The sequence below is a fragment of the Massilia sp. FBCC-B171 genome, assembly GCF_059134155.1.
Map to the genome: position 1 here is coordinate 2,161,589 of NZ_CP101443.1, position 56,628 is coordinate 2,218,216.

51 protein-coding genes (2 of these 51 only partly in view) are annotated in these 56,628 nt (G+C 65.8%); 26 read left to right on the forward strand and 25 right to left on the reverse strand.

Annotated features, from left to right (window positions below):
* A protein-coding gene (locus tag NMB41_RS09895) for a TraR/DksA family transcriptional regulator (RefSeq protein ID WP_494382278.1) crosses the window boundary here: on the reverse strand, positions 1-320 show its 5' portion. 82 nt of this gene lie to the left of the window's left edge; the window shows 320 of its 402 coding nt (coding positions 1-320); its start codon is at positions 318-320; its stop codon lies beyond the left edge, outside the window.
* A 181-nt stretch (positions 321-501) separates the two neighbouring features.
* Between NMB41_RS09895 and NMB41_RS09900 the strand changes: the two genes are divergently transcribed.
* Positions 502-2,337, forward strand: coding sequence for a DUF885 domain-containing protein (locus NMB41_RS09900; RefSeq protein ID WP_494382279.1), 1,836 nt, complete (start codon positions 502-504; stop codon positions 2,335-2,337).
* A gap of 82 nt (positions 2,338-2,419) precedes the next feature.
* Positions 2,420-2,848 carry a VOC family protein gene (locus NMB41_RS09905; protein ID WP_494382280.1) on the forward strand — a complete coding sequence of 143 codons (429 nt, stop codon included), beginning with the start codon at positions 2,420-2,422 and terminating at the stop codon, positions 2,846-2,848.
* A gap of 21 nt (positions 2,849-2,869) precedes the next feature.
* Here NMB41_RS09905 and fnr read toward each other — a convergent pair whose 3' ends face one another.
* A complete protein-coding gene (gene fnr / locus NMB41_RS09910; protein WP_494382281.1) occupies positions 2,870-3,631 on the reverse strand; it encodes a fumarate/nitrate reduction transcriptional regulator Fnr in 762 nt (253 codons plus the stop codon).
* Between the two features lie 205 nt (positions 3,632-3,836).
* Between fnr and NMB41_RS09915 the strand changes: the two genes are divergently transcribed.
* The 17 genes from NMB41_RS09915 (at position 3,837) to pncB (ending at position 19,996) form a co-directional block, all read left to right on the forward strand.
* Entirely contained in the window at positions 3,837-5,288 is a 1,452-nt protein-coding gene (locus tag NMB41_RS09915; protein WP_494382282.1) for a cytochrome ubiquinol oxidase subunit I, read from the forward strand.
* Entirely contained in the window at positions 5,289-6,296 is a 1,008-nt protein-coding gene (gene cydB / locus NMB41_RS09920; protein WP_494382283.1) for a cytochrome d ubiquinol oxidase subunit II, read from the forward strand.
* A complete protein-coding gene (locus NMB41_RS09925) occupies positions 6,296-6,418 on the forward strand; it encodes a DUF2474 domain-containing protein (RefSeq protein ID WP_192052226.1) in 123 nt (40 codons plus the stop codon). Before cydB ends, NMB41_RS09925 begins: the two co-directional genes overlap by 1 nt.
* A gap of 98 nt (positions 6,419-6,516) precedes the next feature.
* The gene (locus tag NMB41_RS09930) at positions 6,517-7,215 is read left to right on the forward strand and encodes a TorD/DmsD family molecular chaperone (RefSeq protein ID WP_494382284.1); all 699 of its coding nucleotides are present in this window, start codon (positions 6,517-6,519) and stop codon (positions 7,213-7,215) included.
* Between the two features lie 19 nt (positions 7,216-7,234).
* Positions 7,235-7,459, forward strand: a complete 225-nt coding sequence (locus tag NMB41_RS09935; RefSeq protein ID WP_494382285.1) for a twin-arginine translocation signal domain-containing protein — start codon at positions 7,235-7,237, stop codon at positions 7,457-7,459.
* Positions 7,460-7,478: 19 nt separating this feature from the next.
* Positions 7,479-10,298 carry a formate dehydrogenase subunit alpha gene (locus tag NMB41_RS09940; RefSeq protein WP_494382286.1) on the forward strand — a complete coding sequence of 940 codons (2,820 nt, stop codon included), beginning with the start codon at positions 7,479-7,481 and terminating at the stop codon, positions 10,296-10,298.
* Positions 10,299-10,320: 22 nt separating this feature from the next.
* On the forward strand, positions 10,321-11,004 hold the full coding sequence (gene fdh3B / locus NMB41_RS09945) for a formate dehydrogenase FDH3 subunit beta (protein ID WP_494382287.1): 684 nt from the start codon (positions 10,321-10,323) through the stop codon (positions 11,002-11,004).
* Positions 11,001-11,219: a hypothetical protein gene (locus tag NMB41_RS09950; protein WP_494382288.1), complete on the forward strand. Its 219-nt coding sequence runs from the start codon at positions 11,001-11,003 to the stop codon at positions 11,217-11,219. The genes fdh3B and NMB41_RS09950 overlap by 4 nt, the downstream gene beginning before the upstream one ends.
* Positions 11,220-11,228: 9 nt before the next feature.
* Positions 11,229-12,302 (forward strand): formate dehydrogenase subunit gamma, encoded by a 1,074-nt coding sequence (locus NMB41_RS09955; RefSeq protein ID WP_494382289.1) that lies wholly within the window; start codon positions 11,229-11,231, stop codon positions 12,300-12,302.
* An 8-nt stretch (positions 12,303-12,310) separates the two neighbouring features.
* Positions 12,311-12,772, forward strand: coding sequence for a hypothetical protein (locus NMB41_RS09960; protein WP_494382290.1), 462 nt, complete (start codon positions 12,311-12,313; stop codon positions 12,770-12,772).
* The gene (locus tag NMB41_RS09965) at positions 12,772-13,437 is read left to right on the forward strand and encodes a hypothetical protein (protein WP_494382291.1); all 666 of its coding nucleotides are present in this window, start codon (positions 12,772-12,774) and stop codon (positions 13,435-13,437) included. Before NMB41_RS09960 ends, NMB41_RS09965 begins: the two co-directional genes overlap by 1 nt.
* Positions 13,434-13,874 carry a DUF3305 domain-containing protein gene (locus tag NMB41_RS09970; RefSeq protein WP_494382292.1) on the forward strand — a complete coding sequence of 147 codons (441 nt, stop codon included), beginning with the start codon at positions 13,434-13,436 and terminating at the stop codon, positions 13,872-13,874. Before NMB41_RS09965 ends, NMB41_RS09970 begins: the two co-directional genes overlap by 4 nt.
* An 8-nt stretch (positions 13,875-13,882) precedes the next feature.
* Positions 13,883-14,602: a DUF3306 domain-containing protein gene (locus tag NMB41_RS09975; RefSeq protein WP_494382293.1), complete on the forward strand. Its 720-nt coding sequence runs from the start codon at positions 13,883-13,885 to the stop codon at positions 14,600-14,602.
* 54 nt (positions 14,603-14,656) lie between these two features.
* The gene (locus NMB41_RS09980; RefSeq protein WP_494382294.1) at positions 14,657-16,330 is read left to right on the forward strand and encodes a 4Fe-4S binding protein; all 1,674 of its coding nucleotides are present in this window, start codon (positions 14,657-14,659) and stop codon (positions 16,328-16,330) included.
* A 143-nt stretch (positions 16,331-16,473) separates the two neighbouring features.
* Complete coding sequence (locus tag NMB41_RS09985) at positions 16,474-18,153, forward strand: AMP-binding protein (RefSeq protein ID WP_494382295.1); 1,680 nt, start codon at positions 16,474-16,476, stop codon at positions 18,151-18,153.
* A 128-nt stretch (positions 18,154-18,281) separates the two neighbouring features.
* Positions 18,282-18,773 carry an SET domain-containing protein gene (locus tag NMB41_RS09990; protein ID WP_494382296.1) on the forward strand — a complete coding sequence of 164 codons (492 nt, stop codon included), beginning with the start codon at positions 18,282-18,284 and terminating at the stop codon, positions 18,771-18,773.
* 17 nt (positions 18,774-18,790) lie between these two features.
* Positions 18,791-19,996, forward strand: coding sequence for a nicotinate phosphoribosyltransferase (pncB, locus tag NMB41_RS09995; protein WP_494382297.1), 1,206 nt, complete (start codon positions 18,791-18,793; stop codon positions 19,994-19,996).
* A 6-nt stretch (positions 19,997-20,002) separates the two neighbouring features.
* Here pncB and NMB41_RS10000 read toward each other — a convergent pair whose 3' ends face one another.
* The 5 genes from NMB41_RS10000 to NMB41_RS10020 all read right to left on the reverse strand — a co-directional run bounded on the left by NMB41_RS10000 (position 20,003) and on the right by NMB41_RS10020 (position 27,450).
* The gene (locus tag NMB41_RS10000) at positions 20,003-21,094 is read right to left on the reverse strand and encodes an L-dopachrome tautomerase-related protein (protein ID WP_494382298.1); all 1,092 of its coding nucleotides are present in this window, start codon (positions 21,092-21,094) and stop codon (positions 20,003-20,005) included.
* Between the two features lie 26 nt (positions 21,095-21,120).
* On the reverse strand, positions 21,121-22,242 hold the full coding sequence (locus NMB41_RS10005; RefSeq protein ID WP_494382299.1) for a DNA topoisomerase IB: 1,122 nt from the start codon (positions 22,240-22,242) through the stop codon (positions 21,121-21,123).
* A gap of 89 nt (positions 22,243-22,331) precedes the next feature.
* A complete protein-coding gene (locus tag NMB41_RS10010) occupies positions 22,332-23,960 on the reverse strand; it encodes a Na+/H+ antiporter (RefSeq protein ID WP_494382300.1) in 1,629 nt (542 codons plus the stop codon).
* A 92-nt stretch (positions 23,961-24,052) separates the two neighbouring features.
* Entirely contained in the window at positions 24,053-26,299 is a 2,247-nt protein-coding gene (locus NMB41_RS10015) for a hybrid sensor histidine kinase/response regulator (protein WP_494382301.1), read from the reverse strand.
* Entirely contained in the window at positions 26,296-27,450 is a 1,155-nt protein-coding gene (locus tag NMB41_RS10020; RefSeq protein WP_494382302.1) for a pyridoxal phosphate-dependent aminotransferase, read from the reverse strand. The genes NMB41_RS10015 and NMB41_RS10020 overlap by 4 nt, the downstream gene beginning before the upstream one ends.
* Before the next feature lie 243 nt (positions 27,451-27,693).
* Here NMB41_RS10020 and NMB41_RS10025 point away from each other — a divergent pair, with 243 nt between their 5' ends.
* The gene (locus tag NMB41_RS10025; RefSeq protein WP_494382303.1) at positions 27,694-28,020 is read left to right on the forward strand and encodes a hypothetical protein; all 327 of its coding nucleotides are present in this window, start codon (positions 27,694-27,696) and stop codon (positions 28,018-28,020) included.
* 19 nt (positions 28,021-28,039) lie between these two features.
* On the opposite strand, the gene NMB41_RS10030 is transcribed toward NMB41_RS10025, so the two are convergent.
* The 9 genes from NMB41_RS10030 to NMB41_RS10070 form a co-directional block, all read right to left on the reverse strand.
* Positions 28,040-30,277 (reverse strand): xanthine dehydrogenase family protein molybdopterin-binding subunit, encoded by a 2,238-nt coding sequence (locus NMB41_RS10030; protein WP_494382304.1) that lies wholly within the window; start codon positions 30,275-30,277, stop codon positions 28,040-28,042.
* Positions 30,274-30,753: a (2Fe-2S)-binding protein gene (locus NMB41_RS10035; RefSeq protein WP_494382305.1), complete on the reverse strand. Its 480-nt coding sequence runs from the start codon at positions 30,751-30,753 to the stop codon at positions 30,274-30,276. The genes NMB41_RS10030 and NMB41_RS10035 overlap by 4 nt, the downstream gene beginning before the upstream one ends.
* A gap of 93 nt (positions 30,754-30,846) precedes the next feature.
* Positions 30,847-32,187, reverse strand: a complete 1,341-nt coding sequence (locus tag NMB41_RS10040; protein ID WP_494382306.1) for an erythromycin esterase family protein — start codon at positions 32,185-32,187, stop codon at positions 30,847-30,849.
* A gap of 16 nt (positions 32,188-32,203) precedes the next feature.
* On the reverse strand, positions 32,204-33,418 hold the full coding sequence (locus NMB41_RS10045; protein ID WP_494382307.1) for an SRPBCC family protein: 1,215 nt from the start codon (positions 33,416-33,418) through the stop codon (positions 32,204-32,206).
* Positions 33,415-34,125 (reverse strand): phosphoribosyltransferase, encoded by a 711-nt coding sequence (locus tag NMB41_RS10050; protein ID WP_494382308.1) that lies wholly within the window; start codon positions 34,123-34,125, stop codon positions 33,415-33,417. Before NMB41_RS10050 ends, NMB41_RS10045 begins: the two co-directional genes overlap by 4 nt.
* A 93-nt stretch (positions 34,126-34,218) precedes the next feature.
* Entirely contained in the window at positions 34,219-34,689 is a 471-nt protein-coding gene (locus NMB41_RS10055) for an Hsp20/alpha crystallin family protein (RefSeq protein ID WP_494382309.1), read from the reverse strand.
* Between the two features lie 195 nt (positions 34,690-34,884).
* Complete coding sequence (gene fghA / locus NMB41_RS10060) at positions 34,885-35,724, reverse strand: S-formylglutathione hydrolase (protein ID WP_494382310.1); 840 nt, start codon at positions 35,722-35,724, stop codon at positions 34,885-34,887.
* Between the two features lie 67 nt (positions 35,725-35,791).
* Positions 35,792-36,376: a chromate transporter gene (locus NMB41_RS10065; protein WP_494382311.1), complete on the reverse strand. Its 585-nt coding sequence runs from the start codon at positions 36,374-36,376 to the stop codon at positions 35,792-35,794.
* Complete coding sequence (locus NMB41_RS10070) at positions 36,373-36,960, reverse strand: chromate transporter (protein ID WP_494382312.1); 588 nt, start codon at positions 36,958-36,960, stop codon at positions 36,373-36,375. The genes NMB41_RS10065 and NMB41_RS10070 overlap by 4 nt, the downstream gene beginning before the upstream one ends.
* Before the next feature lie 205 nt (positions 36,961-37,165).
* On the opposite strand from NMB41_RS10070, the gene NMB41_RS10075 reads away from it, so the two are divergent.
* Both NMB41_RS10075 and NMB41_RS10080 read left to right on the forward strand, forming a co-directional pair.
* Positions 37,166-37,381 (forward strand): hypothetical protein, encoded by a 216-nt coding sequence (locus tag NMB41_RS10075; RefSeq protein WP_494382313.1) that lies wholly within the window; start codon positions 37,166-37,168, stop codon positions 37,379-37,381.
* Between the two features lie 441 nt (positions 37,382-37,822).
* Complete coding sequence (locus NMB41_RS10080) at positions 37,823-39,904, forward strand: ATP-dependent helicase (protein WP_494382314.1); 2,082 nt, start codon at positions 37,823-37,825, stop codon at positions 39,902-39,904.
* Between the two features lie 26 nt (positions 39,905-39,930).
* On the opposite strand, the gene NMB41_RS10085 is transcribed toward NMB41_RS10080, so the two are convergent.
* From NMB41_RS10085 to NMB41_RS10095, 3 genes are all read right to left on the reverse strand, one after another.
* Positions 39,931-40,104: a hypothetical protein gene (locus NMB41_RS10085; protein ID WP_494382315.1), complete on the reverse strand. Its 174-nt coding sequence runs from the start codon at positions 40,102-40,104 to the stop codon at positions 39,931-39,933.
* 154 nt (positions 40,105-40,258) lie between these two features.
* Complete coding sequence (locus tag NMB41_RS10090) at positions 40,259-40,624, reverse strand: hypothetical protein (protein ID WP_494382316.1); 366 nt, start codon at positions 40,622-40,624, stop codon at positions 40,259-40,261.
* Between the two features lie 36 nt (positions 40,625-40,660).
* Positions 40,661-41,290, reverse strand: a complete 630-nt coding sequence (locus NMB41_RS10095) for a phosphohydrolase (protein ID WP_494382317.1) — start codon at positions 41,288-41,290, stop codon at positions 40,661-40,663.
* 192 nt (positions 41,291-41,482) lie between these two features.
* Here NMB41_RS10095 and glpD point away from each other — a divergent pair, with 192 nt between their 5' ends.
* Positions 41,483-43,021, forward strand: a complete 1,539-nt coding sequence (glpD, locus tag NMB41_RS10100; protein ID WP_494382318.1) for a glycerol-3-phosphate dehydrogenase — start codon at positions 41,483-41,485, stop codon at positions 43,019-43,021.
* Between the two features lie 51 nt (positions 43,022-43,072).
* On the opposite strand, the gene NMB41_RS10105 is transcribed toward glpD, so the two are convergent.
* Positions 43,073-45,724, reverse strand: a complete 2,652-nt coding sequence (locus NMB41_RS10105; RefSeq protein WP_494382319.1) for a M1 family metallopeptidase — start codon at positions 45,722-45,724, stop codon at positions 43,073-43,075.
* 152 nt (positions 45,725-45,876) lie between these two features.
* On the opposite strand from NMB41_RS10105, the gene NMB41_RS10110 reads away from it, so the two are divergent.
* Positions 45,877-46,503, forward strand: a complete 627-nt coding sequence (locus tag NMB41_RS10110; protein ID WP_494382320.1) for a glutathione S-transferase family protein — start codon at positions 45,877-45,879, stop codon at positions 46,501-46,503.
* A 303-nt stretch (positions 46,504-46,806) separates the two neighbouring features.
* Here NMB41_RS10110 and NMB41_RS10115 read toward each other — a convergent pair whose 3' ends face one another.
* Both NMB41_RS10115 and NMB41_RS10120 read right to left on the reverse strand, forming a co-directional pair.
* Entirely contained in the window at positions 46,807-47,670 is an 864-nt protein-coding gene (locus NMB41_RS10115; RefSeq protein WP_494382321.1) for a CheR family methyltransferase, read from the reverse strand.
* The gene (locus tag NMB41_RS10120) at positions 47,658-52,574 is read right to left on the reverse strand and encodes a hybrid sensor histidine kinase/response regulator (RefSeq protein ID WP_494382322.1); all 4,917 of its coding nucleotides are present in this window, start codon (positions 52,572-52,574) and stop codon (positions 47,658-47,660) included. Before NMB41_RS10120 ends, NMB41_RS10115 begins: the two co-directional genes overlap by 13 nt.
* A 378-nt stretch (positions 52,575-52,952) precedes the next feature.
* Here NMB41_RS10120 and NMB41_RS10125 point away from each other — a divergent pair, with 378 nt between their 5' ends.
* A complete protein-coding gene (locus tag NMB41_RS10125; protein WP_494382323.1) occupies positions 52,953-53,684 on the forward strand; it encodes a helix-turn-helix transcriptional regulator in 732 nt (243 codons plus the stop codon).
* Here the strand turns inward: NMB41_RS10125 and NMB41_RS10130 are convergent.
* A complete protein-coding gene (locus NMB41_RS10130; RefSeq protein WP_494382819.1) occupies positions 53,659-53,868 on the reverse strand; it encodes a helix-turn-helix domain-containing protein in 210 nt (69 codons plus the stop codon). The two genes, NMB41_RS10125 and NMB41_RS10130, sit on opposite strands and share 26 nt — an antisense overlap.
* Positions 53,869-54,078: 210 nt before the next feature.
* On the opposite strand from NMB41_RS10130, the gene NMB41_RS10135 reads away from it, so the two are divergent.
* Positions 54,079-54,693: an acyl-homoserine-lactone synthase gene (locus tag NMB41_RS10135; protein WP_494382324.1), complete on the forward strand. Its 615-nt coding sequence runs from the start codon at positions 54,079-54,081 to the stop codon at positions 54,691-54,693.
* A 29-nt stretch (positions 54,694-54,722) separates the two neighbouring features.
* Here NMB41_RS10135 and NMB41_RS10140 read toward each other — a convergent pair whose 3' ends face one another.
* Together NMB41_RS10140 and NMB41_RS10145 are read right to left on the reverse strand one after the other, a co-directional pair.
* Positions 54,723-55,265 (reverse strand): GNAT family N-acetyltransferase, encoded by a 543-nt coding sequence (locus NMB41_RS10140; protein ID WP_494382325.1) that lies wholly within the window; start codon positions 55,263-55,265, stop codon positions 54,723-54,725.
* A protein-coding gene (locus NMB41_RS10145) for a prolyl oligopeptidase family serine peptidase (protein ID WP_494382326.1) crosses the window boundary here: on the reverse strand, positions 55,262-56,628 show its 3' portion. The gene runs 673 nt beyond the window's last position; the window shows 1,367 of its 2,040 coding nt (coding positions 674-2,040); its start codon lies off the right edge, out of view; its stop codon occupies positions 55,262-55,264. The genes NMB41_RS10140 and NMB41_RS10145 overlap by 4 nt, the downstream gene beginning before the upstream one ends.

Consider the following 56,628-nt stretch of genomic DNA (forward strand, 5'->3'; position numbering starts at 1 on the left):
GCCAGCAGGCGCTGCTCGGGAATCTCGCAGCCGCAGGACTCGCAGATGCCGTAGCCGCCGGACTCGAGCCGGCCGATGGCGGCGTCGATTTCGTGCAGCAGCCTGGTTTCGTGCTCGGCGAAACGCTCTTCGTCGTGGGCGATCATTTCGGCCGTGGGCGCGTCGTCGTTCTGGACCAGGTGGGCGCGCGGGGAGATGACCGGTGGCTCATCGCCTTCGGGATCAAGGCCGGTGCGGGCGCGCACGGTGGCGAGCGCGGCGTCGCGGCTTTCCTGCAGGCGCTTGGCGAGGTCGTCGCGGAGGGATTGCGAGATGGGCATGCGGTTTTCCTGATGTCGGCGTGGATGTTATTGAACAGGCAGTCTGGAAATACTCTAGCCGTTTTCCTAGGATGGCCGCGCCAGCTTGGTCGGCGCCGCCCCGTCGCAAATATTGTCCGTTCCAACTCTTCCGTGATAGATTCGCCCCGGCACTTCGCCGAACGAAAACATAAGAGACATCATGCCGATTTCTTCCCAGCGCAGCCTGCGCGCCGCCCTTGCTTCCCTCTTCGTCCCGCTTGCCTTGGGCGCCGCCATGCTCCCCGATGCCGCGCTCGCCGCGCCCGCGGCCAAGGCCGCCGCCGTGAAACCGAACGCCGCCTTCGATGCCTGGGCCGGCCGTTTCGCGGACGACTGGGTACGCATGAACCCGCAGCTTGCCAGCAGCACCCAGTACTTCAGCGGCGCCGAACAGGCCGCGCTCGACCGCCAGCTGACGCCCCAGACCCCGGCCCAGCGCAAGAAGATGGTCGCGCTGGCGAAGATGGGCCTGGCGCGCCTGGACAAATGGCTGGCCGGCCCGCTGGACGAGACCCAGAAGATATCGGCCCTGGTGATGCGCTGGTCGCTCTCGAACGTGGTTGCGAACGAGCCGTTCGAGGATTTCAATTTCGTGTTCTCGCAGTTCGGCGGCCCGCAGGTCGGCCTGGTGAACTACATGACCCAGACCCACCCGATGCGCACCGCCGCGGACGTCGACAGCTGGCTGGCGCGCCTGGAGCAGGTCGGCGCGCGCCTGGACGAAGCGCTGGCGCGCGCACGCAGCGCGGCCGAACGCAAGCGCATTCCGCCGCGCTTCATCCTCGAACGCGCCCAGTTCCAGGTCGACGGTTTCCTGAAGCCGGCCGCGCCGCAGAACGTGCTGGTCAGCTCGCTGGAAAAGCGCAGCGCCGAACTGAAGGACCTGTCGCCCGAGGCGCGCAGCGCGGCCATCGCACGCGCCACGCGCATCGTCGAAGACAAGATCCGCCCGGCCTATCTGCGCGTGCAGGGCTTCATGGCCGAACTGCATCCGAAGACGGGCGACGCCGCCGGCATCTCGCGCCTGCAGGACGGGCGCAAGGCGTATGCGCGTGCGATCGCCAACTTCACCAGCACCAGCTTGACGGCCGAAGAGATCCATGCGATCGGCCTGCGCGAAGTGGCGCGCCTCGAAGGCGAGATGGACAAGCACCTGCGCGCGCTCGGCTTCAACGAGGGCAGCATCGAAGCGCGCATGAAGGCGCTCGACGCGACCTTCCAGCCGAAGGGGGAGGAAGACCCGCGCCCGATGATCCTGGCCAAATACAAGGAGATGGTGAAGGATGCGCAGGCACGCAGCGAGCCGCTGTTTAATTTGAAGCCGCGCGCGCCGGTCGACGTGCTGCGCGAGCCGCCGCTGACCGAAGCCTCGGCCGCCGCCCACTACAGCCTGCCGGCGCCGGACGGCAGCCGTCCGGGCGTGTTCTGGGTGCCGCTGCGCGGGCCGAAGTTCGACATGATCCGCATGCGCAGCCTGTCCTATCACGAGGCGGTGCCGGGCCACCACTTCCAGCTGGCGATCCAGCAGGAGCTGGCCGGCATCCCGAAATACCGCAGCCAGCGCATCTTCTCGGGCGGCAGCGCGCATGCCGAAGGCTGGGCGCTCTACACCGAGCGCCTGGCGGTGGAGCAGGGCTGGTACGAAGGCGACGTTCCGGGCCTGCTCGGGGCGCTCGGCTCGGAACTGTTCCGCGCGCGCCGGCTGGTGGTCGATACCGGCCTGCATACCAAGGGCTGGACGCGCCAGCAGGCGGTCGACTACGGCATCAACGTCGAGGAAGTCGACCGCTACGTCGTCTGGCCGGGCCAGGCCACGGCCTACATGATCGGCATGCTGCGCATCGTCGAACTGCGCGAAAAGGCGAAGGCCGAACTCGGGCCGAAGTTCTCGCTGCCTGGCTTCCATGACATGGTGCTGGGTGCCGGGTCGGTGCCGCTCGATGTTCTGGGGCAGTTGGTCGATGGCTGGATCGCGAAAGAAAAGGCGAAGGCGTAATCAGTCCGGGAGCGCGGTGGAATGTGAGCCCCGATTGCGGCATAATCTGCTGACCAACCAGGTGTTTTCTCAGGAGCAGACAATGCAAACCCAGGAACTCCACCGCGGCCGCCTGATCGACCACATCCAGCTGGTCGTGCAGGACTTGCCCGCCTCCCGCGCCTTCTACACCGCCGTCTTCCAGGTCCTGCAAATCCCCGTGGGCGGCGAGGGCGAGAACTATTTCTGGTACGACGAACTGTTCGTCTCCACGCCCGACAGCGAGGCAGCGCAAGGAAAACTCACCGGGCGCCATCACCTGGCCTTCCAGGCGGCCGACCGCGCCATGGTCGATGCCTTTTACGAAGCGGCGCTAAAGGCCGGCGGCAAGGACAACGGCGGCCCCGGCGAGCGCGCCTACCACCCTGGTTACTACGGCGCCTTCGTGCTCGACCCGGACGGCAACAACATCGAAGCCGTCTACCACGGCGAGGCCAGGCGCAGTGCGCCCTCGGTCAAGGTGACGTTCTGAACTGAGACGACCTGTCTCAGTTCAGGAGGCGCAGTCCTCGAGCCCCGCCGCCACCGCTTTCAGGCGGGGCAGGTCGAGCAGCTTCACCGCGCGCTTGTCGACCGCGATCCAGTCCTGCTTCCTGAAGCGCGAGAGCAGGCGGCTGACGCTTTCGATCGTCAGTCCGAGGTAATTGCCGATGTCCTCGCGCGACATGCGCAGGCCAAATTCCGTGCCCGAGTAGCCGCGCGCGGCATAGCGCGCCGACAGGTTCACGAGGAACACCGCGAAGCGCTGCTCGGCACGCATATTGCCCAGCAAAAGCATGACGTTCTGCTCGCGCGTGATTTCCCGGCTCATGATCCGGTGGAAATGGCGCAGCAGGGTCGGCACTTCGCCGAACAATTCCTCCAGGCGCGAGAACGGGATCTCGCACACTTCGCTGTCTTCCAGCGCCACCGCGTCGCAGTGGTAGCGCTCGCCGGCGATTGCGTCCATGCCGAGCAGCTCGCCCGCCATCTGGAAGCCCGTGATCTGGTTTTCGCCGGCGGCATTGGCCTGGGTGGTCTTGAAGTGGCCGTAGCGCACCGCATACAGCTTGCTGAACGGCTCGCCCACGGCGTACAGGCGCGCGTCGCGCTGGACGCGGCGGCGCGCGCCGATGATCTGGTCGAGGCGGCTGATGTCGGCGTCGTCGAGCCCCATCGGAAGGCACAGCTGGTGCATGCTGCAGGCGCTGCAACTGGCCTTGATGGCGCTGATCGTGACCGGCGCCGTGGTGGGGAAGGGAAGGCCTTGGCTCATCGGGACAGGGAAACAATTGGTTGCCGCAATTATAGACCGCCGCCCGGGAGCGCCCGCGACTTCTTTCCAATTGGCAACTCTCGATATTCCCGCGCAAGTGCGGCCTGGCATCCGTGTAGACGCGGCTCCCGCTGGGGCAGCTTGCCAATCGTGCGCGCCGATCCGCATGCTAGATTCTGAACATCGCAGCGCATGAGGAGGGCAGATGTTCGGCGTATCGGCACTGGACCTGGCACGCATCCAGTTCGCGTTCACAATGTCCTTCCACATCCTGTTCCCGGCGGTGACGATCGGCCTTGCCAGCTACCTGGCCGTGCTCGAATTGTCCTGGCTGCGCACCAGGCGCCCCGTGTATGTCGACCTCTACCACTTCTGGCTGAAGATCTTCGCCGTCATGTTCGGCATGGGCGTGGTCTCGGGCATCGTGATGGCCTACCAGATCGGCACCAACTGGAGTTATATGTCCGAGTTCGCCGGCTCCATCCTGGGGCCGGTGCTGGCCTACGAGGTGCTGATCGCCTTCTTCCTGGAAGCGGGCTTCCTTGGCGTGATGCTTTTTGGCTGGACCCGGGTCGGCCCCGGCCTGCATTTCCTCGCCACCTGCATGGTCGCGGTCGGCACTTTGATTTCCGCCACCTGGATCCTGGCCGCCAACAGCTGGATGCAAACCCCGCAAGGCTATGCCATCGAAGGCAACCGCATGGTGCCCGCCGACTGGCTCGCCATCATCTTCAATCCCTCCTTCCCCTACCGGCTGCTGCACATGGTGGCCGCAGCCTACCTGTGTACCGCGCTGATCGTCGGCGCGGTCGGCGCCTGGCAATTGCTGCGCGGGCGCGACAACCCCGCGGTGCGCAAGATGCTGTCGATGGCGATGTGGATGATCCTGCTGGTCGCGCCGATCCAGGCCGTGATCGGCGACTACCATGGCCTGAACACCGCCAAATACCAGCCGGCCAAGCTGGCGGCGATGGAAGGGCACTGGCAGAACACGCCCGGGGAAGCGGTGCCGCTGCTGCTGTTCGGCATTCCGGACATGGAGGCCGAGCAAACCCGCTACGCGGTCGGCATCCCGCACCTGGGCAGCGTCATCCTGACGCACTCCTGGAGCGGGCAGATTCCCGGCCTGAAGGAGTTCGCGCGCGAGGACCGGCCCAATTCGCTGATCGTGTTCTGGAGTTTTCGCCTGATGGTGGGCCTGGGCCTGCTCATGATCGTGCTCGGCGCCTGGAGTTTTTTCCTGCGCAGGCGAGGGCGCATCTTCACTTCGCGGTTCTTCCTGCGCGCGGCCTTGTGGATGGGGCCGGCGGGGCTGGTCGCGATCCTGGCCGGCTGGGTGACGACCGAAGTGGGGCGCCAGCCCTGGGTGGTGTACGGGGTGCTGCGCACCGCCGACGCCGTCTCGCCGCACGGCGCCCCGGCGCTGGCGCTCACGCTGGGCATTTTCGTCGTCGCCTATTTCTTCGTGTTCGGGGCCGGCACCGCTTATGTGCTGCGCATGATGCGGAAGGGTCCGCAAGCCTTCGAGCTGCACCGGGCCACCGAGGGCGGGCCGGGGGAAGTGCGCACGCCGATGCGGCCGATGTCGGCGGCCGACGTCGGCAACGACGATGACGACACCGGCGACGGCCACGACCTTGGTCCCAGGGGGAACTGAATGGGCATCGACACCTCGGTCATCTGGGCCATCATCATTTATTTTGCCGTCTTCATGTATGTGCTGCTCGACGGCTTCGACCTCGGCATCGGCATGCTGTTTCCGTTCGTCAAAGACGCGCGCGACCGCGACACCATGATGAACACGGTGGCGCCCGTCTGGGACGGCAACGAAACCTGGCTGGTGCTGGGAGGGACCGGGCTGCTGGCGGCCTTCCCGGTGGCCTATTCCATCATCCTGTCCGGGCTCTACCTGCCGCTCGTCTTCATGCTGGTCGGGCTCGTGTTTCGCGGCGTGGCCTTCGAATTTCGTTTCAAGGCCAGCGAAGGCGGGCGCCACGTCTGGGACAAGGCTTTTATCGGCGGCTCGGTGGTGGCCAGCTTCTTCCAGGGCGTCGCGCTGGGCGCTTTCCTGGACGGCATCACGGTCTCGGGCCGCAGCTATGCCGGCGGGCCGCTCGACTGGGTCGCGCCGTTTCCCTTGCTGTCAGGCTTCGGCGTGATGATCGCCTACACCCTGCTTGGCAGCACCTGGCTGGTCATGAAAACCGAGGGCGAGCTCCACCTTCGCATGGTGCAGGTGGCGCGTCCCTTCGCGCTGATGCTGCTTGCCAGCGTGGTCGTGGTCAGCATCTGGACGCCGCTGCGCGACCCGGCGGTGGCCGACCGTTGGTTCACTTTCCCGAACATCGTGTTCCTGGCGCCGGTGCCGATCCTGGTCCTGCTGTCGATCGCGCTCCTGCTCGGCTCGCTCAAACGCAATCCCTATCGCTGGCCTTTCGTGGCCGCGCTGGCGCTGATCTTCCTGGGCTACACCGGGATGGCGATCAGCATCTGGCCGCACATCGTGCCGCCCTTCATCACGATCTGGGAAGCGGCCTCGCCCCCCAGCAGCCAGGTCTTCACGCTGGTCGGCACGCTCGTCATCCTGCCGATCATCCTGATGTACACGGTCTGGTCCTACTGGGTCTTTCGCGGCAAGGTCAAGGCCGACGCGGGGTATCACTGATGAAGAAGCCCTGGTTGCGGCGCCTCGGCTGGATGGCTGGGCTGTGGGCGGGCGGGGTGCTTGCGCTCTTCCTGGTTGCCGGCCTGATCCGCTTGATCATGCATGCGGCGGGGATGCGGTAAATACGGGGAGGCCGCACAGGTTCAACTGTGCGCGCCTATCGGTAGAGGAAAGCTTACACTTTCGATGAAGATTTATTAACGGAGCGCCGCCAGTGTCCATGCAGTCTGCATTACCAGAGGTTTCCTCTTGCGCTGCGCCCGGCGCCGCCCATCCCGGCGCCGTCGGCAGCGCCCCGGTCGCGATGCCGCTGGCGCCCGAAGACCAGGCAAGAAGCGATCTCTACGCCCTGGCAGCGCGCCTGCTGCTGGCCCCGGCCGATGCGGACCTGCTGGCTGCCCTGGCGGCGGCCGACCCGATTGAAGCGAACGGCGGCGACCATCACCTGGCCGACGCCTGGGAAAACCTGATCCTGGCCGCCAGCGTGATGGACAGCGCCGCGGTGTCCGACGAGTTCGACGCCCTCTTCATCAGCAGCGGCACGCCGGCGCTCAATCCTTATGGCTCGCTCTACCTGTCGGGCTTCATGAACGATACTCCCCTGGCCGAACTGCGCGCCGACCTCGCGCGCTACGGCATCGGGCGCGTGCGCGGCGCGTTCGAATCCGAAGACCACCTGGGCGCCCTGTGCGAGACGATGCGCGTGTTGATCGCGGGCGGGCAGGGCATCCGGCGCCAGCCGCTGTCGGAGCAAAAAATGTTTTTCGAAGCGCGCATCGCCCCATGGTATGCGCGCTGCCTGGCCGACATGAAGAATGCCGAAGGCGCCAATTTCTACCGGCTGATCGCGGCCTTCGTGACTGCGCTGCTGGCCATCGAAGCCGAAGCCTTCGCCGTCGAAGACGCCTTCGATATTTAACCGACCACAGGGGAATGCGATGGACAAGCAACAGCAAGACAGCAAGGCCGGGGAGCCGGCGCCAAGCCCGACGCGCCGCAACTTCCTGAAAGCGGCCCCGCTCGGCGCGCTGGCTGCGGTGGCCGCCGGCGCCGAAGCCAAGCCTGAACTGGCGCCCGTGGAGGCGGCCAAGCCCGAGGTCAAGCGCGGCTACCACGAGACCGAGCATATTCGTCGTTACTATAAAACCGCCGCCTACTGGTGAGCGTACCCGGAGACCTGTCATGTCTTTAGTCAAAAGTTCGAACGACAAGGGCGTCAAGCGGCGCAAGTTCCTGGTCGGCGCCGGCGTGGCGGCCGGTGCCGGCGCCATTGCCCGCAGCTTGCCGCTGAACGTGATCGAACCGGCGCAAGCAGCCGCGGCCGCGGCCGAGCCGGCCAAGATGGAACTCAAACGCACCGTCTGCAGCCACTGCTCGGTCGGCTGCTCGGTCGACGCCATCGTCAGCAACGGCGTCTGGGTGCGCCAGGAAGCGGCCTTCGATTCGCCGATCAACATGGGCGCGCACTGCGCCAAGGGCGCCTCGGTGCGCGAGCACGGTTTTGGCGAACACCGCCTGCGCTATCCGATGAAGCTGGTGAACGGCAAGTACACCCGCATCTCCTGGGACCAGGCGATCAACGAGATCGGTGACAAGATGCTGCAGATGCGCCAGCAATCCGGTCCCGATTCTGTCATGCTCATCGGCAGCTCCAAGCACAACAACGAGCAAGCGTATTTGCTGCGCAAGTTCGCCGCCTTCTGGGGTTCGAACAATTGCGACCACCAGGCGCGCATCTGCCACTCGACCACGGTCGCGGGCGTGGCCCAGACCTACGGCTACGGCGCGATGACGAACTCGTTCAACGATCTGCATTACAGCAAGGCCGTGATGTTCATCGGATCGAATCCGGCCGAGGCGCACCCGATCTCGATGCTGCACTTCCTGCACGCCAAGGAACTGGGCGCGAAGATGATCGTGGTCGATCCGCGCTTCACCCGTACCGCGCGCTTCGCACACCACTATGTGCGCGTGCGCCCGGGAACCGACATCCCGCTGGTATGGGGCATGCTCTGGCACATCTTCAATAACGGCTGGGAAGACAAGGAATACATCGCTGCCCGTACCTACGGCATGGACGAGGTGCGCAAGGAAGTCGCCAAGTGGACGCCGGACAAGGTCTCCGACGTTACCGGCGTGCCCGAATCCTCGGTGCGCATGGCCGCCGAAATGCTGGCCAAGAACAAGCCTTCGTCCGTGGTCTGGTGCATGGGCATCACCCAGCACCACGTCGGCACCGCCAACGTGCGTGCGCTGGCTATCCTGCAGCTAGCGCTGGGCAATATCGGCGTGCCTGGCGGCGGCGCCAACATCTACCGCGGCCACGACAACGTGCAGGGCGCGACCGACGTCGGCCCGAACGGCGACTCGCTGCCCGGCTACTACGGCCTGGCCGAAGGCGCTTGGAAGCACTTCGGCAACGTCTGGGGCGTGGACTATAACTGGATGCTGTCGCGCTTCAGCTCGAAAGAGCTGATGGAAAAGCCCGGCATTACGGTCTCGCGCTGGTTCGATGCCGTCAATGAAGAAAATCAGTTCGTCGACCAGCCGGCCAACCTGAAGGCCGTCTTCTACTGGGGCCACGCGCCCAACAGCCAGACCCGCCTGCCCGACATGAAGGCGGCCATGCAAAAGCTCGACCTGCTGGTCGTGGTCGACCCGTATCCGAGCATGACGGCGGCCATGCACGGCCGCACCGACGGCGTGTATTTGCTGCCTGCGGCCTCGCAATTCGAGACCCATGGTTCCTGCACCTCCTCGAACCGCTCGATCCAGTGGCGCGAACGGGTGATCGCACCCCTGTTCGAATGCAAGACCGACCACGAGATCATGTACCTGCTGGCCAAGAAGCTGGGTTTCCACAACGAGCTGTGCAAGAACATCAAGGTGGTGATGAACGAGCCGGTGATCGAGGACATCCTCCGTGAGATCAACCGCTCCTGCTGGACCATCGGCTATACCGGCTGCTCGCCCGAGCGCCTCAAGCTCCACATGGAGAACAAGCACACTTTCAATCCCACCACGATGAAGGCCGAATCCGGTCCCTGCAAGGGCGACTACTACGGCTTGCCGTGGCCGTGCTGGGGTACGCCGGAGATGAAGCACCCGGGCACGCCTATCCTGTACGACATCAACAAGACGGTGGCCGAGGGCGGCCTGCCGTTCCGCGCCAACTGGGGCGTCGAGCACAACGGCGCCTCCCTGCTGGCGGCCGACGGCTCGGCCAACAAGGGCTCCGAGCTCGACACCGGCTATCCGGAATTCGACCACGTCTTCCTGAAGAAACTGGGCTGGTGGGCAGAACTCACGCCGGCCGAGCAGGCCATGGCCGAGGGCAAGAACTGGAAGACTGACAATTCGGGCGGCATTATCCGCGTCGTCATCGCCCACGGCTGCGCGCCTTTCGGCAATGCACGTGCCCGCGCCAATGTCTGGAATTTTCCGGATCCGATCCCGACCCACCGCGAGCCGCTCCTGTCGCCGCGCCGCGACCTGGTCGCCAAGTATCCGACCTACGACGACAAGGCCAATTTCCTGCGCCTGCCGACGCTGTACAAATCGGTGCAGGACGTCGACTTCTCGAAGGACTTCCCGATGATCATGACCTCGGGGCGCCTGGTCGAATACGAAGGCGGCGGCGAGGAAACCCGTTCCAACCCGTGGCTGGCCGAGCTGCAGCAGAACATGTTCGTGGAAGTCAATCCGCAGGATGCGGTGCAGTCCGGCATCCGGATCGGCGATTACGTCTGGGTCGAAACGCCGACCGGAGCGCGCATGAAAATGATGGCGATGGTCACCGAACGCGTGCCGGTGGGCATGGTCTGGGCGCCGTTCCACTTCGGCGGCTGGTGGATGGGCGAGGATCTCGAGCGCCATTATCCCGAGGACGGGGCGCCGACCGTGCGCGGCGAAGCGATCAACACCGGTTGGACCTACGGTTATGACGCGGTCACGATGATGCAGGAAACCAAGGTATCGCTGTGCCGCATCGTGCGCGCCTGACGGACCTGAACAGGAGACAATTATGTCCGCAAGGATGAAGTTCATCTGCGATACCGAGCGCTGCATCGACTGCAACGGCTGCGTTACCGCATGCAAGAACGAACACGAAACGCCCTGGGGCGTGAACCGGCGCCGCGTCGTCACCATCAATGACGGCGTGCCGGGCGAGCGCTCGGTGTCGATCGCCTGCATGCACTGCACCGACGCGCCTTGCCTGGCCGTGTGCCCGGTCAACTGCATCTACCACACCGAAGACGGCATCGTCCTGCACAGCAAGGACCAGTGCATCGGCTGCGGCTACTGCTCCTATGCCTGCCCGTTCGGCGCGCCGCAGTTCCCGGAAACGGGCCTGTTCAACCACCGCGGCAAGATGGACAAGTGCACCTTCTGCGCGGGCGGACCGGAACCGGACACCTCACCCGCCGAATTCGAGAAATACGGCCGCAACCGAATCGCCGAAGGCAAGCTGCCGGCCTGCGCCGAAATGTGCGGCACCAAGGCGCTGCTGGCCGGCGAGGCAAACCTGATCGCCGACATCTACCGCCAGCGCGTCGAGACGCGCGGCTACGGTCCCGAGCTGTGGGGCTGGAAGATCGCCTACGGTCCGAACAAGCGCGGCGGCGTGCGCAAGGCCACCGGCGACCTGCCGCGTGAAAACCAGAAACTTGGCGACAGCCAGAACATTCCGGGGAAGCTGCCGACATGAAACCATTCAAACTGATCGCGGCCCTGCCGCTGGCACTGGCCTTGTCCGGTTGCCTCGAAGTCGAACAGCATCCCGCCTGGATCAAGGGCGAGTACGCGGGCAAGGAAGATCCGCGCCACTTCCAGACGCTGTTCCATAACGACAAGCTCTCCTGGAACGCCGCGATTACCAATCGCACCAACCAGCAGAACGAGTACAACCGCGCCAATCCCTAGGAGCCTGCCATGCGAGCGAACCTGATTGCCCTGCGCGTCATCCTGGGCCTGCTGTGCGCTTTGGTGTTCGCGCCAAGCTGGGCGGGGGTACCGAACAAGGATGCCAAGCCCGCCTATGCGGAAGAGCAGACCATGCTGCAGATCGAGGGCGACTCGCGCGTGCGCGAGCCTGGCCTGGCCGAGAGCGCCTCGGGCCGCGTGCACATGGACCGCCACTTCCTCGGCCAGTACGGCAGCACCGAAGCGAACGTCATCGTCCAGCGCGGCGGCAATACCTGGCGCCTGCTGCGCAATGGCCCGGTGGCCCTCATCACCGGCACCATCCTGCTGGCCGTGCCGTTCCTGATCTTCGTCTTCTACCGCGCCTTCCGCCCGCCGACGCTGCCGGTCTCGGGCAAGCGCATCCACCGCTTCAGCAGCTGGGAGCGCGGCGTGCACTGGGCCACTGCCTATTCCTTCATTGCGCTGGCGGTCACCGGCATCATCATCATGTTCGGCAAGAACATCTTCATGCCCTGGATGGGCCACACCCTGTTCTCCTGGGTCGCGATCATCTCGAAATACGTGCACAACGTCGTCGGGCCGCTGTTCATCCTGTGCTCGATCCTGATGTTCTTCACTTTCCTGCGCCGTAACTTCTTCAACCGCATCGACTGGAACTGGGTCAAGCAGGGCGGTGGACTGACTTCGCACAAGCACGTCCCGGCGGGCTTCTTCAACGCCGGCGAAAAGACCTGGTTCTGGTTCGGTGTCGTGGTGCTGGGCCTGGTCATGTCGATCACCGGGCTGATTCTCGACTTTGTCAACTTTGGCCAGACCCGCTACGTGCTGCAGGTCGCCAACATCCTGCATATCGCAGGCGCCACGATGTACATGGCGGCGGCGATGGGCCATATCTATATCGGCACGATCGGCTCGCCGGGCTCCTACGAGTCGATGCGCCAGGGCAGCGTCGACGAAAACTGGGCCAAGGCGCACCACGCGCTCTGGTACGAAGAAGTGAAATCCGGCGCCGTGACGGTGGACGGCGCGCGTCCCGGCGCGGTGCCGCCGGTCGCGCCGCGCCCCGATCCCGCACACTGAGGTCATCGATGAAAGCATCCACCTTCACGTTCGGCATCCTCGCCGCCTGCGCCGCCCTGGCGGGCTGCGACCGCGGCCACACCAGTCCGAAAGACGGCATCATCCAGACCAAGTTTCCCGGACAGGTCACGGCCGGCGGCATGACCAGCGGCCAGATCATGGCGCACAGCCGCAAACCGGAAACGAATGCGGCCTATGCTGGCGGCACCCCGGGTCTTGCCGGCGGTTCCGGCGGCAACACCGCCGGCGCGGCCATGGGCGGCACCGTGGCCGAGACCGGCCAGGGACCGTCGCAAGGCGTCACGGCGCCGGCCAGCGGCGGCCAGCCAGGCAACAAGCCGGTCGGCGACTACGGCACCAAGCCAGCGGACGCGCCGCAGGCCGGGGTGACGCCGGTGGGGGCGGGCACCGCGACCAACCAGGACAGCAAGCCGGCAGCCGCGCCCGGGACTTTGACGGGAGGTAAGTGATGGCTACCCGATTCTTCACACGTGCGCTGATTGCAGCCGCCTGCGCCGGCAGCAGCCTGGCCTGGGCCACCTTGCCGGCGCCCACGCCCGCCCAGCAGCAGGCAGCCGCCGCCAAGAAAGCGGCTGCCGATGCACAGGCGGCCCAGGCCAAGGAGCAGCTCGCCGCTTCGATGGATGCGCTCAGCAACCGCTGGCGCTCGCAGGCCGGCGCCAAGGGCTGGAAAACCCACGCGCCGGTGGCGATTGCGGCCGCTCCCGTTGCCGGTGCGCCCGTGGCCGGCGCGCCGGCGGCTGGCACTGCCGCGACCAGCGCAGCGCCGGGCACGCCGCTGTCCGGCGCCGTCCCTGCCGCGGTCCAGACGACCGGCGTGGCCATTACCGGCACGCCGATGCCGGGCGTGTCGCCGCGGGTCACGGGCGTCTCGGCCAATACCCTGACCGGCACCCCGGCCGGGAATGCGGCCGCCTCGCCCGGTGGCGGCGCGGCGCCGCGCAGCGAGCAGGCGCTGCAGTCGGCCAACGTGCCGATCAAGAGCGAAAAACTCGGCACGGCCACGCCGAGTGCGGACACCAAGAAAGTGCAGACGCAGTCGGTGCCGAAAGGCGCCTCGCCGGCGGTCGACAAGGGCAATTCCAAGCAGACGAAGGAGATGAAGGTCCAATGAAAATGGCCAGCATGCCGATCGCGGTGATCATGCAGCGCCGCGCGCTGCAGCACCGCTGGGCCGACGAGGCCTGGTCCGCCGTCGGCGTCGTGCCCGACCGCGGCAATCTGCCGCGCCTGCAGATCCTCGGCGAAAGTCCCGAGCGCGACTACTACCTCGTCTCGGGCCTGGAACTCGAACTCTACACGGACGAAAACGAAGGCTATTACGAGAACGTGATCGCCCCCGAATCGAAGGTCTTCGTGCTGTGGCGCATGGAAGAGGGCCGCGCCATGCCGGCGCGCGCCTCGGTCAGCTATGTCGAAGGCACGCGCATGTTCGACTCGGGCGAATCGGCCGACGGCGTGACGATGCCGGCCGAGATCTACGCCTGGGTCGCCGCCTACCTGCGCGAGCACTACACGCCCAAGCCGCGCCGCGGCCGCCAGCACGGGTAAGGAAACGCATGCCCGAAGAAGGATTCCTGCGCCGCTGGGCGCGTGTCAAGGCAACTGGCGGCGATGATGTCGCCGAAGCGCCGCCGCGTCCTGCCGCGCCGGTGGCCGCGCCTGCACCGCCGCCGGCGCACAGCGCCGAGCCAGCAGGCGCCGCGCCCCAGAGCGCGCTGACGCTCGACGACGCCGCCCAGCTTGATTCCACGTCCGACTATTCCGCCTTCGTCAGCCAGGGCGTGGACCAGGACGTGCGCCGCCTCGCCCTCAAAAAACTGTTTGCCGACCCGCACTTCAATGTGATGGACCGGCTGGACATGTACATGGACGACTACAACAAACCGAGCCCGGTGTCGGCCGCGATGCTGGCCGCACTGCAGCACGCACGCGGCACCCTGCGCCGGCCCGAAGAGGTGCAGGCCGAACTGGCGCGCCTGGCGGCGCTGGAACCGCCACCCCATCCGAAGGGTGTGGCGCAGCCCATGCCGGTGCGGGCGCCGGCAGTGGAAGCGCCGGCCGAGCTTGCCGGCGAGAGCGACCCGCTCGACGCGCCGCAGCCGGACGGCGAGCTGCCCGACGCCGACGCCGACGCCGACACCGACACCGTCGCGGACGATCCCGCCATCACGCCCGTCAGCGAGGAAGCGCTCCCGGTCACGCTCCCGGTCGACCAGGACAATGATGCCATTGCGCTAACAATCGTGCGCGCGCACAATGGGGTGTCGCGCACGTAACCGGCACCGTATTCACATCCGCACGCTTCCCAAGCGCATTACTCAAGGTACACGATGAACATCCGATTTCTGGAAGGGCAGGCCGGCGACCCGCTGCAGGAACGCCGCAACGCCCTTGCCAAGACCGCCGCCATCCTGGCCGCCGACGCCATTCCTGCGCCCGAACCCGGCGTCTCGGTCAGCTACCGCTCCGGCGGGCGCACCCTCGTCGTTGGCAGCTCGCTGCAGGCCCTGGCCTGGGCCGAGCACTTGTCGACCGCGCTGCCGGTGACGCTGCTGCTGCTCGATAACGTCGACGTAGGCGCGCGCACCTATCCCGTCTTCCTCGCCCGCACGGTCGCCGTGGCCGGCTGGCTGGGCGCCTTCGAGGCGCGCTGGCAGGCGCCGAACCAGCCGGTCGAGCAGGGCAAGTTCGACCTCGTGCTCGACTTGAGTCCCAGCCCCCTGATCTCGACCCACCAGAATCCGCACGGCTATTACGCGCCGGGCGTGGAGGAAGCGGACCGCCGCGCGGCGGTGGCCGAGATGATGGAAATGACCGGCGACTTCGAAAAACCCAAGTATTTCGCCTACAAGGAGCGCCTGTGCGCCCATAGCCGCAACAAGCTGGTCGGCTGCACGGCCTGCATCGACATCTGTTCGGCCAAGGCCATTTCCAGCGACGGCGACCGGGTCAAGGTCAACCCTTACCTGTGCGCCGGCTGCGGCGCCTGCAGCACAGTCTGCCCCTCGGGCGCGATGAATTACGCCTACCCCTCGGCCGCCCACACCGGCAGCCGCATCAAGGCGGCCCTGCGCGCCTATTTCGAGGCCGGCGGCCAGGACCCGGTGCTGCTGCTGCACAGCGAGGGCGGGGCGCCGCTGATCGAGGCGGTCGCGAACGACGCCGCCGGCGGCCTGCCGGGCCGGGTGATCCCGTTCGCCCTGCACCACACTGCCTCGATCGGCATCGACGTCTGGCTCGCGGCCCTGTGCTATGGCGCGGCCGGCATCACGGTCTTGACGACGAAGGCGGATGCGCCGCAGTATGCGCAAGCCCTCGACACCCAGATGCAGGTCGCACAGACCGTGCTCGACGGCCTCGGTTATGCCGGCCCGCACTTCCAGCTGCTGCGCGTGGCAAGCGCGCAGGAGCTCGCCGTGGCCTTGCAGCACGTCCCGCGCGGCGAGGTCCCGGCGCAGAGCGCTACCTTCAACCTGGCCCAGGACAAGCGCAACACGCTCGACTACACGCTCGACCATTTGCTGCGCCACGCGCGCCAGCAGCCCGAGACGGTGGCCCTGCCGGTAGGCGCGCCGTTTGGCGCGATCGTCGTCAACAAGCAGACCTGCAGCCTGTGCATGTCCTGCGTCGGCGCCTGTCCGACGTCGGCCGTGATGGATACGCCGAATGCGCCGCAGCTGCGTTTCGTCGAGCAGAACTGCGTGCAATGCGGCCTGTGCGCGACGACCTGCCCGGAAAACGCCATCACACTGGTGCCGCGCATGGCCTTCGGCGAGCTGCGCAAGCAAACCGTGGTGCTCAACGAATCCCAGCCTTTCCACTGCATCCGCTGCAGCAAACCTTTCGGTACCGTGCACATGATCGAAAACATGCTGGCGCGCCTGTCCGGGCACAGCGCCTTTGCCGGCAACCTCGAGCGCCTGAAAATGTGCGGGGACTGCCGCGTGATCGACATGATGCAGCCGGAAGGCGAGCTCTCCGTGCCGTTGCGCCGTCCACGCTAAGTTTCTGAAAAACCGGCCGGGCAGCGCCCCGGCCGCGGCGCGCGCGCCGCTGCCGGGACGGTCCAAGCCATGGCACAATGTGCGCGAACAGACACGGGCACCAGACCCACAGAACGCACCCACCACTGCGCACAGGAGACACCATGAGCCCTTACCAGCGTTTCGTGCAAGCACGCGACTTCCTGCAACAGCACCGCACCGATTACGACAGCGCCTACCGCGGCTACCAGGCCCCGAAGCTCGACAGCTTCAACTGGGGGCTCGACTTCTTCGACGCCGAAGCCAAGGACAACCACGCGCCGGCGCTGTGGGTAGTTGAAGAGGACGGGAGCGAGCAGAAGATCTCGTTCGCCGACATGGCCTCGCGCTCGAACCAGGTCGCACAATACCTCCAGCAATGCGGCGTCGAACGCGGCGACCGGGTGCTCCTGATGCTGCCGAACCGGGTCGAACTGTGGGAAATCATGCTGGCCGGGATCAAGCTCGGCGCCGTGCTGGTGCCGACCACGATGCTGGTGTCGACCGCCGACCTGCAGGACCGCATGGAACGGGGCCGGGTGCGCCACGTGATCGTCCAGGTCTCGGACGCCCACAAATTCGAGGGGGTGACGGGCAACTTCACCCGCATCGCCGTCGGCGGCAGCCTGGACGGCTGGCACGACTTCGACGATTGCCGGCGCGTGCTGAGCGTCTTCACCCCGAAGGGCGCGACGGGCGCGAACGACCCGCTGCTGCTCTACTTCACCTCCGGCACGACCGCCCAGCCAAAACTCGTGCTGCACAGCCACCAAAGCTATCCGGTCGGCCACCTGTCGACCATGTACTGGATCGGCCTGCAGCGCGGCGACGTGCACTGGAACATCAGCTCTCCCGGTTGGGCGAAGCACGCCTGGAGCTGCTTCTTCGCGCCCTGGAATGCGGGCGCCACCGTGTTCGTGTTTAACTACGAGCGCTTCAGTGCCAAGGCGGCGCTGGACACCGTGCAGCGCTGCGGCGTGACCTCGCTGTGCGCGCCGCCGACGGTCTGGCGCATGCTGATCAAGGAAGACCTGAGCCAGTGGAAGCCGCCGCTGCGCGAACTGGTGGGGGCGGGCGAGCCGCTCAACCCGGAAGTCATCGAGCAGGTCGAGCGCGCCTGGGGCATCCGGATCCGCGACGGCTTCGGCCAGACCGAAACCACGGCGCAGATCGGCAATCCGCCGGGCCAGCTGGTCAAGCCGGGCTCGATGGGCCGTCCATTGCCGGGCTATTCGATTGCGCTGCTCGACATCGACGACCAGCCGGCGCAGGAGGGCGAAATCTCGGTGGCACTGACGCCGCGCCCGCTGGCGCTGATGCTGGGCTACGAAGGCGACGAGGAAAAAACGGCGGACGCCATGCGCGCCGGTTTTTACCATACCGGCGACACCGCCCTGATCGACGAGGACGGCTATTATTTTTACGTCGGGCGCAACGACGACGTCTTCAAATCCTCCGACTACCGCATCAGCCCCTTCGAGCTGGAAAGCGTGCTGGTCGAGCACCCGTCGGTGATGGAAGCGGCGATCGTGCCCAGTCCCGATGCGCTGCGCCTGTCGGTGCCGAAAGCCTTCATCACGCTGCGCCAGGGCGTCGAGCCGAGCCCGGAACTGGCGCGCGAACTGTTCGCCTTTGCCCGCGAACGGCTGGCGCCCTATAAACGCATCCGCCGCATCGAGTTCCGCGAACTGCCGAAAACCATCTCGGGCAAGATCCGCCGGGTCGAGCTGCGCAAGCAGGAAGCGGTGCGCGACACGGTGCCGGGTACGGGGACCGAGTTTCGCGAGGAAGACCTGGGGGCCTGATCACGGCGCGGTGCGCTTCTTTGCCAGAACGAACGCATGTGCGGCACAGGCGCTAAAAACCTACCATAATGGCAAGGATGCTTCATGCGCGTCGCATTTGCCTACCTTTTCCGTTCACCTGAGCCACCATGCCCACCACACCCGCAGCCAAGGCCGACCTGGCCTATGAAGTCAAGAAGTCCCCCGTCCACGGCAACGGCGTCTTCGCCCGGCGCCACATCGACGCGGGCGAACGCATCATCGAATACCGCGGCGAGCGCATCAGCTGGGATGACGCCACCCAGCGCGCCGAAGAGCGCGGCGGCCCGATCAACCACACCTTCTATTTCAGCCTGCACGACGGCCGCGTGATCGACGGCGGCCGGCGCGGCAACGATGCGCGCTGGATCAACCACGCCTGTTCGCCCAACTGCGAAGCCTATGAAGACGAGGGCCGCGTCTACATCCACGCGATCCACCCGATCGAGGCCGGCCAGGAGATGCACTACAATTACGCGCTGATCTACGACGAACGCCACACGCCGGCCCTGAAGAAGCTGTTCGAATGCCGCTGCGGTACCCCGGGGTGCAGCGGCACCATGCTGGCCCCGAAAAAACGCCAGAAGAAACAAGCGGCTTGAGCCCGCCGAAAGTAGCCATGAAGCCGATCGTCCGCAGTTTGCTGGAAACCGACCTGTATAAATTCACGATGTGGCAGGCCCTGCTGCACCGCCATCCGAACGCCCATGGCGAATACGAATTCCTGTGCCGTAACCAGCCCGACTATCCGCTGGCCGAGCTGAAAGAAGAGGTGGAACGCGAACTCGACCACCTGTGCGAGATGCTGTTCACGGACGAAGAAATCGCCTACCTGCGCGGCCTGCGCTTCATCAAGAGCGACTTCGCCGACTTCCTCACCGTGTTCCGCTTCCAGCGCAAATTCATCACAGTGGAAACTGACGGGCCGCACCTGCGCATCCGCGCCTGCGGCCCGGTCGTGCACGTGATGGGCTTCGAAATCTATGTGCTCTACATCGTCAACGAACTGTACTTCCGCCGCTTCGACCAGGGGGCGGCGATTCTCGAGGCCCGCAAGCGCCTGGCGCTGAAGATCGCGCAGTTCCGCGACTTCGACCAGGAGCCGAAACGCGTCAATCCCTTCGAATTCTTCGACTTCGGCGTGCGCCGCCGCTTCTCTGGCGAGTGGCAGGACGAAGTCGTCTCGACCCTGGCGCGCGAGCTGCCCCAGTTCTTCAAGGGCACCTCGAACGTGCACCTGGCGCGCAAGTACAACCTGGTGCCGATCGGGACCATGGCCCACGAATACCTGCAAGCCTTCCAGGCCTTCCCCGTGCGGTTGCGCGACTTCCAGAAGGCAGCGCTTGAGGACTGGGTGCAGGAATACCGGGGCGACCTCGGTACGGCGCTGACCGACGTGGTCGGGATGGACGCCTTCCTGGCCGATTTCGATTTGTACTTCGCCAAATTGTTCGACGGCCTGCGCCACGATTCGGGCGATCCGCTCGAATGGGGCGAGAAGGCGCTGGCCCATTACGCCAAGCTGCGTATCGACCCGCGCACCAAGCGCCTCGTGTTTTCAGACGCGCTGACCGTGCCCAAGGCGCTGGCCCTGTACCGCCACTTCGCCGACCGTACGATGACGGGCTTCGGCATCGGCACCCAGCTCACCAACGACACGCCGTATAAAGCGCTGAACATCGTCATGAAGCTGGTGCGCTGCAATGGGCAGCCGGTGGCGAAACTGTCGGACACGCCGGGCAAATCGATGTGCACCGACGAGACCTTCCTGGCTTACCTGCGCCAGGTGTTCGGGGTGCAGGAGCCGGGCAGCGGGCAGGCTTGATGCAGCTTAATCGGCCGGGCGCAGCTTCCACAACTCGGTCGGCAGCGCGCTTGGTGCATCCGGCTTGAAGAAGGCTGAATCCTGGATGTGCGAGGTGGTCACGTACACCGCGCCATCCGGACCCTGGCTGAAGGTGTCGGGCCAGCGCAGGCGCTTGTCCTGCACCAGGGTCTCGATGGGGGCGTGGGCGCCCTGGTCGAGGTCGCGCATGGCGATGGCGTCCATCTCGAGGCTGCTGAGCAGCATGCGGTTGGTCCCGCGCGGGATCAACAGGCCGTCGTTCACGCCATTCTTCCCATAGGGCTCGACGCTGCCCGACACATCCTCGCCGCGCATGCCGGCGCCGCGCAGCACGTCGGTCTTGACGCGGTACAGGGTGTCGCACTTGATCGCCTGACAGTACAGGTAGGCGCCGTCGCCGGACAGTTCGATGCCGTCGGACGAGAACTCGACGCCGCGTCCGTCCGGGCGGCGCAGCACCTGGCCGTCGGCCTTCACGTCCAGTCCCTTCTTCATCTGCGTCGACGGGTCGCCATCGAGCACGCGTTTCGCCTTGCCGCTCGCGACCTCGACCACCACGATCGCCCCCTGCACGCCGGAGTCGGTGATGTAGGCATGCGCGCCATCCGGCGAAAAGCGCACGTCGTTCAGGTAGGAGCCTTGCGGCGCCACGTCTTCGTCAAATGAGACGGTCTGTCTCACTTCGTCGGTGGTGAGGTCGATCCGCACCAGCTTCGGTCCGCCCTCGACGACATGGCTCTGCGCGGGCGCTGCCGGGTCGAGCACCCACAGGCTGCCGCGGCCGTCGGCGACGACGCTCTGCACGCAGACCCAATGATCCTCGGCCGACACCTCGTCCTTGCGCGCATTGCGCCAGCTGTTCCATTCTTTATCTGGATAGGGCTTGATGCTGCCGTCCGGCTGCAGCTCGGCCACCGACACTGCCGTGTCCTCGGTCCAGCGCGGGAAGTTGACGAAAATGCGGTTGTCCTCGGACACGGTGACGCCGGTTACCTGGTGCTCGAAACGGGCGACGCATTCGATGGCGACGCGGCCGGCCTGCAAGTCGAACGTGGAGGCGGTTTTCTGTTTGCTCATGGAGGTCCTTTACAATGTGGGTGGAATCAGGCGGCCTTGCGCTGTCTGCCTGCAGCGGCTTCGGCCTCGTGCTGGAGGCGCTGCTGCAGCATCGCGAGCACGGCCGCTTCCTCGGGCTGGAGCGATGCCAGGTCTTCGACCAGCTCCTGCTCGGCGCGCTCGCGCATCGCTTCGATGACGGCGCCTTCCATGTAGGCGTCGAGCACGGCCGGGTGTACATAGCACTTGCGGCAGACCGAAGGCGTGTTGCCGAGCTTCTGCGCGACCGATTCGATGGCGCGCACGATGTTCTTCTTGGCCTGGGTTTCGGAGTCGAACTTCTCGAATTCCTGCAGCGCCAGGGCCGCCAGCACGGTGCCGGACCAGGTGCGGAAATCCTTGGCCGTATACTCTTCGCCAGTAATCGAACGCAGGTAATCGTTGACGTCGCTTGAATCGATGCTGTGGCTCTCGCCATCCTCGTCCAGGTACTGGAACAGCTCCTGGCCCGGCAGGTCGCGCGTGCTGCGGATGATGCGCGCCAGGCGCCGGTCCTGCACGTGGATCTTGTGGAACACGCCGCTCTTGCCCCGGAATTTGAATTCGATGGCGCTGCCGTCGACCGTCACGTGGCGGTTGCGCAGGGTCGTCAGGCCGAACGACTTGTTGGTGCGCGCATATTCTTCGTTCCCGACCCGCATCATGGTCGCTTCCAACAGGTAGACGATCGTCGCCAGCATTTTTTCGCGGGGCAGGCCCGGCAGTTTCAGGGCGCGGTCGACTTCGGCGCGGATGCTAGGCAGCGCCTTGCCGAAGTTGATCATCCGTTCGTACTTGACCTCGTCGCGCGCGCTGCGCCATTTCGGGTGGTAGCGGTATTGCTTGCGCCCGCGCGCGTCGCGCCCGGTGGCCTGCAGGTGGCCGTTCGCCTGCGGGCAGATCCAGACGTCGGTCCAGGCGGGCGGAATGACGAGCGACTTGATGCGCTTGAGCGTCGCCTCGTCCTCGACCGGCTCGCCTTTTGGAGTGGTATAGGTGAAACCGTCCTTGCCGGGCTCGCGCCGGATGCCGGGCTTGTCGTCATGGACGTAGCGCAGGCCGGCGGCCTTGGCGGCGGCGGGCGGATCGGACAGCGGGGCCGCGTCTTGCGGTGTGGTGTCAAGGGTCATGGCGCGGCTCGGAAGTGAAACGGACCCGGCCGATATTACGCTTTTCACTAGTTCACACCGTTCGGGAGCTAACGCAGGCGCAGACCAATTCAGCGGTAGCGCGCCTCGACCAGGTCGATCTCGCGCAGCAGCTTGCGCGCCGTCTCGTCCGACAGGGTGCGCGCATGGACCATTGCGAGGATCGCCTGGCGCTCCGCCTGCAGCGCAGTCAGGCGGTACTCGCGCTCGGCCACTTCGGCCACCCGCACGCGCGCCGGGTCGTACAGCCCGTCGCCCCCGATCCTGTGCTCGTAGATGCCGCGCACATGCTCGGCCGCGCCGGCATGCACGTCCGGATCATGCTCCTGCTCGAGGTGGGCGTGCGCCGCCTTTTCGATCGCGGCAATGGCGGCGACGGCGGCCTCATGGCGCGCGTGGTCTTCCTCGGCTTCCTCGCTCGATTCCTCCGGCACTTCCAGCCCCTTCAGGACGCGCGGCAGGCCGATGCTGGCCACCAGCAGCGACACGATGATGACGGCGCTGGCGTAGAAAATGGCGAGGTCGCGCCCGGGGAAGGGCGCGCCGCCCGGCAGCGTCAGCGGCAGCGTCAGCACGCCGGCCATGGTGATGGCGCCGCGCACGCCGGCCAGCGAGGTGGCGATCACGAGGCGGAAATTCGGCGTGTAGACCTCCTGGCCGTGGCGCCGCGCTTTCAGGATTGTCAGGCGCATCGACACCCAGACCCAGACCAGGCGCAGCAGGATCAGCGCCAGGCTGATCGCGAGCGCCGTGCCGACCAGCGACAGGGGCGTCATGCGCGCGTCCAGCCGGGCGTCGTTCAGCGAACGCTCAACGATGTCGGGCAGCTGTTCGCCCAGCAGCACGAACATCACGCCGTTGAGGGCGAACTGCACGGTGTCCCAGACCACGGCGCGGCGCACCCGGGTGGTGGCCAGCGCGCGGCCGGAGAGTTCGACATAGCTCATCGTGATACCGGCCGCCACGGCGGCCAGGATGCCGGACGCTTCGATGTGCTCGGCCGCGAGATAGGCGCCGAAGGGAGTCAGGAGGTTGATCAGGATGGCCGAACCTTGTTCTTCGCCCAGGCGCTGGGCCGCGACGCGCTGCACGAAAGCGACCGTGGCCGTGATCACCACGCCGCAGGCCACCCCGGCCAGCGCCAACCATAGGAAGGTGGCCGACGCGCTCGCCAGCGAAAAGGCACCGGTCATGGCGGCGGCCACGGCGAAGCGGAAGCACACCAGGCCGGTGGCGTCGTTGAGCAGCGATTCGCCTTCCAGGATGTGCATCAGGCGCCGTGGAATCGGCACCCGTGAGGTAATCGAGGCGACGGCCACCGGATCGGTCGGCGCCACGATCGCGGCCAGGGCAAAGGCGACCGCCAGCGGCATCTCGGGCACCATCCAGTGGATCAGGAAGCCGGCGCCGAGCACCGTGAAGACGACCAGGCCCAGCGCGAGTTCGAGGATGATGCCCTTGTCGCGGAACAGCCCCACCTTCGGGATGCGCCAGCCATCGAGAAACAGCAGCGGCGGCAGGAACAGCAGGAAGAAGATTTCGGGGTCGAGCGTGACGCCATGGCCGAACACGCCGGCGATCACCGCGCCCAGCGCGATCTGCACCAGCGGCAGCGGCAGCGCGAAGGGCAGCATGCGCACCAGATAGCCGCTGGCGATTACTGCCAGCAGCATGGCAAGCACTACGCTGACCGATTCCATTCCCGCTCCCCGTCATGTCGAGCTGACATGATACGGGAATGCGGGATAGGGCGTTGGACAGGCAGGCGATGCAGCACCGCCGCGACCGTCATTTACCGCGGATGCTTCTCCGCCGCCGCATCGGCCAGCAAATCCGACAGCTCCACCGTATTGACCGGCTTGACCATGTAGTGATCGAAGCCGGCCGCCTCGGCGGCGTCGCGGTCCTGCTGGCGGCCGTAGCCGGTCATCGCGATCAGGGTCGCGCCGGTTGCTTGCGGCAGGCGGCGCAGGCGGCGTGCCAGTTCGTTGCCGTCGAAGTCGGGCAGGCCGATGTCGAGCAGGCAGACGTCGGGCGCGAACACGCGCGCCAGGTCGACCGCGTCGGCGGCGCTGTAGGCGATTTCGACGCGGTGGCCGCCGGCCGACAGGAACAGCTGCAGCGTGTGCGCGGCGTCCAGGTTGTCGTCGACCAGCAGCACCTTGAGCGGCTTGACCGACTGCGCGTGGCGCGACGTCTGGACCACCGGCGCCATCATTTCCTGGGTGTGGCGCGGCAGGCGCACCGTGAAGATGCTGCCCTGGCCGAGGCCCGCGCTGGCCGCCTGCACCGTGCCGCCATGCAGCTCGACCAGGCTTTTCGCCAGCGCCAGGCCCAGGCCCAGGCCGCCCTGGGAGCGGTCCGGCGTGCGCTCGGCCTGGGTGAACAGGTCGAACACGCGTGCCACCAGCTGCGGCTCCATGCCGATGCCGTCGTCGCGCACGGTGAGCACGTATTCCGGGCCGTCTTCGGCCAGGCCCAGTTCGATGCGCCCGCCTTCCGGCGTATATTTATTCGCGTTGTTCAGCAGGTTGGCCACCACCTGCACCAGGCGCTTGTGGTCGCCCTTGACGGGCGCGCTGTGCGGCGGCAGGTCGAGCACGACGCTGTGGCGGCGCGTGGCGATCAGCGGGCGGATCTGCTCGGCCGCGTCGTCGATCACCTTGCGCAAATCCAGCACCTGGGTCGAGATCGAGACCAGGCCGCGCGTCACCCGCGAGACGTCGAGCAGGTCGTCCACCAGGCCCGTCATGTGCTCGACCTGGCGCGCGATGATGGCGCAGGTCTGGGTGATTTGCGCGTTGTCCGAGTGCAGAAGCTTGAGCAGGTGGGCGCCGGTGCTGATCGGCGCCAGCGGGTTGCGCAGCTCGTGCGCCAGCATGGCCAGGAATTCGTCCTTGCGCTGGTCGGCCGCGCGCAGTTCGCGCTCGGCGAGGCTCCGGGCCGCTTCCTTCTTCTGCAGCGTGGCTGCCATCTCGTCGAGCGCTTCGGCCAGCTGGCCGATCTCTTCGCGCTCGTAGGCGATGCCCGAGCGCGCATCGAGGTCGCCGGCGGCGATGCGGCGCGCCGTGTCCTTCAGTTTGCGTACGCGCTGCACGATCAGCACGTCGCCGGCCAGCCAGGCCGCCAGCAGGGCCAGCATGGTGGTGGCGGCCAGGCCGACGAGCGACATCAGCTGGGCGCGGCGCGCGCCGGCCGTCACCGTCTCGACCGGAATGCCGATCGTGACCGTATAGTCCGACAGCGAAGGCGCACCGACGCGGGCAAAGGTATGCAGGCGCTCGACATCGTCGTCGTCGCGTAGTGCGACCGCGTGGCGGGTGCCGGTCTTGAGCGACTCGCGCATCGCGTCGCGCATGGCGGGCGACACCTTGGTGCCGAACCAGCGCTCCGGATCGGGACGGCGCGAGATGATGGTGCCGTTGGCGTCGGTCGTCACCAGCACCGAGCCGGGCGGCAGGTCGATGTCGGCCACAAAGGTGTCCAGGCCCGCCAGGTCCATCGCAGCAAAAACGACGGCGGTGACCTTGCCGCTGCGGTCGATCACGGGATAGGTGAGGTTGATCGTGTGGCGCCGGATCACGCGCCCGAACACGTAGTCGCCGGCGATGAAGCGGCGCTCGAGGATGGCGCGCTTGAAGTGGCTGCGGTCGCCCAGGTTGACCGGATGGAGCATCGGCACGGCGCTGCAGGTAACGTCGCCGTTCAGCTGGATCAGGCCGAAGTTGACATAGCCTTCGTTGCGGTCCAGGACGTCCGCCAGCAGCGCATTGCAGCGCGGCGCTTCGCCGAGCAGGTCGGGCACGCTGGCCAGGTCGACCAGGATCTGCCGCGCGCGTTCGACCGACTGCGCCTCGTTGGCCGCGGCCAGGTTGGTCAGGCGGCGCAGGTTGTCCTCGGAGGCTTCGATCGCCTGCTCGCGCTCACGCATGCCGCCCAGGATCGTCATCAGGGCCAGCGGCAGGATCGCCAGCGCGACCAGCAGCATCAGCCGGCTGCGCAGGCTGCTCAGTTTGAAGGGAGTCCGGGCGAGCTTCATCGGTCCGCCGCCAGCCGGTCGCCAAAGGCGACCAAACGCCGCAGGCCTTCCATCAGGGTCACCGTATCGTCGCAGATGTAGCCGATGCGGATGAAGCCGGGAACGCCGAGCGCATCCCCCGGCATGATGGCTACGCCTTCCTCGGCCAGCAGCGCTTCGGCAAACGCCTCGGTGTCCGTGGTCAGGGCGCGCACGTCGCCCCATAGATAAGGGCCGGAATCCGGACAGGCCATCTCGATCCACGGCACTTCGCGCACATGGCGCAGCACCGCGTCGCGCCGCGCGCGGTATTCATCGATCATGTGCCGTTGCGGGCCGCAGTCGAAGGCGGCGACGGTGGCCACCTGGGCCAGGTGCGAGGTCGCGGCGGTGATCGGGCCTTGCAGGGTCTGCATGGCGCTGGCGATTTCCAGCGGGGCCAGTGCGAAGCCGAGCCGCCAGCCCATCATCGCATAGCTTTGCGAGGCCGAGAAAATCGTCACCACGCCCAGCGCGCGCCAGTCGCACAGGGTGGCGAAGCTGGTGTGGGCCGGGCCGAAGCTGAGGTGCTCGTAGCTCTCGTCGACGATCACCTGGGCGCCGCTGCCATGCACCCAGGCGCACAGGTGTTCCAGCTCCTGCCGGGTATGGACCTTGCCGGTCGGGTTGTGCGGGTTGTTGATGATGACCAGGTCGGCGGCCGGGCAGGCTGCAAGGAACGCCGGCGTGAGGGTGTCGGGCAGGTCGACCAGCACCGGCTTCAAGCCGAGCAGCTGGCAGGTGGTCACATAGGCCGGCCAGTGCGGCTTGAAGATCAGGACGCTGTCGCCCGGATCGGTCATCGCATACAGGGCTTCGTAGAGCGCCTGCTTGGCGCCGTTGGTGACGATGATTTCGGCGGCGTTGGCCGCGACGGCGTTCTCGCGTTCGAGCTTGGCGCACAGGCTGCGGCGCACGTCGAGCGCGCCGGCAACGCCCGTGTAGGGCATGGTGCGCTCTTCCTGCACCGCGCGCGTGACGGCGTCGAGGACGGAGGCGGGCGGCGTGAAATGCGAGATCGCGATCGAGAAATCGATGATGCCCATGCCCTCGTTGCGGAAGGCTTCGACACGGCCATGCATGGCGGTCGTGGCCAGGGGACGGGAGGCGGCAATGCGGCGCGAAATCTTCATCTTCTTATGAGCTATGGGTAAATGATTAACACTGTGTCAGCTTGTGGCCTCCGCACGCCACAACATTTCCTGATTGTACTAAACATTCGTGTTTGGGCGAGCGCAAATGGATGCGAAAGCGGTGTTCCGTTTCAGGCGTCGCCGATGTCCAACAGTCGGCGCGCGTCACTGGCGCGGTGCGAGCGGGCGCCGCCGGGAAAGGGATTCTGGTACGGTGGTCATTACTGCAACAATGGAGCGACCATGAACCAACAAATCGTACGCATGCTGCCCAGTTTTGACGCCGCCGAAGCTGCGCGCAAGGGCTTGCCGGACGAGGGCTTCGACAAGAACGGCATCGATATCAAGGTCACCACCGACGAAGCCGGCCCTGCCGAGAGCAATTTTTATGTCGGCGATTCGCCCGCGGTCAAAGGCGGGACCGACTACGAGGACGTGTTCAAGCCGGCCGACCGGGGGGATTTGTGCATGGTGACGGTCACGGTGGCCGATGCATCGCAGCTTGCGCGGGCGGCCGCGATTCTGGAATACCACGGCGGCGTAGACAACGACCCGGCCCACGGCGCCTGAACCAGGCGCTAATCGCGACCTAACTCCAGCTCAAATCCGTCTTGCTGAGCGGAAGCTCACGCACCCGTTTTCCCGTGGCGGCGAAGATCGCGTTGCAGACGGCCGGCGCCAGCGGCGGCAGCACCGGTTCGCCCAGTCCCGTGACCGGATAATCGGTTTTCAGGAAATGGATGTCGATCTTGGCCGGCGTGTCCGGCATGCGCAGCAGCTTGTAGTCGTGGAAATTGCTTTGCACGACGCGGCCGCCTTCGATATTCAGTTCCGGATGCATCAGCGTCGACAGGCCATCGATCACCGAGCCCTGCACCTGGTTTTCTGCGCCGGACAGGTTGACGATCTGGGCGCCGATGTCGGCCACCACGACCACGCGGTCCACCTTCAGTTCGCCCGACTTCGAGACCGTGACCTCAGCCACCTCGGCCACATATCCGCGGTGGCTGAAGTGGAAGGCGATGCCGGCGCCCTGGCCGCGGGCAAATTTCCTTGTCCCCCAGCCCGATTTCTCCGCCACCGCCTTCAAGACATTCTTCATGCGCGCGACGCTGTACGGCTGGCCGCGCTCGCCCGTACCCGGGACGATGTCCTTGTCGCCTAGCAGTTCCATGCGGAACTCGACCGGGTCGCGCCCGGCGGCATGGGCCAGTTCGTCGATGAAGCTGTGGAAGACCCAGGAAAACACGCTGCTGCCCGGCGCGCGCCACGGCCCCATCGGAATGCGGCATTCGAGGGCGGTTTGTTCGAGCAGGCAATTGGCCAGCCAGCGTCCCGGGAATTCGTCGCCCGACAGGTTGCCGCCGCTGCCGGGCTGCAGGAGGCTCTTGCCCTCGCGTTCGACACGGTTGGCGAAGGTGACGAAATGGTTGTGCCAGCCAACGAGCTTGCCGTTTGCATCGACCCCGCCGCGCAGGTGGTGAAAACCGCCCGGACGGAAATGGTCGTGCTGCAAATCGTCTTCGCGGGTCCAGGTCAGTTTCACCGGCACGCCGACTTTCTGCGCGATCGCCGTGGCCTCGACGATGAAGTCGGACGACAGGCGCCGCCCGAAGCCGCCGCCGCTGCGGATGATGTGCAGGACGATCTTTTCCTTCGGAATGCCGAAGGTGCTCGTGACCAGCGCCTGGCCGGCGCCCGGGTTCTGGGTCGGCGCCCACAATTCGAGCGTGCCTTGCTCCGGCTTGAACCAGGCGGTGCAGTTCTGCGGCTCCATGCTCGCGTGCGAGATGAAGGGATAGCTGTAGCTCGCTTCCACCGTTTTGGCGGCGCCCGCAAAGGCTGCGCGCACGTCGCCATCCTGGCGCATGACCGTGCCGCCCGGCTTGCCGGCCGCGGCCTTGGCCTGGGCGCTGAAGGCCGCCCAGCTGTGGCCGGCGCCGACGCCTTCGTCCCAGCTCACTTCCAGTGCGCGGCGCGCCTTGAAGGCGGCCCAGGTCGAGGTCGCGACGATCGCCACGCCTGGACGCAGGCCGTTCAGGTTGTCGGTGCCGTCGATGATGAAGGCATCCTTTACGCCCGGCAGGGCCTTGACCGCGGCCAGGTTGGCCTTGAGCGGCTTGCCACCGAAGACCGGGCATTTCGCATAGACCGCGTACAGCATGCCGGGCAGTTGCACGTCGATGCCGAACAGCGGCTTGCCGCTGATGATTGCCCCGTTGTCGACGCCGCCGATACGCGTACCCAGCAGCGTGTAGGTGGCCGGATCCTTGAGCTGGACCTGGGCCGCATCGGGCAGCGCCAGTTTCGTCGCTGCCGGGACCAGCGCGCCATAGCCGAGCTTGCGGCCGGTCGGCGCATGGACCACGGCGCCGTGCGCGGCGCGGCACTCGGCGGCGGGCACGCCCCAGGCCTGGCTCGCCGCTTGCACCAAAATGGTGCGTGCGGTCGCGCCGAGGCGGTGGAAGTCGTTGTAATTGGTCGGGGTCGAGGTCGAACCGCCCGCGCCCTGGCTGCCATAGGCCGGGTTCAGGTCGCCCTGGACAATGCGCACATCCTTCCAGTCGATTTCCAGCTCTTCGGCAATCACCATCGGCAGCGAGGTCTTGATGCCCTGGCCGATTTCCGGCTGTTTCGAGATCAGCGTGACGACGCCGTCGGTGCCAATGCGGATGAAAACGCTCGGGGAGAAACCGGCTTCCGCAGCGGCGGCGCTGGCGGCATTCTTTGCGGCCAGCACGCCGCCCGGACCCATGCCGATGACCAGGGCGCCGGCGGCAGCGGTTTTCAGGAAGCCGCGGCGGGAAGTGGAGTGGGGCGCGTTCATGCCTTGCCCTTCTTGGCGCCGGCGATCTCGGCGGCGCGGTGGATGCCGGCGCGGATGCGCGTATAGGTCGCGCAGCGGCACAGGTTGCCGGCCATGGCTTCGTCGATCTGGGCGTCGGTCGGCTGCGGATGTTGTTTGAGCAAAGCGCAGGCGCTCATGATCTGGCCCGACTGGCAGTAGCCGCATTGCGGCACGTCGAGTTCCTGCCAGGCCAGCTGCAGCGGGTGCTGGTGCTGCTTGTGCAGGCCTTCGATGGTCGTGATCTTTGCCTTGCCGATGCTGGAAACCGGCATCAGGCAGGAACGCGCCGGGGCGCCGTCGATGTGCACGGTGCAGGCGCCGCACTGGCCCGCGCCGCAGCCGTACTTCGCGCCCACCAGGCCGAGCGAATCGCGCAGCGCCCACAGCAGCGGCGTGTCGGCATCAACATCGACCGATCGCGGCTTGCCGTTGATGTTCAGCGTGTATTTACTCATCGACTTTCCTTGCCAGATATTGAACCTCGGCATCGTATCAAAAGGCGGCAAGGAAAAGTGTGGCAGTGGAAAGTTATTTGTCACCCGACTTGCTTAGATCCCTTCCGGGTAGGTCTCCGGCGGCTCATCCGAATGCCAGCCACTGGTCGCGTCGAGCGGCGTCAAGGCCTGGGTGGTGTCGATGTGGATGATGGCGTCGAATTGCTCGGCCACCTCGGCATGGAAATAATGGCTCTGGCGTTCGGTGCGCGGCAAATACAGCACGCCGATCGCGCGCTCGAGGCGGCGCTCGAGCAGCAGGCGCCGCGTGGCGCCCTCGTCGCGCAGGTGCAGGTAGAAGCGCGGCAGGCCGACGTGGTGCAGCAATGCTTCGACGCTGCCGGGCATGCCGGGCCGCACGCGCTTGCGCTCGGCCGGACCGTCCCAGGCCGAAGCCGCGGTGACCTGGCCGTCATGGGTGGAAAAGCCGACCAGGCAGGTCTGGCCGGGATAGGCCTTGCGCGCCAGTTCGCCCACATTCCACTCGCCCAGGCTGCCCATGTCGGTCGCGCGCGCGTCGCCGAGGTGGGAGTTGTGGGCCCAGACGACGATTTTTGCCGGCGTTCCATCCTTCGAGAGGTGGCGGGTGAGCGCGTCGAGTGTCTCGGCCATGTGGCTGTCGCGCAGGTTCCAGGATGAGACCCGGCCGCGGAACATGGTCCGGTAGTATTCTTCGGCGTTCTTGACCAGGCGCGCGTTCTGCTGGGCGTAGAAGAAGGCGTCCTCGCGCGAGGCGCCGTCGGCGCGCATGTAGTCGTAGGCGCGCTGCTGGAGTTCGTGCAGTTGGGTCAGTACCCCTTGCTGGCAGGATTCGGACATGCCGACGCCGGTTGCGTAGCCATAGTGCTGGCTGTCTTCGCCGTAGTGGTCGAAGCAGGCATAGCGTCGCCGGGCTTCCTCGGCGGCGGTGGGATCGACCTCCTCGAGATAACGCACAACTTCGCGCACCGAGGTAAACAGGCTGTAGAGATCGAGCCCGTAGAACCCGACCTTGGGATCGGCCTGCAGGCCCGCGTTGTGCGTGCGCAGCCAGTCGATGAAGTTGGCGACGTCGGTATTGCGCCACATCCATGCCGGAAAACGCTCGAAGCCAGACAAGGCCTCGTCGGCATTCGCGTCCGGTCCTTCGCCGCGGACATAGCGGTTGACGCGGTAGGCGTCCGGCCAGTCGGCCTCGACCGCCACAGCGGTGAAACCCTTTTCGCGGACCAGGCGCTGGGTGATGCGCGCCCGTTCCTCGTAGAACTCGTGGGTACCGTGGGTCGCTTCGCCGAGCAGCACGAAGCGGGCGTCGCCCACGAGCTTCATGAGGGCGTCGTAGTCGCCTGCCCCGCCAGAGAGCGGGTGGGCGGCAGCGGCCAGCGCCGCGGCGCTGATGTCGATCGCCGCTGTCATGGCATACGAACCTGTGTCAGTGCAAGAAGCGGCTTCCCGACTTCTCGCGCTGGGCGGCATCGTGCGGGATGGCGCCGCGCTCGATGTAATGCTTCATGCGTGCCAGGTCGTCGTCCATCTGGCCTTTCGGGTCGGAACCGAAGAGCGCAGCTGCCGCATGGCCGAGCGCGCCGGCCGGCGGCGAATAGGACAGGCGCACGGTGACCAGGGTGCCGCCGCGGTAGGGCTCGAACTCGACCGCACCGGAATTCGGGATCTGGGCACCGGGCTCGCTGCGCCAGGCCAGGCGGCGGTTCTTGTTCTGCTCGGTGAGCACCGAATCGAACTCGAACTGGGTGCCTGCCGGACCCTGCACCGTCCAGTGCGAACGACGGCGGCCGAGGTCGCGCACGTCGACCACATGCGACATGAAGCGTGGGAAGTTCTCGTAGTTGTTCCACATCTCGTAGACTTCGGACGGCGAGGCGTCGATGCGGATCGTCTTTTCCAGGTCGATCGGGCGGGCGCGACCGCTGCCGCTGCCGAGCAGGCTCGATAGCGAGGAGCCGAGGCTGCCGCCGGTGGCATTGCTGCGTGCTGCCAGGGCAAGGGCGGCCAGGCCAACCGCGCCGGCCACCGGCGAGCGGCGGAACAGGCCAAGCAGGCCCAGCAGGCCGCCGCCAACCACGGCCGGGTTGCGCAGCAGGGAGGCCAGGTCCTTGCGGTCTTCGATGTGCAGGGCTTTGGAAGCGCTGTCGACGGCCTGGCCGGCCATGCGGCCCAGGCGCGACGCCGCGGCGCTGGCGCTGTGCGAAGCGGAATCGAGCATGCGCGAAGCGCCGGCTACCGTGTCGTCGTAGACGTGGCGCGCCGAGCCGTTCGGCTTGGCGGACTCGTAGGTGCTTTTTGCGCGCGAACCGGCTTCATCGAGATACTTGCCGGCCGTGCTGCTGGCCTCGTCGATATACTTGCCGCCCGTCTTGCCGGCATCGTCGAGCAGCGCGCCCGCGGCTTCGCCGGCATGGCGCGCGGCCGAGCCGATGCGCTCGCCAATGCCGTGCCATGCATTGCCGAGCGCACTGCCGGTACGCGACCCTGCATTGCGCAGCGCCGTGGTCGAGGTCGCGCGTCGTGCGCCGCCACGGTCCGGGTCGAGCATGTACATCAGCAGGGCGCCAGCGGCGGCCCCGCCCAGCAGCTTGGCAAGATCGCGTGCTTCGATGCTGTGGTCGGTGGTAGTGGTATGTCTCATGTTCCGTCCTCTCTGTTGGGTTGTCGCAGTTGTTCATGGGGCGGGCGAAGGGCCTCGGTACGCCAGGCCATCGCCAGCAAGTCCTGCACCTCCTCGTCGCTCGTCTGGTCGAACGTGTCGTACCACTGGCTGACCGCCCTGAAAAACGGCGGTGCGGCCAGGCATGCCAGTTCGTCGGCCAGCGGCGCCAATGCCGCCAGCGTGTCGGGCGGCGCCACGGGCGCAGCCACGACGACGCGCCGGGCGCCGTGTCCGCGCGCCACCTGGACCGCGGCCTGCATCGTCGACCCGGTGGCAATACCGTCGTCGACGATGATGACGTCGCGTCCTTCCAGCACCGGCTGGGCGCGTCCGCCCCGGTAGAGGCGGCTGCGCCGTTCGATTTCAAGCAGCTCGCGCGCGGTGATCGCGTCGACCTGTTCCTGCGTTACGCCCATCAGCCCGGGCACACCCGGCTGGAGTACGCGCACGCCGCCACTGCCGACGGCCCCGATCGCGTACTCGGGCTGGCTCGGCAAGCCCAGCTTGCGCACGAGCAGGATGTCGAGCGCAAGTTCGAGCGACATCGCCACCGCGAACGCGACCGGCACGCCGCCGCGCGGCAGCGCAAGCACGATCGCGTCCGGCCGCTGCGCGTAAGCGGCAAGCGCTTTTGCAAGCAGCTTGCCGGCCTGCGCGCGGTTCCTGAAACGGCGAACATCGGCCATCGCGGTCAGTCCCGGGAGCACGACCGGCCATGGCCGCCCGGATGCTCCTGTAAATGTTGGCCTGCTCGTTCGAGCCCGTCAGACCCGGCCCGCTTACTGGATGTCGAGCCGCCGCACCGTGCCGCCCTGTTTTTTCGGCAGCGTCAGGTGCAGCACACCGTTTTCCAGTCTTGCCTGCGCGGCTGCATCGTCGACCTCGGACGGCAAGGTAAAGCTGCGCATGAACTTGCGTGCTGAGCGTTCAGAATACACCACGTTTTCGCCCTCGCGCCGCTCGTTTGCCTTGCGGCATTCTCCTTCAATGGTAATGCGCTGGCGATCGATGGCGACCTTCAGGTCCGTCTTCTCGACGCCGGGCATTTCGGCCTCGATTTCATATTCTTTTTCGGTCTCGCGCAGGTCGAGCCGGGGGATGCTGGCGCCGGCGTCGGCCCAGGCGCCGCTCTGGGCAAGTGGCGCGAAGAAGTCCTCGAACATGTTTTCGACGAGGCGGCCGAATCCCTCCTCGACCGTGCCGGGGCGGTAGGCCGACAGGGGCGAATTGGTTCTCCTGACGAGATTCATGGTGAGCCTCCTTTCTTCACGATGAATGCGCGGCATGGCGCCGCACTTGATTTATAGGGCAGCGCCGGGGCATTTTCAAGGAAGGGAAAAGGCGCGCGCGAGTCTGCCTGGCGGCGGTTTTGCGCGGGAACAGAAAGGGTGCAGCCGGCCGGAACCTTGAGCTGTTCCGGCGGTCGATATGACAGGAAGTTTGCGTCAGCCGAGCTGGCGGCGATGCAGGCGCAGATGCTCTTCGACGAAGCTGGAAATGAAGTAATAGCCGTGGTCGTAGCCCGCGTGGCGGCGCAGGGTAAGCGGCTGGCCGGCCTCGAGGCAGGCCGCCTCGAAAGCGTCCGGATTGAGCTGGTCAGGCAGGAATTTATCGGCCAGTCCCTGGTCGATCAGGATGCCCTGCGGGAAGCGTACCGGGCCCCCGGCCACCAGCTCGGTGGCGTCATAGGCGCGCCAGCTTGCCTTGTCGGCGCCGAGATAGCCGCCGAAGGCTTTTTCGCCCCAGGGGCAGCGGCTTGGCGCGGCGATCGGCGCAAAGGCCGATACCGAGCGGAACAGCTCAGGGTTGCGCAGGGCCAGCACCAGGGCGCCGTGCCCGCCCATCGAGTGGCCGAAGATGCCGCAGCGGTCGGCATCAAGACCAAACTCGCGCAGCACCAGTTCGCGCAATTCGAGGATGTAGCTGTACATGCGGTAGTGACGCGACCATGGTTCCTCGGTCGCGTCCACATAGAAGCCGGCGCCCAGGCCGAAGTCCCAGCTCTCGGCCTCGCCCGGCAGGTTGGCGCCGCGCGGGCTGGTGTCGGGCATCACCAGCACCAGGCCTTCCTCGGCCGCCACGCGCTGGGCCCCGCCCTTGGTGGCGAAGGTCTCTTCGGTACAGGTCAGGCCGGCCAGGTAGAACAGCACCGGCAGCGGCTTGTCTTCAAAGCCGGGCGGCAGGTAGACCGAAAAGCGCATCGGCAGGCCGATCGCGCTGGAGTCGTGCTGGTAGAAGCGCTGGACGCCGCCGAAACAGGCGTGTTCGCTGAGGAGAGTGGGCATGGGGGGCTCCGGGTGGTCGATACCGCAAGTATGCCATTTCGGCAAACCGCGTGCAGCAGAGTCCCTCTTATACGAATCCGAATGCGCCCAAAACGGCGCCCGCACCCAGCACCCACAGCAGGTGCAGTTTCGTGCGCCAGATGAGCACGCAGCTGGCCAGCGCCAGCAGCCAGAGCGGCCAGTGCACGCCCGGGCCGCCGGCCGAGCTGGCAAGAATCCAGGCGGTCGAGAGCAGCAGCGCGATCACGACCGGCCCCATGCCCTGCTTGAAGGCGCGCACCGTGCGCAGGTCGCGGTTGCGGTGGCCCCATTGCGCGACCTGGTAAGTAAAGATGGTCGACGGCAGCAGGATGCCGGTCATCGTCACCGCCACGCCCAGCAGCGCGGCAGTCAAGCTGCCGGCGTTCATGCCGACATTCCAGCCCATCAGCGCCACGAACAGCACGTTTGGTCCGGGTGCGGCCTGGGCCAGCGCGATCGAATCGTTGAACTGGGCCTGGGTCAGCCAGCCGTGCTGCTCGACCAGGAAACGGTGCATTTCCGAGGTTGTCGAAATTGCGCCGCCGAGCGACATCATCGACAGCAGCAGGTAGTGGGCGAACAGGTTCAGCCAGTCATGCCAGTCGAGTGTGATGTGGATGGCCGTGCTCATCGCAAATTCCTGTAGGCCAGCACGCAGCCGAGGCTGCCCAAGCCGAGCAGCACGTAGAAGAGGGGGAATTTCAGCAGTGCGACCAACACGAAGCCGGTCACGCCGATTGCCACGCACCAGGGCAGGGGCACCGGACTGCGTTTCAGTGCCACGGAGAGTTTCAGTCCGGCCGCGGCAATCAGCCCGGCCGAGACGGCTGCCATGCCGCGCAGGGCGCCGGCCACGTAAGGATTATCGGCGAAGCGGGCGTGCAGCACTGCCAGCAGCAGCACCAGCACCAGCGGCACGGCCAGCATGCCGCCGAGCGCGGCCAGGGCGCCGCGCAAACCGAAATAGCGTGCGCCGATCATCATCGACAGGTTGACGACGTTCGGGCCCGGCATGATCTGGGCCACTGCCCAGTCCTCGATGAATTCGTCCTGGGTCAGCCAGCGCTTGCGCTCGACCAACTCGCGCTGGACGACCGCCAGCACGCCGCCGAAGCCTTGCAGGGCGAGCACGGTAAAAGCGAGAAACAGGTCGAGCAGGGAAGCGGGCTGGGGATGCGGCGCTGCGGGGAGGGCTGGTGCGGACGGTGAACTCATCCTGCGATTATCGCGCCGACCCGTCTTCCTGTCACGCAGGTCTCGGGTGCGCCTTCAAGCCCCGCCGAACCCGCGCGCGGCGCGCAGCTGAAAACGTGTATTTACAACTATTTCATATTTTCGATGGGAAGTTGACATTGACATTGTTCCGTATTGATGAATACTGCCTAGGGCCAAACATTCAACCTGACAAGGCGAGGTTACGATGGAGAATCCCCAAATCGAGCCGGCGGTGCTTACGACCGTCATGGACGAAGCGCGTACCGATGCGCGCCAGCGTGTGATTGTCGATGCCGGCATCGCGGTGCAGGACAGCACGAATACCATGTCCGCCGTGGAATACCTGCGCACGCGCGATATCCATGCGCACGTCATCGAACGGGTGCTGCTGGAACCGCACCGGCGCCGGTCGGGGTCGTGAAAGTTTCTTGAAGCAAGGCATTTTCGATATCAAAGAATCATGTTTGTTGCGCCCGACCTGCGGCGCTTATACACACAAATTTCTTTTTTTCATGTTCAAGCCGGTTTCAACATGGCCTTGCACATGATCTCGCAAGTCATTGATTTTCCATGAAACGGGCATTGCCTGTCGAACGGGCAAGTTGTTGAAAGCCGCATGCGGACGGCATTTCGGCCTGTCAAGCCCCGACTTTTCCACAAAGTTATTCACAGACTTTGTGGATATCCGGAAAAGTCCTTTAGTTACGGCTACTTAGGCAAGGGCATCGCGTGATGCGCGTACCCGGCTCCACCTTCCCGTCATCTATTTACGACAGCAGCGGCGCGTACGAGTGGAAAAAGCACTTGCCGAGCGCTACTGGACAAATGTACAGTAGCGTTGTTTCCTAATTGCCACTTGCTCATGTCCGCTGCCACAGTTGCGCCCCCTACCGACGATCCCTTCGCCAGCCTCAATCCGGAGCAGCGCGCGGCCGTTGAGCATGACATCGGGGCCAGCACGAGCCGGCCGCTGCTGGTGATCGCCGGCGCCGGCTCGGGCAAGACCAATACCCTGGCCCACCGCGTGGCGCGCCTGATCATGGGAGGCGCCGACCCGCAGCGCATTCTGCTGCTGACCTTCTCGCGGCGCGCCGCCAACGAGATGACCCAGCGCGCCGGCAATGTGCTGCAGCGGATCATGGGCGGGCGCACCGAGGGCGCGGCGGCCTTGCCCTGGGCCGGCACCTTCCACAGCATCGGCGCGCGCCTGCTGCGCGAATTTTCCGGCCGCATCGGCCTCGACGAATCCTTCACCATCCACGACCGCGGCGACTCCGAATACCTGATGGGCCTGGTGCGCCACGAGATCGGGCTTACCCAAACGGCCAAGCGCTTCCCCCTGAAGGGCACCTGCCTGTCGATCTATTCGCGCGTGGTGAATTCGCGCGAGCCGCTCGACCTGGTCTTGCAGAGCACCTTTCCCTGGTGCTGCGAATGGGAAGCCGAGCTCAAACGCCTGTTCGGCGCCTATGTCGACGCCAAGCAGGAACAGAACGTGCTCGACTACGACGACCTGCTGCTGTTCTGGGCCGAGATGGCGGCCGACCCCGAGTTGGGCCCCGAGATCGGTTCCCTGTTCGACCACGTGCTGGTCGACGAATACCAGGACACGAACCGCCTGCAGGCGGCCATCATCACGGGCATGAAGCCGGACGGGGAGGGCGTGATGGTGGTCGGCGACGATGCCCAGTCGATCTATTCCTTCCGCGGCGCGACGGTACGCAACATCCTCGACTTCCCGGCGCAATTTACCCAGCCGGCGCAGGTGATCACGCTCGACCGCAATTACCGTTCGACCCAGCCGATCCTGGACGCCTCGAACGCGGTGATCGCGGCCAGCCTCGAGCGCCACGCCAAGACGCTCTGGACCGACAAGGCGGCCAGCAGCCTGCCGCAACTGGTCCTGATACCGGACGAAGCCGAACAGGCGCGCTGGGTCTGCAACCGCATCCTCGAGCACCGCGAAGCCGGCATCAAGCTCACCACCCAGGCCGTGCTGTTTCGCGCCGCCAGCCATAGCGCGGCGCTGGAACTGGAACTGATGCGCCGGAATATTCCCTTCGTCAAATTCGGCGGCCTGAAATTCCTGGAAGCGTCCCACATCAAGGACGTGCTGGCCGTGCTGCGCTTCGCCCAGAACCCGAACGGGCGCATGGCGGGTTTTCGCGTGCTGCAGCTCATCCCCGGCATCGGCCCCGCCACTGCCACGCGCCTGCTCGACGCCGTGGCCGAGGCGCCCGAAGCGATCCACGCCGTCGAGGCTTTTGCGGCGCCGTCCAAAAGCCAGGGCGACTGGCAGGAATTCGTCACCCTCTACCGTAGGCTGCGCACGCCCGGCCTGCGCTGGCCGGCGGACATTGAACTGGTGCGCGACTGGTATTTGCCGCACCTCGAACGCCTGCACGACGACGCCACCGTGCGCGCCGCCGACGTTGCCCAGCTGGCCCAGCTGGCGGGCGGCCACGGCACGCGCGAAAGTTTTCTCGCCGAGATCACGCTCGACCCGCCCGAAGCGACCAGCGACCGCGCCGGACCGCCTTTGCTGGACGAGGATTACCTGATCCTGTCGACGATCCACTCGTCCAAGGGCCAGGAATGGAAATCGGTGCATGTGCTCAACGTGGTCGATGGCTGCATCCCCTCGGACATGAGCACCGGCAGCGCCGAGGAAATCGAGGAGGAGCGGCGCCTGCTGTATGTGGCCATGACGCGCGCCAAGGAGCACCTGCACCTGGTGGTGCCGAACCGCTTCTTCATCAAGCAGCAGTCGCAGATGGGCGACCGCCACGTCTACGCGGCGCGCACTCGCTTCGTCACCCCGGCCATGCTCAAGCACTTCGAGGAATGCGTCTGGATCACGGCCGACACGGCGAAGTCGAAAAGACCGATGCCGGAAAGTGTCCGGATGCTGGTGCGCGACCGGGCGCGCAATGCGTGGAAATAGGGTCCGCAGATGTCCTCAGGAATGACTTATCCCCCGTTGTAGGACTTTGTAGGAATCTTCTGATGCTGAGTCCGTTCACCAAACCACATGGCGTGCAAGCCATTGATTTTAAAGGAGACAATTTTTGCCTGTAGATTGGGCATTTTGTTGAAACCCGCATCAATACTGCGCTTGCGGCTTGTCAAGAGGCGTTTGTCCACATAGTTATCCACATTTCTTGTGGATATCGGCGCAACCTGAATAAAATCAATACCTTAGCTGCGACTGTTTGCGTTTGGTCAACGCCGCGCGCTCGATCGGCGCGATGTCTGTAGTGAGCGAAATAGCAACGCGGGAAGAATTTTGGCTTCAGCTTCAGCGCCAGGCTTCGACCACGCAGCCGGCAAGATGGCGCCCCTCGACCTTGACCGGTCCATACCATTCGTCGACCGGCACGAAGCCGCCGCGCCGCCTTATCCAGGCCTGCTGCTTTTCCTTGTCGACCACGGCCGAATGCCTGAAGCCATCCGGCACATTGCCCTTCTTGTTCGGCAAGCGGATCACCACCAGCGCATCGGCGCGCGTGCCCCCTGCGCTGGGCTGCGCCACTTTCGGGATGGCCTTCTCGAAGCCGCCGAAGCTGATGCCATACTCGTCCACCAGGCGGTCGGCGGCCGGGCAGGCTGCCCAGGCCGGCAGGGCGAAGGTGGCCGCTGCCATCAAGGCCAGTATCCGCCGCATGGATGACTCCTTGATGACGTGGGCGCCGGGCCTCACTCAGGCTCCCGGGGTACGCATTAGCGCGGTCAGCCGGTCGAGCTCGGCCAGAAAACGTTCGCAGGCCAGCGCCGGCGGCCAGGGTTCCCAGGGGGTGCCGCCATAGGCGGCGGCCAGCGGGTCGTCCTGCAACACCGCCGCCTGGATTTTCAGGGTGCGGCGCACTTCCTCGTGCGACCAGCCGGCCACGTGCACCGCTTCGCTGGCGGCGGCCAGGCGGTCGGCGCGCTTGTGGCGTGCATGGTCGAGCTGGCTCCAGGAGGGCAGGCCGTAGCGCAGGAAGACCGCGTGTTCGAGCCGTTTGGTCAACGCGTGAAAGCCTTCGCCCAGGAAAGGCTTGATCACCGAGAGGGCGTCGAAGCCGAGCAGGCCTTCCTCGGCGTCGTGCAGCAGTTCGCGCAGTTCCAACAGGGGATCGATCCGTCCCAGGGCCGCGCGCTGCAGCAGCATCACGGTGATCGAATGCTGGGCCACGGACAGGGGCAGCGGCCAGGCCGAGTGCCCGCCCCAGCGGTAGGTGCGGGCCAGGCCCAGGGCGAGGTCGGCGTCGTCCCAGTCGAAAGGAGTCGGGTTCAGCAAGTCCAGGCGTTTGCCCGAGGGCATGCGCACCCAGGCGCGTTGCTCGGCCATCAGCGGCGATCGGTCGTCAAGGTCATGCCTGTAATTCTACACAGGGCGCGGCGCGGCGGGGCGATTGGCCGTGTCCGCCAGCTGCACCCTGTGGCACGGCCGATTCGCGCGGCCGAACGCCTTGATCCATGCGAACATGGGAGAAATGGAGACGGCCTACACTGGATCGGTTTGCTTTTCCGAGGAGGCGCCGTGCAAGACCTGGTCAAGCGGTATGAATGCGACGTGCTGATCGTCGGCGGCGGCATCAACGGCGCGGCGATCGCGCGCGACGCCGCCGGGCGCGGCTTGAAGGTCGTGCTGTGCGAAAAGGACGACCTGGGCCAGCATACCTCTTCGGCCTCGAGCAAACTCATCCATGGCGGATTGCGCTACCTCGAGCATTACGAGTTCGGCCTGGTGCGCAAGGCCCTGATCGAACGCGAAACCATGCTGCGCAGCGCGCCGCACATCATGTATCCGCTGAGTTTCGTGATGCCCCATGACACCGGCGCCCGCCCGGCCTGGATGATCCGTGCCGGGCTGTTCCTGTACGACCGGCTGGCGCGGCGCGAGTTCCTCCCGCCCTCCCATGAAGTCGACCTGCGTCAGCATCCGGCCGGCGCGCCCCTGCAGCCGCAATTCAAGCGCGGCTTCATGTATTCCGACGGCTGGGTCGACGACGCCAGGCTGGTCGTGCTCAACGCGCTCGACGCCCACGAGCGCGGCGCCGTCGTCCTCACGCACGCCCGCTGCGGCGCGCCGCAGCGCCTGCCCGACGGCTGGAGCGCGACACTCGAGGCGCAAGGGCGGCACCTGCACGTCAATGCCCGCTGCCTGGTGAACGCGGCCGGGCCCTGGGCTGCGCGCTTCCTGCATGGCGCAACCAACGCGGCGGCCGGACGCACGCTGCGCCTGATCAAGGGCAGCCACATCGTCGTGCCGCGCCTGTTCGAGCATCCGCATGCCTATATCTTCCAGCACCCGGACGGGCGCATCGTGTTCGCGCTGCCCTACGAGGGCGCGTTCACCCTGGTCGGCACCACCGACGTCGATTACCGGGGCGAACTCGACAAGGTGGCCATCACCGCCGAGGAAACCGGCTACCTGTGCCAGCTGGTGAACCGTTATTTTCAGCGCGCCATCACCCCGGCCGAAGTCTTGTGGAGCTATGCCGGCGTGCGCCCGCTGGTCGAGGACGAGGCGGCCAGCGCGGCGGCGGCCACGCGCGATTACCGGCTCGAACCCGACCAGGCCGGGGCGCCGCTGCTCTCGGTTTTCGGCGGCAAGATCACCACCAGCCGCAAGCTGGCCGAGCAGGCCGTGGACTGGATCGGCGCCGCCCTCGGCCGCCCGGCGCCGGCCTGGACGGCCCACGCCTGCCTGCCCGGCGGCGACCTGTATGGCCCGCGCCCGAGCAAGCGCGGGGTGCTCGAATTCGATGGCTGGAGCACGCGCCAGGCGGGCCGCTACCCATGGCTGCCTGCGCCCTTGCTGGCGCGCTATGGACGCGCCTACGGCACCCGCATCCACACGCTGCTGGCGCGCAGGGGCAGCCTGGACGAGATGGGCGCGCAGGTGCTGCCGGGCCTCTACGAGGCCGAGATCGACTACCTGATGCAGCACGAATGGGCGCGCGCCAGCGCCGACATCCTGTGGCGCCGCACCAAGCTCGGGCTGCACGTGGCGCCTGGCAGCGCCGCACTGCTCGACGACTGGATCGGCGCGCGCCAGGGGGCGCTGGTTCTGTAGGCTGCAAAAAACAGGCCTGCGCGAACGCAGGCCTCGTTTCTTCGGAACGGCTTACTTGCCGCCGCGCGCCAGCCAGGCGTCGATTTCCGGCAAGCGCTCGCGGCGCACCTTGATCCTGTCCATGATCCCCACGATCGCGGTGTCGGCGTCGCGCCTTGCGCCGGCGGCGATATGGACCTCCGCATAGGCCTTGACCTTGTCGGCCATGGCGGGCGTGGTGGCGCTGCGCGCCAGCCCCGGCACATAGCGGCTGCGCGAGGTGGCGTCGACCCGCTCGTTGACCGCCTTGAGGTTGGCCAGCGCGAAGTCGAAGGCAAGCTCCGGATGGCTCTGCGAGACGATGGCGATCATCGCCGCGCCATTCGTGGCGCCCGGCTCCTCGCTCAAGGCCAGGGCCAGCGCCTTTTCGGCCAGCGTGCGCTCCTGGGCGGTGGCCAGCAGCGCGTACAGCGTGTCCTTGATCATCGGCGATTTTTCCATCTGGGCGGCGCGCCGCATGGCTTCCCAGGTGTCGCTGTCGGCATGCTCGGCGACCACCGCCAGGATGGTCTTGCGCAGCGCGCCCGGCACGGCGGACGGATCGCTGTCCATCCGCGCATGGCGCCGGCGCGCCTCGGCGACCGTGGCCTGATGGCCCAGGTGGCTGAGGGTGGCGATCAGGTTTTCGCGCAGGTTGGCCTGCGAGGTCGGCTCGTCCGCCTTGGCGTCCCAGCCAACTTGCGCCATCACCGGCGCCAAACGGGAGACGGCATACGCGTCCAGGCGTGCGCGGCCGGCGGTGTCGCCGGCATACATCGCATGCAGGCTGTCGAAACCGCCGGCGATGCGGGCCCAGACCTGGGGCGCCGCGCTCGCCGGCGTGGCCGCGGCCAGGTCGAGGAAGTTCGAGGCCGGCTGCAGGCCGGCCATGCCCAGCGCCCAGGTATCGGCCAGCATGCCGATCTGGTCGATCGGCGCCAGCCCCGCGAAGCCGCCCGCCAGCTGCGCAAACGCGCCCGGCGCATACAGGGTGCGGTAATAGCCGCTCTGGCCGGCGTTCACCACCGCCGCGCCGCAGCCGGGCAAGGTGAGGCTGCCCTTGCCCTTGGTGACCAGGGTGCGCGCCTGTGCACTCGTGCCTGCGGCCTGGGCGATGACGGGCACGCGCCAGGACAGGGGCTTGCGCTCGGGCTGGTCGCGCGAGAATTCGCCCTGGGTCAGGGCCACCGTCATGCTGCCGCCTTTGCACACCGGCTCGGCCACGCGGATCAGCGGCACGCCGGGTTGCAGCGTGAAGTCGTGGGCGATCGCGGTCACCGGCTTGGCGGCGGCGCGCTCGACCTGGCGCCAGAAGTCGTTCGAGACCGTATTGCCGTAGGCGTGCTTTTGCATGTACGAACGCACGCCGCGGCGCCAGGCGTCCTCGCCGACATAGGCTTCGAGCATGCGGATCACCGCTTCGCCCTTCTGGTAGGTGATCTCGTCAAACGCCTGGCTGGCCTGCTCGACGGTTTCGACGTGCTGCACCACCGGGTGGGTGGTGGCCAGCGCATCGCGCCGCATGGCGCCGTCGCGGCTATTCACGGCGTCGAGCGCCGTGTTCCATTCGGGGTGCAGGCGCGCCGTCATGCGCGACTCCATCCAGGAAGCGAAACCTTCGTTCAGCCAGAGGTCGTCCCACCAGCGCATGGTCACCAGGTCGCCGAACCACTGGTGCGCCATCTCGTGGGCGGCGGTGGCGAAGATCTCCTGCTTGTCGCGCTGGGTCGATATGGCCGGGTCGAGCAGCAGCGCGTATTCGAAGGTGAAGATCGCGCCCCAGTTTTCCATCGCGCCGAAGAACTGGCTGCGGCCCGGACCGGCGATGTTGTCGAGCTTGGGCAGCGGATAGCGCACGCCGAAATAATCGTTGTACTCGCGCAGGACCGCTTTCGAGGACTCCAGCGCGAAGGCCGCCTGCGGCAGGCTGCCGCGGCGCGTGACGACGCCCAGCTCAGTGCCGTCCACCATGGCCGTGGCGCGTTCGAAGTCGCCGAGCGCAAAGAACAGCAGATAGGTCGACATCTTCGGCGAATCGGCAAAGCGCACCGTCACGCGGCCATCGGGCAGCGTGCTGCTGCTTTTCACCGGCATGTTACTGACGGCCATCTCGCCGGCCGGCGCCGTGGCGCGCAGCGCGAAGCTGGCCTTGTAGGCCGGTTCGTCCCAGGACGGAATCATGCGCCGCGCGTCCGAGTTTTCGAACTGGGTGAACAGGGCGCGGCGCTTGCCGCCTGCCGTGTCGTAGTCCAGCGAGAACAGGCCGACGGCCTGGGTGCCGATGCTGCCGGTGTAATCCAGTGCCAGCTTGTAGCGCCCGCGCGCCAGCGGCCTGGCGAAGCGGAAGGTCGCCGTCTGCGCTTCTTCGTTCACCGAGACCTGCGCGTTCTGCGCCGCGCCCGACTTCGCGCTGAGTACCGCTTTCGAAAACGTCAGCTCGGCGGCATTCAGGGTGATGCTGTTCGTCGGCGCCGTGACCTCGAGATCGATCGCGACCTGGGCGCTGAAGCTGGCCTCCTGCGCGTTTGGCGCGATCGCGATGTCGTAGTGCAGCGGCTGCACGCCGCGCGGCAGCTGGGTGGTGGCGAGGACGGTGGCCGCGGCAGTCGGCGCGGCGGCGGCGGGCAGGGCGGCAAAGCCGGCCAGGGCAAGGGCGATGGCGGCGGACATCAGGCTGCGGTGCATGGAGTTCTTTCGTCGGAGTGCGGAAAAGGGCATGCGGCAGTCTGTCGCCAAAGCCGGGGCATGTCAATGTGCCAAGGAAGGGCAGCCGTGCCGGGGCGTTTGCGGCTATGATTGTGCGCGGCAGGACAAGACCAATACCATCAAGGAGACCTATGAAACTGTATATCAGCAGCCACGCGCCGAACCCGCGCCGGGTGAGCATGTTCATGCTCGAAAAGGGCATCGGCGGCATCGAGACCGAGATGATCGACCTGATGGCGGGCGAACACCGCAGCGAACGCTTCCTGGCCAAGAATCCGCTCGGGCGCGTGCCCGCGCTCGAATTCGACGACGGCCGCGTGCTGAGCGAAACGCGCGCCATCTGCACCTATCTGGAAGGGCTGTATCCGGAGACGAACCTGATGGGCGTCGATTTCGAGGAGCGCGCCTTCATCGAGATGGCCGACCGCCGCATGGAGCTGCACCTGCTGCTGGAAACGGCCAGCAGCGCGCGCCACACGCACCCGGCGCTGGCGGTGCTCGAGCAACCCCAGTTCAAGGACTTCGGCGCCGCCCAGTTCGACAAGATGCGCACCACCGCGCGCTGGCTCGACCAGCTGCTGGCGCGCCAGGAATACGTCGCCGGCGAGCGTTTTACCATTGCCGACATCACCGCCTTCTGCGCCCTCGAATTCGGCCGCGGCCTGCTGCGCTTCCGGCCAAGCGACGAGGGCATGGCCAACCTGCAGGCCTGGCGCGACCGCATTGCCGCGCGCCCGAGCGCCATCGGGTCGAAGTAGGGAAACCGGGGCGGGTTTAATCGTACCGACGGCTCGTCGCGGAACAATCGCCGACGGTATTAAAAGGACGTAGGGTGGGCAGCTCCACCACTGAACGCCGGGCAGTGGCAGGGTACGCGCTGCCCACGCGGTGATCGTTGGCGGCAAGATCATCCGGCACGATAAAGTAGCCGCTAACTATCGACGCGTGGGCGGGAGACCGCGGGGCCGCCGAGGCCCACCCTACGGGTAGGCCAGAACCGTTACGTGCGACACATCCAGCGCCAATAAAAAAGGGCGGCAAGGCCGCCCTTCACACAAACATCATCCCACACGCCGGTACCAGGGCCGCTCACCCCCCAGCGCCTGGTAAGCCGCCGCATGCGCGTCCCCCGGCGCCAGCTCCCGGTCGATCCCCAGCACGCCGAAGCGCGACAGGCTCTCGTGGAACAGGCGCAGCACGCGCTGGCGCAGCATCGGGCCGAAGTCCTGCAGGGCGCGGCAGCAGATGATGGCCTGGAACTCGTTGAACGAGGCGTCCGTCACCAGGTTGTGGCCAGCCCAGGTAATGCGTGCGCGCAGGCGCGGCAACAGCACCGCACGGCCCTCGCGCACGTCGAAATAGTCGGCCAGGCGTCCCGTGCCGCCGCCGAGGAGGTAATTCTCCTGCAGCGCGGACAGCGCGCCGGCGTCGATATCGGCTTCGCGTACGTCGGCCAGCAATTCGTCGTTGGCCATCGTGGCGAAAATCTCGGTGCGTGCGAGCAGGCCTTCCTCGTGCAGCAGGATCGCCAGCGTCCAGGCTTCGCCGATACCGGCGCATTCAGCCAGCCAGACTTTCGGCACGGCCGCCGGCCGCAGCGACTTTCCCAGCACTTCGCGTGCCTCCCTTGCCCGCACCGGATCGTCGAACAGCGCGGCCGGCGCCACCGCGAGCGCGCGCAGCACGGCGGACGCCGCGCCCGCTTCGTGCAGCACGCGCTCCTGCAGCGCGGAGACCGTTTTCAGTTCGCGCGCGGCCATTACGCCAAGGAGCTTCTTGCGCACCAGCGCGCGGTCGTAGTCGCGGAAATCGTAGCCGTGGCGCTGGGTCAAGGCTTCCAGCAGCAGTTCGATTTCCAGTTCCTCGACCGCGAGCGAAGGTTGGGCCAACTGAGCAAAGGCGGCGAAGGCGGTCAATGCAGCCACACCCGCATCAGCGACAGCAGCTGCGCCACATCGACCGGCTTGGTGATGTAGTCGGAAGCGCCGGCGGCGATGCACTTGTCGCGGTCGCCCTTCATCGCTTTCGCGGTCAGGGTGATGATCGGCAGCGACTTGAACTTCGGAATACGGCGAATCGCACGCATCGTGTCGTAGCCATCCATCTCCGGCATCATGATGTCCATCAGGACGATCTCGATGGTCGGATCCTTCTCCAGTACCTCGATGCCGTCACGGCCGTTCTCTGCGAACAGCACTTGCATCTGCTGGCGCTCCAGCAAGGACGAGAGGGCGAAAATGTTGCGCAGGTCATCGTCGACGATCAGCACTTTGCGGCCCGCCAGGCCGCCGTCGGCCGCGTGGATCTCTTCCAGCATGCGGCGCTGCAGTTCAGGCAGCGAAGCGTGCGAGCGGTGCAGGAAGAGCGCGGTTTCGTCCAGCAGGCGCTCGGGCGAACGGGCGTCCTTGATGACGATGGTCTTGGCATACTTCTTCAGCTTCGTCACTTCCTTGCGCGACAGTTCCTGCGCCGTGTAGATCACGATCGGCAGGTCGCGCAGGGCCGGCGTCTTGCCGATCTGGTCGAGCAGGTCGAAGCCCGAGATGTCCGGCAGGGTCAGGTCGAGCACCATGCAGTCGAAGTGCTGGGCTTCCAGCGCCTCCATCGCGGCCTGGCCCGTCTCCACCGTCACCATGTTCAGGTCGCTGTCGCCGATCAGGTTGACGATCAGCTCGCGCTGGGCCATGTCGTCTTCCACCACCAGCAGCGAACGCTTGCCGCCGACCAGGAATTTCTGGATGCGGTTGAATTCCTCGTCCAGCACCTCGCGCTCCACCGGCTTGTTGATGAACGAGATCGCACCCTGGCGCAGCGCACGCTCGCGCTCGCGCAGTGCCGAGACCACGTGCACCGGGATGTGGCGGGTGCTCGGATCGCGTTTCAGGCGGTCCAGCACCGTGAAGCCGTCGATGTCGGGCAGGTCGATGTCGAGCAGGATCGCCGACGGCAGGTAATCGCGGGCGAGCGACAGGGCCGAGTCGCCGCGGTGGGTGACGATGCCCTTGAAGTTCTTCTCGCGCGCCAGTTCCAGCACGGTCTTGGCGAAGCGGTCGTCGTCTTCCACGATCAGCACCGACGGGTCGCCCGGGGCGATCAGGCCGCGGTCGTCCAGCATCGAGGCGTATTCGACCAGGTTGCTGTTGGTCGGCGCCTGTACTTCGATGGTCGCCACGCCGCTTTCTTCGACTTGCGCGGCCGTGTAGATCACCGGTGCGGCAACCGGGGCTGCGCTCGGTGCATTCAAACGCGCTGGTTGCGGCTGGCGCGTCGCTTCATAGTTGATGAAGCCGGCGCGGTTGTACGGCAGGTAGAGCGTGAAGGTAGACCCGACGTTGACGGTCGACTCGACGCGAATCTCGCCGCCCAGCAGGCGCGCCAGTTCGCGCGAAATCGACAGGCCCAGGCCCGTGCCGCCGTATTTGCGGGCGGTCGAGCCGTCGGCCTGCTGGAAGGCTTCGAAGATCAGCTGCAGCTTGTCCGACGGGATGCCGACGCCGCTGTCGCTGACCGAGAAGGCGAGCACCGCGTCCGCATGCAGCAGGTGCGGGTGGTCGGCCGTCCAGCCGCTGGTGACCAGGCTGATATTCAGCGCAACCTGGCCGTGGCTGGTGAACTTGAACGCGTTCGAGAGCAGGTTCTTGAGAACCTGCTGCAGGCGCGTGGTATCGGTCATCACCGCGGTCGGCAGGTTTTCCGCCAGGTCGACCTGGAAGCCGAGGTGCTTGGCTTCGGCCATGTGGCGGAAGGTGCGGTCCACGTAGTTGCGCAGGTTGGCGAAGCGGTATTCCGAAACGTCCAGCGTGACGGTGCCGGACTCGATCTTCGACAAGTCGAGAATGTCGTTAATCAGGGTCAGCAAGTCGGAACCGGAGCCGTGGATGGTCTTCGCGAATTCGACCTGCTTGCCCGACAGGTTGCCTTCCGGGTTATCGGAGAGCTGCTGCGCCAGGATCAGGAGCGAATTCAGAGGTGTCCGCAATTCGTGCGACATATTCGCCAGGAACTCGGACTTGTACTTCGAGGACAGCGCCAGCTGGGTCGCCTTTTCTTCCAGCGCCAGCTTGGCCTGCTCCACCTCGCGGTTCTTGCGTTCCACCTCGATGTTCTGCTCGGACAGCAGCCGCGCCTTTTCGGCCAGTTCCTGGTTGGTCTGCTGCAGTTCCTGGGCGAGGGACTGCGACTGGGTCAGCAGCGACTCGGTACGGCTGTTCGCCTCGATGGTGTTCAAGACGACGCCGATCGATTCCATCAGCTGGTCGAGGAAGGAGAGGTGGGTTTCGGTGAAGCGGTCGAGCGAGGCGATCTCGATGACGGCCTTGACCTGCTGTTCGAACAGGATCGGCAGCACGACGATGTTGTTCGGCGGCGCCGAACCCAGGCCAGAGGAGACGACGATGTAATCGCGCGGCACGTCGGTCAGCCAGATGCGGGTTTTTTCAAGCGCGCACTGTCCGACCAGGCCTTCGCCCGGCGAGAATGAGGTCGGCAGCTTGCGGCTGGAACGGTAGCCGTAGGATGCGATCATCCGCAGGCGCGCATCGGCTTCCTGCGAGTCCATCATGTAGAACACGCCGTGGTGGGCCGAGACCAGCGGAGCCAGTTCCGACAGGATCAGCTTGGTCACCGCGCCCAAATCGCGCTGGCCCTGCAGGAGTCGCGTGAAGCGGGCAAGGTTGGTCTTGAGCCAATCCTGCTGCGCGTTCTTCTGCGTGGTTTCCTTCAGGTTGCGGATCATCTCGTTGATGTTGTCCTTCAGGTAGGACACCTCGCCGCGCGCTTCGACCTGAATCGAACGCGACAAGTCACCACGGGTCACGGCGGTTGCCACCTCACCAATCGCGCGCATCTGGTTGGTCAGGTTGGCCGCCAGCTGGTTGACGTTCTCGGTCAAGTCTTTCCAGGTACCGGCGACACCGGACACGTTTGCCTGGCCGCCCAGCTTACCTTCCGTACCCACCTCGCGGGCGACGCGGGTCACCTCGGATGCGAACGAGGACAACTGGTCGACCATGACGTTGATCGTGTCTTTCAGCTCGAGAATCTCGCCCTTCACGTCCACCGTAATCTTCTTGGACAAGTCACCACGCGCCACTGCCGTCGTCACCGCCGCAATGTTACGCACCTGGCCCGTCAAGTTCGACGCCATGAAGTTCACGTTATCGGTCAAGTCCTTCCAGGTGCCGCCCACGCCCGGCACATAGGCCTGGCCGCCCAGCTTACCCTCGGTACCGACCTCACGGGCGACGCGCGTCACCTCGGATGCGAACGAGGACAACTGGTCGACCATGACGTTAATCGTGTTCTTCAGTTCGAGAATCTCGCCCTTCACGTCGACCGTAATCTTTTTCGAGAGGTCGCCGTTCGCCACCGCGGTCGTCACGTCCGCAATGTTACGCACCTGGCCCGTCAGGTTACCCGCCATCGAGTTCACGCCGTCGGTCAAGTCTTTCCAGGTACCTGCAACGCCCGGCACGTTCGCCTGGCCACCCAGGCGGCCCTCGGTACCGACTTCCCGTGCCACGCGCGTCACCTCGGATGCGAAGGAGTTCAGCTGGTCGACCATGACGTTGATGGTGTTCTTCAGCTCGAGAATCTCGCCCTTCACGTCCACTGTAATTTTCTTGGACAAGTCACCGTTTGCCACGGCGGTGGTCACGTCCGCAATGTTACGCACCTGGCCCGTCAGGTTACCCGCCATCGAGTTCACCGAGTCGGTCAAGTCTTTCCAGGTGCCTGCGACACCCTTCACCTGCGCCTGGCCGCCCAGCTTGCCCTCGGTACCGACTTCGCGCGCCACGCGCGTCACTTCGGAGGAGAACGAGGACAACTGGTCGACCATGACGTTAATCGTGTTCTTCAGTTCGAGAATCTCGCCCTTCACGTCGACCGTAATCTTTTTCGAGAGGTCGCCGTTCGCCACCGCGGTCGTCACCGTCGCAATGTTACGCACCTGGCCCGTCAGGTTCGAGGCCATGAAGTTCACGTTATCGGTCAAGTCTTTCCAGGTACCGCCCACGCCCGGCACGTAAGCCTGGCCGCCCAGCTTTCCTTCGGTACCGACCTCGCGCGCCACGCGCGTCACTTCGGATGCGAAGGAGCGCAGCTGGTCCACCATGACGTTGATGGTGTCTTTCAGCTGCAGGATCTCGCCGCGCACGTCGACCGTAATTTTCTTCGACAAGTCGCCGTTTGCCACGGCGGTCGTCACTTCCGCGATGTTACGCACCTGGGAGGTAAGGTTACCCGCCATCGAGTTGACCGAGTCGGTCAAGTCTTTCCAGGTACCCGCGACGCCCTTCACCTGCGCCTGGCCGCCCAGCTTGCCCTCGGTACCGACCTCGCGCGCCACGCGCGTGACTTCGGAGGAGAAGGAGGAAAGCTGTTCCACCATCGTGTTCGCGGTCGTTGCCGCGCGCAGGTACTGGCCCTTGAGCGGGTGGCCGTCGACTTCCAGCGCCATCGTCTGCGACAGGTCGCCCTTTGCCACGGCGCCGATGACGCGCGCCATTTCAGTGGTCGGGCGCACCAAGTCGTCGATCAGGGTGTTGACCGAGCTGATGATGGTGCTCCAGCCGCCCACCACGCCCGGCACATCGGCGCGTTGGGTCAGGTGGCCTTCGCGGCCGACCACGCGCGACACTTCTGTGACGGCTTCGACCATCTTCGATTTGGTCTCGATGATGTCGTTCAGGGTGTCGGCGATCTTGCCCGACACCCCAGTCCAGTCAGAAGGCATGCGTACCGAAAAGTCACCCTTTTTCAGGGCCATCAGCGTTGCGAGCAGGAGCTTGACGTCCAGCTGTTCGGCCATGTCGGTTATTGTGTTCATCGACGTGTAATCCTTGTCTTGGAAAATGGGTAGGGCGTAGTTATCGTCGCGTTGGCTGGACGGCTCACGCGCGTAGGAAACTGTAAAAAGGCAATAACTGGGAATACGAAACGATACTCTTGTGCGAGATCAAGTCAAGCTCGACGGCGAGAATAAATCTTGCTTACAAGAATGTTAAATCGCCAGCGGTGGAGGGTAGCGGAAAAATTATTTCCGCAGCGCACGGTTGCATCGGTGAGTCTTGGTTGGCGTTGCGTAAATACTACAAAATTAGATGAACAAACCTGCATCAGAATTGCTAGAATTGCTAGATCGCATGCTTTCTGTACAGCATGCACGCTGCATATTGAGGTCATTCCTACCAGGCGGGCGAGCGTTATGATCGAAACTGCACAGCTAGTGCAGCTACTGGAATCGAAAGATGCCACTTCGTGGCGTCAGGCGCTGTTCGACCTGTCGCATTCGCTCGGCCTCGATCAGGTGATGTATGCCGTGGTGCATTCGCGACACGCCCAGTACGAAAACGCTTTCGTACAGACCAATTACTCCGACGCGTGGCGCGAGCGCTACGACGCCGAAAAGTTCGCCTATGTCGATCCGACTGTCGGCCATTGCCTGATCAGTAACTTGCCCATCGTCTGGCAGCCCGAGGCGTTCGGCAACGAGCGCGGGCGCGCCCTCTACGAGGAGGCCTGCGGTTTCGGCATGCGCACCGGCGTCACGTTGCCGATCCACGGCCCGGGCGGCGAGGTTGGGTTGCTGAGCCTGGCGTCGGACGCCGCGCCTGGGGAGGAATTTTCACGCGAGATTGCGCAGAAGATGGGTTGCCTGACGCTGATCCGCGACTATGCGTTTGCGTCGTCGCTGCCGTTTTCACACCAGGAAGGCCATGGGGTGCCGCGCCTGACCAAGCGCGAGCTGGAGGTGCTCAACTGGGTCATGGCGGGCAAGTCGTCGTGGGAAATCTCGATGATCAACCGCTGCTCTGAAGCCACGGTCAATTTCCACCTCGCTAACGTGCGTCAAAAATTCAACGTCAACACACGTCAGCAGGCGGTGGTCAAGGCGATCGCACTGGGCTTGCTTAACCCTGAAGATCGCCATCGTTAAGTTTGCCGTTGACATAAAGCTTCAACAGGATCGCCACCGGGGCCGGAATCGCCAGCCCCGTCTCAAACCGGCTGCCGCTCGATTGCGTCACGCCGAATCGCCCCCAGAATTTTTCCTGACTTTCACGCTTGCTGATGCGGAACTGACGCAGGTCCGCATGCGGCGCGCGCATGGGCATTGGCATTGCCGAGGGAATGCTCGGTCGGACAAGCATGGATTCGCTGATGAAATCGTTAGGCATGGCCAGTCTCCTTGGTGAACGGGGGAAAACTTAGTATTCCACCGAGTCACTTTCTAGCCACCTAGCAAACCTGCTAGTTACTTTCCTGCCCGGAATGCATGAATCTTATGCCTAACGCATATGTTCCTGCGTCAACAAAAAAGGGAGAACGACATGGCACTGCAAATCAATATCGCAGCACGGCGCGAGTTCCAGTCCCGGGATTTGCGGGAGATGCATACGCTTCGCGCAAAGGTGTTCCAGGGACGGCTCGGCTGGGAAGTGCCGGTCTTGTCGGGGATGGAGATCGACGGTTACGATGCGCTCGAACCGCACTACATGATGATGCGTGAGCCCGGCGAAGGCATGCTGCGCGGCTGCTGGCGCCTGCTGCCGACCGACGGCCCCTACATGCTGAAGGACTCCTTCCCGCAGCTGCTGCACGGTCAGCCCGCACCTTGCAACGAGCACATCTGGGAATTGTCGCGCTTTGCGATCGAGACCGGCGGCAGCGGCCAGTTCGGCTTCTCGGAAATCACGATGGAGTCGTTTGCGGCCATCACCCGCTACGGGTATGAGCACGGCATCGAGAAGTATGTGACGGTGACCACGACTTCGATCGAGCGCCTGCTGCGCCGTGCCGGCATCGTCACCGAGCGCCTCGGCCCGCCGCTGGTGATCGGGGTCGAGACGGCGGTGGCCTTGTATGTCGATATCGATGCGAGCTATCCGGCCGTGGTCCGGTATGGGGCCGGCAAGCAGCGGTCTTACAGCGGATTGCCGCAGTAAGAGCAGAAAGGCGAGGGTAGGGCCGGCGTTCAGCCGGCCAGCTCGAGCCGCATCTGTTGTTCCATCCGGCTTGACCCGGGCCGCTGCGGCTCGGGTTCGCCGATGTCGCGAAAGCCGGCGCGCTCGTAGAGGCGCCGGGCCGCCTCGTTACCGCAGACGACGCCCAACTGCATCGCGCGCGCACCGCGCCCGCGCGCCCAGTCCAGCGCCGCTTCCAGCAAGGCCGCGGCCACGCCCTGGCCGCGCGCTTCGGGCGCCACCCACACCTGGAACAGGTTGATGCGGGATGGATCGCCTGCATCGACCTTGGCCCAGGCCATGCCCACCGCCACCTCGCCAATGAATGCCGTCAAAGGCCGGTCGCGCCCCGAGTTCACGCCCAGGTTCAGCTGCCAGGCCCAGTCATTGTCGGTACGCGCCTCCACTTCGGCCAGCGTGGCGCAGAAGGCCTCCGGTGCGTCGGCCAGGGCCCGCAGGCGCAGCGCGCGGTACAGCGGCCATTCGTGCGCCGCGAGCATGCGTACCTGTACGGCGCCCGGGCGGCCCGGCTCTTCTATATAGACAGTGCTCATGCCAGCTGCTGCTGCAGGAAAGACCAGGTCAGCGCCCACATGCGCGCCTGCTGCGTGTTGTTGGCCGCGCCGGCATGGCCGCCTTCCATGTTTTCCCAATACAGGACCGCGTGGCCCTGCGCTTCCATCAGCGCCGCCATCTTGCGCGCGTGGCCGGGATGCACGCGGTCGTCGCGGGTCGAGGTGGTGAACAGCACCTTCGGATAGTGCTTGTCCTCGACCACGTTGTGGTAGGGCGAGTACTTGCCGATGGTGGCCCACTGCGCATCGATGTCCGGGTCGCCGTATTCGCCCATCCAGGAAGCGCCTGCCAGCAGCTTGTGGTAGCGCCGCATGTCCAGCAGCGGCACCTGGCACACCACCGCGTTGAACAGCTCGGGACGCTGGGTGAGGGCGGCGCCCACCAGCAGGCCGCCATTGCTGCCGCCCATGATGCCGAGGTGGCGCGGGCTCGTGACCTTGCGCGCAATGAGGTCCTCCGCCACCGCGAGGAAATCGTCGAAGGCCTTCTGGCGGTGCTCCTTGAGCGCCGCCTGGTGCCAGCGCGGGCCGAATTCGCCGCCGCCGCGGATATTCGCCAGTACATACACGCCGCCGCGCTCGAGCCAGCCCGCGCCGGTCATGCCGCTGTAAGCCGGCGTGAGCGACACCTCGAAGCCGCCATAGCCATACAGGACGGTCGGATTCCTGCCGTCCAAGGCCGCGTTGCGGTCCATGACGACGAAATACGGGACCAGCGTGCCGTCTTTCGATGTCGCCTCGAACTGGGACACGGTGTACGGTTGCGCGTCGAACCAGGCCGGCATGGCTTTCAGGCGCTCGCGTGCATCCAGGCCCGCGCGGCCGAGGTACATGGTGGTCGGGTTCAGGAAATCGGTCACGGTAAGAAAATAGTCGTCCGATTCGATTTCATCGAGCACGGCCACGCCGAGGGTGCCGATGCCGGGCGTGGCCACCGTGCGTTCGTGCCAGGCGCCATCCACGCGGCGCAGTTCGACCAGGCGGTGCTTCACCTTGTCCAGTACCGTCAGGAGCAGGGCGCTGCGGGTGACGGCCATGCCGTCCAGCGAGGTCGTTGGCGTCGGCGAAAACAGCGCCGTGAAATCGCGTTCGCCGCGCATGAAGCCGGCGAAATCGATGGCCAGCAGGCTGCCTTGCGGCCAGCTGCGGCCCTCCACGCGCCAGTCCGAGCGCAATTCGATCAGGAGCTGGTCGCGCACCACGAAGGCGTTCGCATCATCCGGTTTCTCGATCTTTCGCAGGCGGCTGCCCTCGCGCAGGAACAGTTCGCTGCTGTAAAAGCCGACCTGGCGCGTGACGAACTCGCGCTCGAAGCCGGGCGTCAGGTCCTTGCGCGCCGACG

Excerpts from the sequence above, each read along its gene's own strand:
- NMB41_RS09900 (WP_494382279.1), top strand. The coding sequence starts at position 502 with ATGCCGATTTCTTCCCAGCGCAGCCTGCGCGCCGCCCTTGCTTCCCTC.
- NMB41_RS09905 (WP_494382280.1), top strand. The coding sequence starts at position 2,420 with ATGCAAACCCAGGAACTCCACCGCGGCCGCCTGATCGACCACATCCAG.
- fnr (WP_494382281.1), bottom strand. The coding sequence starts at position 3,631 with ATGAGCCAAGGCCTTCCCTTCCCCACCACGGCGCCGGTCACGATCAGC.
- NMB41_RS09915 (WP_494382282.1), top strand. The coding sequence starts at position 3,837 with ATGTTCGGCGTATCGGCACTGGACCTGGCACGCATCCAGTTCGCGTTC.
- cydB (WP_494382283.1), top strand. The coding sequence starts at position 5,289 with ATGGGCATCGACACCTCGGTCATCTGGGCCATCATCATTTATTTTGCC.
- NMB41_RS09925 (WP_192052226.1), top strand. The coding sequence starts at position 6,296 with ATGAAGAAGCCCTGGTTGCGGCGCCTCGGCTGGATGGCTGGGCTGTGG.
- NMB41_RS09930 (WP_494382284.1), top strand. The coding sequence starts at position 6,517 with ATGCAGTCTGCATTACCAGAGGTTTCCTCTTGCGCTGCGCCCGGCGCC.
- NMB41_RS09935 (WP_494382285.1), top strand. The coding sequence starts at position 7,235 with ATGGACAAGCAACAGCAAGACAGCAAGGCCGGGGAGCCGGCGCCAAGC.
- NMB41_RS09940 (WP_494382286.1), top strand. The coding sequence starts at position 7,479 with ATGTCTTTAGTCAAAAGTTCGAACGACAAGGGCGTCAAGCGGCGCAAG.
- fdh3B (WP_494382287.1), top strand. The coding sequence starts at position 10,321 with ATGTCCGCAAGGATGAAGTTCATCTGCGATACCGAGCGCTGCATCGAC.
- NMB41_RS09950 (WP_494382288.1), top strand. The coding sequence starts at position 11,001 with ATGAAACCATTCAAACTGATCGCGGCCCTGCCGCTGGCACTGGCCTTG.
- NMB41_RS09955 (WP_494382289.1), top strand. The coding sequence starts at position 11,229 with ATGCGAGCGAACCTGATTGCCCTGCGCGTCATCCTGGGCCTGCTGTGC.
- NMB41_RS09960 (WP_494382290.1), top strand. The coding sequence starts at position 12,311 with ATGAAAGCATCCACCTTCACGTTCGGCATCCTCGCCGCCTGCGCCGCC.
- NMB41_RS09965 (WP_494382291.1), top strand. The coding sequence starts at position 12,772 with ATGGCTACCCGATTCTTCACACGTGCGCTGATTGCAGCCGCCTGCGCC.
- NMB41_RS09970 (WP_494382292.1), top strand. The coding sequence starts at position 13,434 with ATGAAAATGGCCAGCATGCCGATCGCGGTGATCATGCAGCGCCGCGCG.
- NMB41_RS09975 (WP_494382293.1), top strand. The coding sequence starts at position 13,883 with ATGCCCGAAGAAGGATTCCTGCGCCGCTGGGCGCGTGTCAAGGCAACT.
- NMB41_RS09980 (WP_494382294.1), top strand. The coding sequence starts at position 14,657 with ATGAACATCCGATTTCTGGAAGGGCAGGCCGGCGACCCGCTGCAGGAA.
- NMB41_RS09985 (WP_494382295.1), top strand. The coding sequence starts at position 16,474 with ATGAGCCCTTACCAGCGTTTCGTGCAAGCACGCGACTTCCTGCAACAG.
- NMB41_RS09990 (WP_494382296.1), top strand. The coding sequence starts at position 18,282 with ATGCCCACCACACCCGCAGCCAAGGCCGACCTGGCCTATGAAGTCAAG.
- pncB (WP_494382297.1), top strand. The coding sequence starts at position 18,791 with ATGAAGCCGATCGTCCGCAGTTTGCTGGAAACCGACCTGTATAAATTC.
- NMB41_RS10000 (WP_494382298.1), bottom strand. The coding sequence starts at position 21,094 with ATGAGCAAACAGAAAACCGCCTCCACGTTCGACTTGCAGGCCGGCCGC.
- NMB41_RS10005 (WP_494382299.1), bottom strand. The coding sequence starts at position 22,242 with ATGACCCTTGACACCACACCGCAAGACGCGGCCCCGCTGTCCGATCCG.
- NMB41_RS10010 (WP_494382300.1), bottom strand. The coding sequence starts at position 23,960 with ATGGAATCGGTCAGCGTAGTGCTTGCCATGCTGCTGGCAGTAATCGCC.
- NMB41_RS10015 (WP_494382301.1), bottom strand. The coding sequence starts at position 26,299 with ATGAAGCTCGCCCGGACTCCCTTCAAACTGAGCAGCCTGCGCAGCCGG.
- NMB41_RS10020 (WP_494382302.1), bottom strand. The coding sequence starts at position 27,450 with ATGAAGATTTCGCGCCGCATTGCCGCCTCCCGTCCCCTGGCCACGACC.
- NMB41_RS10025 (WP_494382303.1), top strand. The coding sequence starts at position 27,694 with ATGAACCAACAAATCGTACGCATGCTGCCCAGTTTTGACGCCGCCGAA.
- NMB41_RS10030 (WP_494382304.1), bottom strand. The coding sequence starts at position 30,277 with ATGAACGCGCCCCACTCCACTTCCCGCCGCGGCTTCCTGAAAACCGCT.
- NMB41_RS10035 (WP_494382305.1), bottom strand. The coding sequence starts at position 30,753 with ATGAGTAAATACACGCTGAACATCAACGGCAAGCCGCGATCGGTCGAT.
- NMB41_RS10040 (WP_494382306.1), bottom strand. The coding sequence starts at position 32,187 with ATGACAGCGGCGATCGACATCAGCGCCGCGGCGCTGGCCGCTGCCGCC.
- NMB41_RS10045 (WP_494382307.1), bottom strand. The coding sequence starts at position 33,418 with ATGAGACATACCACTACCACCGACCACAGCATCGAAGCACGCGATCTT.
- NMB41_RS10050 (WP_494382308.1), bottom strand. The coding sequence starts at position 34,125 with ATGGCCGATGTTCGCCGTTTCAGGAACCGCGCGCAGGCCGGCAAGCTG.
- NMB41_RS10055 (WP_494382309.1), bottom strand. The coding sequence starts at position 34,689 with ATGAATCTCGTCAGGAGAACCAATTCGCCCCTGTCGGCCTACCGCCCC.
- fghA (WP_494382310.1), bottom strand. The coding sequence starts at position 35,724 with ATGCCCACTCTCCTCAGCGAACACGCCTGTTTCGGCGGCGTCCAGCGC.
- NMB41_RS10065 (WP_494382311.1), bottom strand. The coding sequence starts at position 36,376 with ATGAGCACGGCCATCCACATCACACTCGACTGGCATGACTGGCTGAAC.
- NMB41_RS10070 (WP_494382312.1), bottom strand. The coding sequence starts at position 36,960 with ATGAGTTCACCGTCCGCACCAGCCCTCCCCGCAGCGCCGCATCCCCAG.
- NMB41_RS10075 (WP_494382313.1), top strand. The coding sequence starts at position 37,166 with ATGGAGAATCCCCAAATCGAGCCGGCGGTGCTTACGACCGTCATGGAC.
- NMB41_RS10080 (WP_494382314.1), top strand. The coding sequence starts at position 37,823 with ATGTCCGCTGCCACAGTTGCGCCCCCTACCGACGATCCCTTCGCCAGC.
- NMB41_RS10090 (WP_494382316.1), bottom strand. The coding sequence starts at position 40,624 with ATGCGGCGGATACTGGCCTTGATGGCAGCGGCCACCTTCGCCCTGCCG.
- NMB41_RS10095 (WP_494382317.1), bottom strand. The coding sequence starts at position 41,290 with ATGGCCGAGCAACGCGCCTGGGTGCGCATGCCCTCGGGCAAACGCCTG.
- NMB41_RS10105 (WP_494382319.1), bottom strand. The coding sequence starts at position 45,724 with ATGCACCGCAGCCTGATGTCCGCCGCCATCGCCCTTGCCCTGGCCGGC.
- NMB41_RS10110 (WP_494382320.1), top strand. The coding sequence starts at position 45,877 with ATGAAACTGTATATCAGCAGCCACGCGCCGAACCCGCGCCGGGTGAGC.
- NMB41_RS10120 (WP_494382322.1), bottom strand. The coding sequence starts at position 52,574 with ATGAACACAATAACCGACATGGCCGAACAGCTGGACGTCAAGCTCCTG.
- NMB41_RS10125 (WP_494382323.1), top strand. The coding sequence starts at position 52,953 with ATGATCGAAACTGCACAGCTAGTGCAGCTACTGGAATCGAAAGATGCC.
- NMB41_RS10130 (WP_494382819.1), bottom strand. The coding sequence starts at position 53,868 with ATGCCAATGCCCATGCGCGCGCCGCATGCGGACCTGCGTCAGTTCCGC.
- NMB41_RS10135 (WP_494382324.1), top strand. The coding sequence starts at position 54,079 with ATGGCACTGCAAATCAATATCGCAGCACGGCGCGAGTTCCAGTCCCGG.
- NMB41_RS10140 (WP_494382325.1), bottom strand. The coding sequence starts at position 55,265 with ATGAGCACTGTCTATATAGAAGAGCCGGGCCGCCCGGGCGCCGTACAG.